Origin of the sequence: Pseudomonas sp. 5C2 (assembly GCF_034314155.1) — a bacterium.
Lineage (GTDB): Bacteria > Pseudomonadota > Gammaproteobacteria > Pseudomonadales > Pseudomonadaceae > Aquipseudomonas.
Window position 1 is genome coordinate 2187044 of record NZ_JAVIWH010000003.1, and the last position, 52035, is coordinate 2239078.

The window sequence follows — 52035 nt, forward strand, 5'->3', positions numbered from 1 at the left end:
GCTTACACCCTTGAAGCCCTGTACGATTTGAACGCCGGCCGCTACATCGCACTGGGCATGAAGAACGAGGAGAAACGCAGCTTCCAGTTCGGCCTGAAGCTCCACGTGTCTGACTTCACCCCCAACGCCCTGCGCAACGCGGGCATCCGTTAATCGGTTGCAACTTACGTCTCAATCCGCTTGAAAAGCCATTCACGGTTACTGTGAGTGGCTTTTTTTATGGGGGATGATAAGCGCGCCAAATACTCCTACAGCAAGGTGTGACGAACGGCTTAGTGTGAGTGCGCAGGCAAGAATAACAAGGGACCATCCCATGACTGCCTTTACCGTTCATGCGGGGCGTGCGGACCACTGGCCGCGATTGTCTCCTCAGCACCTGACACGCAGCCGGTTGACCGCGCCTTTGCTGGCCTCGAGTGCACGGGTCAAGCTACTGTGCGCGCCAGCGGGCAGTGGTAAAAGTGCATTGCTCGGCGAGTGTCTCCGCCAGGCGCCTCAGGACTGTCTTGTCGGCTGGCTGCCGCTGGCTGGAGAAGCGCAAACGCCGGCCGGCTTCTGTGCGTTGCTGGCCACTGTTTTGGGCCTTGATGAGGCTGACGAGACCGGTGTTCTGAGTCAGTTGGCCCACCGGCAAACACCGTGCTGGATCGTGCTCGACGACTATTGTCGTGTCCCTGCGCCCGCGCTGGATCATTGTCTTGATCGCTTGCTGGCTGTCAGCAGCCCAGCGGTGACCTGGTGGATTAGCGGGCGCAGACGTCCTCTGTGTAACTGGCCACGTCTGCTGCTCAGCGGCGAATTGCTCGAACGCTATGGCCCGGCGCTGGCGTTCAATCAGGCAGAAATCGAACAGCTGTTGGCCCATGAGCCTGTCGTCTGGCCGCCCGAAGCCGCCGCTGCGATCTTTATCCAAAGTGCCGGTTGGTGCGTTGGCGTACGCGTTGCGTTGCTCAGCCCGAGCGACTGGTGCGTTTCCGAAGACTTCAGTGCTCTGCACCTCAACCGGCAACACCGTTCGACAACCTTGATCGATTACCTTGAGCACGAACTGTTCGCCGGGCTCGCCCCCGAATTGGCTGAGGCCTGGCGTGTGCTGGCGCATTTGCCGCGCTTCAATCCAGGTCTGTGCGAGCACCTGTTTGGGGCTGGCGAGGGTGGGCAATGGCTCAAGGCATTGCAGGACATGGGCAGCTTTATCGAACCTTGCGAGCACGACACCGATTGGTTGCAGGTATTTCCGCCGTTGGCCCAATGCCTGCACGATGAAGCATGGCCCGCGAGGCGCTCCTGGCATCGTCGTGCCTGCCAATGGTTCAGCGTAGAAAGGGATTGGCAATCGGCGATCGAACACGCCTTGCAGGCTGAACAGTACGAAATCGCTGTCAGTCTGCTGCAAAACGTTGACTTCTCCTACCTGTTGCAAGGGCAGAATGTGGCGTTGCTGCTGGACCTGCACGAACGCTTCGCCGACTTGATGCTGGGCACGCCGCACCTGATCAGCCTGACCAGTTCGGCGTTGGTGTACGCCGGCCGTTTTGACCAGGCCTGTGCGTGCCTGGAGCATCTGGCTCGTTTTTCGCCGCAACCCTCGGCCACTCAACAGCGTGAATTGATCGCCCTGTGGCAGGCACAGCAAGGCTGGCTTCAGCATCTTTGGGGTAAGGCGGACCTCGCTGTCGGGCATCTGCAGGACGCCTGTCGGGAGCTGTCGCAAAGCATGTGGCAAGTTCGGGTGATGTGCCTGTCCGGGCTGACGCAACAGGCGCTGCTCAATGGCCAGTTCGATCAAGCGCTGGCGCATAATCGTACCGCGCTGTGTCTGGCCCGGGGCGAGGGTTCTCTGCTGTTGGAAGCCTTGCTCGAACTCGATCATGCGCAATTGCTGGAACAGCGCGGGGCATTACAGCGCAGTGAGAGCACGCTGGAGAAAATGCACGATTTGCTGTTGATTCAGCACGCTCCCGCAGGCCCGTTGCTGGGCCGGATTGCGTTGCGCCGGGGGCGTCTGGCCCTGCGCCAAGGCCAGGATCAGCAAGCGAAGCTGCATTACCGGAGCGGCCTAGAGCAATGTTTGCGCAGCAAAGACAAACTGGCGTTGTTCGGTTTTTTGGGATTGGCGACGTTGGACGCCAATCAGGGCGACTACGCACGGGCATTCGTCTGGCTGCGCGATGCCGAGCGCGTGATGCAACAAAACCATATCCCGGAATATTTTTGGCGAGGCGTGCTGCTGCAAGTCAGCAGTCACTTCTGGCTGCAACAAGGTCGTGCGGGCCTGGTACAAGAGGCTCTGGCCAGGGTTCTGCGTCACCTCCGGCGTCATCCGGCAAAACATGCGCCGCCAGCCACGCTGGAATTGATTCCGAGTATCGAATACCTGCTGGTGCTGGCCGAAGTCTATCTGCATCAGGCCGAACAGCCATTGCAACGCTTGCACATCCTGCAGCGGAAGGCCCATCAAGAAGGCATGCACAGCCTTGAGACCGAACTTTATCTGGCCATGGCAGAGGTGGCGTTTTTGCAAGCCGATGTGCAAACCGCGCATGCCTGTCTGGCTGAGGGCCTGGCACTGATAGGTCGCTTCAATTTGCAGCAACCGTTACGCGAACTGAGGCTGCGTCAGCCGACACTGTTGCGCGAGTTGGGGGTGGAAGACGACCTGATTGCCGCCGCCGACAATCCCCTCAGCCAGCGTGAACTCGAAGTACTCAAGCTGATCGCCCACGGCAGCTCTAATCTGCAAATCGCCGAGCAGTTGTTCATTTCTCTGCACACGGTGAAAACCCATGCCCGGCGCATCCATAGCAAACTGGGGGTCGAACGCCGCACACAGGCGGTGGCGAAGGCCAAAGCGTTGGGGTTGATGGCCTGAGTTGGGCGGCTAGTGAAACGCGCTGTTGGGTGGCAAATGGCTCAACCGTTCAGTCAGACGCAAGCGCTGAATCGGATCGTCGCTGAGTAACAACGCATGTTCGAGGTCGAAGCGCTCAGCCTGCGGGCATTCGAGTGACTGGTACAGGCTGGCACGGGCGAGGTGATCGCTGGTGGTCGCCTGGCCCAGTTCCACGACCCGGTCAGCGTCCTTGAGCGACGCCAGGAAATCATCATTTAGTTGATGCAGGTGCCGCAGGTTGCGAGACAAGCGTTGCACCATGGCCATGTCGGTCGCGCGAACCATGTGCCCGGACTGGAGCTGCATGTCCGGGCCGAATTGGCGGGCCAGCAGTTCGCGGCAATCCTTAGGGTAAAGCCTGCGTCCTCCGCAGGGATCGAGGAGGTGATCTGCACCCGGCATACGCAGCAGAAAATGCCCCGGAAAGTTGACACCCTCCAGCGGGATTTCCAGACGCCTGGCCAGCTCCAGCGCAATGATCGCCAGCCCCAAGGGTTGTCCACGGCGGCGCTGCAAAATGTTGTGCAGCAACGCCGACTGGGGTTTTGGATGACTCCAGTCGTCCTGCTGAAACCCCAACGTGTTCAGCTGACGCAGCAAGGGTTGCGCCAATTCCCCCGCCGGTAACAATGGCAGGGCCGCACTGATCTGGCGCTTCAGGTCCTCGATATTCTGAAACGCTTGTTCTGGCAAAAACTCCGGATCGTGTTCGGCCGACACCCACAAAGCCGCTTCAAAAACTGAAGGCGGCGTGCGTTGCAGGCAGGCAATGCAAGCTTGACGTGGGGTCATCGACCTCTCCGGTGGATCAGGCGTGTGGAGTCATACGTCGGACTATTCATCTGACTTCACATGCCTTGTTTTAGCCCCAGCAGTCGATTTCGTCCAGTACCGTCGCTGCCGCCGAGTCAGGGGCTCGAGTGTTATGCCCTGGAGCCGATCCGTGCGGGTTTGCTTATGCTTGAGCGATCAGTCGCTTTTTTTTTCAGCGCCTATACTCGCAGTAGAAAAAAGAACCGGGAGCAATACCGATGTTCGCTCTCATGCAAAGCTCAAACGTTGAAACGTTACACTTCATCGTGGATCCAGAAACCGGGCTCAAGGCGGTGATCGCGATTCACAGCAGCAAAAAAGGCCCAGCCCTCGGCGGGTGTCGTTACCTTGCCTATGTGGATGAGGAAAGCGCCATTGAGGATGCTATTCGTCTGGCGCAAAACATGAGTTATAAAGCGGTGCTGGCCGGGTTACCTTTTGGCGGCGGTAAAGCAGTGATCATGCGTCCGGCGCATGTTCCCAATCGTGCCGCGCTGTTCGAATCCTTCGGCCGCTTTATCGAAACCCTGGACGGTCGGTACATCACCGCTGTCGACAGCGGCACCTCCAGCGCCGACATGGATTGCATCGCCCAGTGCACCCAACATGTCACCAGCACCACCGAAGCGGGTGATCCTTCGCCACACACGGCCATGGGCGTGTTCGCCGGTATTCGTACCACGGCGCTGGCGCGACTGGGCAGCGACAATCTTGAAGGCCTGCGGGTGGCGATTCAGGGGCTCGGGCATGTCGGTTATGCCTTGGCCGAACAGCTGCATGCGGCAGGCGCTGAACTGCTGGTCAGCGATTTGGACAGCGGCAAGGTGCAATTGGCCATGGAACAACTGGGCGCACATCCCATTGCGTGCGAAGCGTTGCTCAGCACACCGTGCGACATCCTTGCGCCTTGTGGGCTGGGCGCCATTCTCAATAGTCATAGCGTCGCTCAACTGCGTTGCGCAGCGGTGGCTGGCGCGGCCAATAATCAGCTGAGTAGCTTGCAGGTTGCGGATAATCTGGAAAACCGGGGCATTCTTTATGCGCCGGATTATGTGATCAACTCCGGCGGCCTGATCTATGTCGCCCTGCAGCATCAGGGGGAATCACTGGGTACCATCACCGCACATCTGTCGCGAATCGGACTACGATTAACTGAGGTTTTTGCCCACGCCCAAGCGGAGAAGCGCTCCCCTGCGCGCGTCGCCGATATGTTGGCAGAACGCCTGCTGAACGTCGGCTAGCACCTACCCGGTGTCACCCGACAAGACCTTGCCGTCACACGCGGCGAGACGGGTCGCCACGCGTACTGTCGCGTGTTGGGAGGGTGCCGTGTCCTATAACAAAATCAATGTTGCATACACTCGCTATCTCACCCCTGAAGGTGGCCTGGTCGGCGAACTTCCGCGCTGGGCGGATGACTTCAACCTGCTGACCCAGCTCTATAAGCAAATGGTATTGACCCGCCTGTTCGACCAGAAAGTCGTCGCGCTGCAACGCACCGGGCGCATTGGCACCTACGCGCCGACTCTTGGTCAGGAAGCCATCGGGGTCGCCATTGGTAGCCTGATGCAACCTGACGATGTATTGGTCCCCTACTACCGCGACACAGCCGTGCAACTATTGCGCGGCGTGCGTATGGAAGAAATTCTCCTGTATTGGGGCGGAGATGAACGTGGCAGTCACTATGCCGAACCGGCCGTAGCCCAGGACTTTCCGGTGAACATCCCGATTGCAACCCAGGCCTTGCATGCCTGCGGTGTCGCCACGGCGTTCAAAATTCGTGGCGAGCATAGGGTGGTGGTGACCACCTGCGGCGACGGTGCAACCAGCAAGGGTGATTTCCTCGAAGCGCTCAACGTCGCGGGCACCTGGCAACTGCCTGTGGTGTTCGTGATCAATAACAATCAGTGGGCGATTTCTGTGCCCCGACGCATCCAGTGCGGCGCGCCGACGCTGGCGCAAAAAGCCATCGGCGCCGGTTTTCAGGGTGAGCAGGTCGATGGCAACGACATGCTGGCGGTCTACGACAGGGTGCAGAACGCTCTGGCGCGCGCCCGCAAAGGCAAAGGTCCGGTGCTGCTGGAGTGCCTGAGTTATCGCCTCGGCGACCACACCACTGCGGATGACGCCACTCGTTACCGCTCGGCTGAAGAGGTCAAGCACGCCTGGCTGGAAGAGCCGGTCAAACGCCTGCAATCGTTCATGGTGAGCCAGAATGTCTGGGATGAAGGCCGTGAGCGGGCACTGATCAGTGAATGCCAGGCGTTGGTGCAGAAGGCGGTGGATGCCTTCGACCACGCTGGCACTCAAGCGCCTGAGTCGGTAATTGATCACGTCTACGCCAAATGGCCGGAGGCCCTGGCTGAGCAGCGCGAATGGTTCCTTGAACGGGCGATGCGTCGTGCCGGGAGTGACGCTCATGGCGAATGAAAAAGTCACGCTGCTGGAAGCGGTCAATCTGGCGCTGCATCGGGCCATGGTCGAGGACGAAAATGTGGTGATCCTGGGTGAAGACGTTGGTGTTAACGGTGGGGTGTTCCGCGCCACTCAAGGTTTACGCGACAGCTTCGGTTTCAAGCGGGTCATCGATTCGCCGCTGGCTGAAACCATGCTGGGTGGCCTGGTGATCGGCATGGCGGCGCAGGGGTTGAAACCGGTGGTGGAAATCCAGTTCATGGGTTTCATCTATGCCGCCATGGAGCAACTGGTGTCCCACGCCAGCCGCCTGCGCAATCGCACGCGGGGTCGCTTGAGTTGCCCGATGGTAATGCGCACTCCAATGGGTGCCGGGATTCGCGCACCCGAGCATCACAGCGAAAGCACCGAAGCGTTGTTCGCGCATATTCCCGGCTTGCGCGTGATCATCCCTTCTTCGCCAGCACGGGCCTATGGTTTGCTGCTGGCGGCCATTGATGACCCTGATCCGGTGATCTTCCTCGAGCCGACGCGACTCTACCGGATGAACCCGCAACCGTTGGTGGACGACGGCAAACGACTGCCGCTGGACACCTGTTTCACCCTGCGTGAAGGCGGCGACATCACCCTGGTCAGCTGGGGTGCCAGTGTGCTCGAGACCCTGCAAGCAGCCAGCGCGCTGGCGGAGCGAGGTGTGTCGGCCGAAGTGATCGATGTCGCCTGCGTCAAGCCACTGGACCTCGACACGCTGGAAGCTTCGGTGCGTAAAACAGGACGTTGTGTGATCGTCCACGAAGCGCCGCGTTCGTGTGGCGTTGGGGCGGAAATCGCGGCCAGCCTCTATGAACGGGTATTCCTCGATTTGCAGGCGCCGATCCAGCGGGTCACCGCGCCAGACATCCCGCCGCCGCTGTATCGGCTGGAGCATCTGTACATCCCCGGCGTTGCGGACATCCTTCACGCGTGTGACAACGCCTTGAATTTCGCCTGAGGAGACCCGCTATGAAGTATTTCAAACTACCGGACCTGGGCGAAGGTTTACAGGAAGCCGAGATTGTCCGATGGCACGTCGCGGCCGGTGAAACGGTCAAGACCGATCAGTTGCTCGTGTCGGTGGAAACCGCCAAAGCTATTGTTGATATTCCTGCGCCGTACGATGGCATCGTGGCGAAAACCTATGGCGGTGAGGGTGACATCCTGCACGTGGGTGAGCCGCTGATGGCGTATGAAGGGGAGGGTGATGCCGGCACGGTGGTTGGGCGTCTTGAAGGCGGTGGCAACAGTCAGGACGATCAGTTTTTTATTGGTGCGGCGCCGTCGACTCGCGAACACATGGCCTCCCGCGCCACGCCTGTGGTGCGCCAGTTGGCCCGACAGCTTGGCGTTGATCTCAGTGCCGTGAGTGGCTCTGGCCGCGATGGCTTGATCACCCGCGCCGATGTCGAAGGTGCGGCACAGGTGGAACGCGATAAATTTGGCGGGGAAAAACTGCACGGTGTGCGTCGCAGCATGGCGCTGAACATGGCCCGCTCCCACGCTGAAGTGGTGCCGGTGACGATTTTTGCTGACGCTGATTTGCACCGCTGGGGGCACGCCCGCGACCCCTTGATTCGTTTGGGCCAAGCTTTGGTGGCTGCGTGCAAGGTAGAGCCTGTACTCAACAGTGGGTTCGAGGGTAAATCCTTATCGATCAAGCAGCATGAAACGCTCGACCTGGGAATCGCTATTGATACGCCTGACGGCTTGTTCGTGCCGGTGTTGCGCAATGTTGGCAACCGTACAGCCGAGGATTTGAAAAAGGGCATGGACCGACTGCGGGCTGACGTCAAAGCGCGCTCGATTCCGCCCAAAGAAATGATGGGCGCCACCCTGACCCTGTCCAATTTCGGCACCTTGTTCGGGCGTTACGCCAATCCGGTGGTCATCCCGCCACAAGTGGCTATCCTCGGTGCTGGCGGCATTCGTGACGAGCCGGTTGCGGTAAACGGCAATGTGGTGGTGCATCCAATATTGCCGCTGTCATTGACCTTCGACCATCGCGCCGTGACCGGCGGCGAAGCGGCGCGGTTCTTCAAAGCGTTGGTGATAGCGCTGGAAAAACCGGAGGGGTGATTGACCGCGGCGTGCCGAACACACCGCATCAACGTCATTCTTCCAACGGCGCACTGAGCAGTTCGGACAGTGCGTCCGGCTGGTTCTTGAAGGCCTTGGCGAAAATATCACGATTTTTCGCCATGTAAATCCCGGCTTCTTCCACTTGTGACTCCGTCAACGACGGCACTGCTCTTTGCAATACTTCGGCGAGCAACTCGGCCAGCTCAAGCATTTTGTCATGACGATCAGCTTCGGCTTTATCCATGAACAAACGCTCCAGATCTCGGCTGCTGCGGTATACCACTTCGACGGCCATTCACCACCTCACATGCCTTTACGATAATGTGTCTTTAGCGACTACTGTATTTTTATACAGCTAAAAGCATAAGCGAACCGATTCGATTTGGATAGTGGCTTTTTTACCTCCCTGCGCATCGGGGGAGCGTTGAGATGTGTCTTGTGACAAAGAATCACGCTCTCAACCATAGACTTTGGCCCCGATTCTGCTTGGAAAGCTGCTACAAAATGCAGCACAACGGAAAATAGTCACGTAGGTACTGCATCATCCGATCGAGTTGCCCACAGCGGGTGTCGGGATCTGTTTCAAGAGCAGGCCCACCGATGATTCATACGGACAGGGTTAGTCGTTTTTTAACATTGAAAGGTCAGGGGTAAGAATCATGGAAACCAAATGGGCGGAAAAGCTCCGCGAAAACCTGCATTCCCGAGCGGAGTCATTCGGCAATCTCTGCGTCGAAGGCTTCCATTTCATGGCGCTGTTCGCGATTGGTGGGATCACTGCCTGGGCTTCTGTGGTTGCTTTTTTGGGGATGGTCGAGAAGGGAAACGTCACGGTCGATGACATCTTGTTGCTGTTCATTTACCTGGAATTAGGGGCGATGACAGGGATTTATTTCAAGACCAATCACATGCCCGTGCGGTTTCTGATTTACGTCGCCATCACGGCACTCACCCGATTGTTGATTTCGGATGTGTCGCACCATGCGCCACCGGATCTGGGTGTGGTTTATCTCTCGGGCGCCATTCTCTTGCTCGCCTTTTCGATTCTGGTCGTGCGATATGCTTCGTCGCAGTTCCCGTCAGCAAAAATCCCTGATCCGCACAGCACTGTAAAAGGTGCCGTGATTGAAGAGAAAGGGGAGATTTGACCGGTAAGTTGGCCTGTACGGGGCTGGGTTCAGTCCGGGCACATGACCCAGGCCCGCTCGCGTCTACACGCTGATCCTCAAATGGGGTTGATTGCTCAGCCAGTCTTTGCGCGGCACGTGCAGTTGATTGAGGTTATCGCCGTCGGTCATTGCGGTGAGAATCTTCATGGCGCTGTGGCCTTGCTCGATGGCAATGCCGAATTGCACGCTTTCAATCAGGCGGCGCATACGTTTGGGTTCATTGCGCTGTGCGGCACTGATGAGGCGTTTGGCGACGACACCCGTTTCATTGGACAAGGTCAGCATGATGCTGCCCTCAAGGCTCTGAATGCTCAGGTTGACCCGGTATTGGGGCTGAAAGGCGTCAGTGATGAGTTGAAAAGGGTTGTCCATGGCCTGTTACCTAGTCAAGAAGTCTCCCTAAGTTGACCTGCGGTGGATAGATTAAGTTCGCGAAGCCAGATCAATCCGACGCCTTGACGAAGAAGGGCGGGCCTGTTTGCACAGGCCCGCCCTTCTTTAAGTGATTGCTCCAATAGCTAGGGTATTGAAATCAATCATGCTGCCGGATTAGCCGTGCAACACCTCATCCTTTTCGAGTTCTTTTTCCAAAAACTCTTCCTGAAGCAGGGCGTCCGGGTTTTCTGTTCCCTCTTCCAGATCACCTTCTGCTACTGGCGCACCGGCACGTTTGTCGCGCAATTTACCGAACAAATGCTCAAGGGCATGCTCGAGTTTTTCCGCCGCGCCTTCCACAGCCCGATCCAGCGTATCGGCTTTGTGGGTAACTGAAATCGGTTGGTGTCCTTTTGGACGAGCTTCCATCTGGCAGCGTTTGTCATGCGGGCCTGGCTTCTCGCCATTTTCGTCGCGGAGATGGACTTCGACGCGAGTCAGGTCTTCTTCGTAGCGTTCGAGCGTGCTCTCAACGGTGGTACGTACCCACTCCTCCAGTCGGATGCTGTTTTCGATGTGGTTATCGCAATTGACCTGGATTTGCATAGATTTTCCCTTACTTAGGCTTGCTCGTATGAGAACTGACGGTTTCGCTCGGGGAGTTCAAACCATTTGCCTCTCACCTCCAGTGTTGGCGCCGATGAGGAAACAATTCAAGCCCTTTGTGCACAGAAATATTTTGATGTGGGAAAAACCAGGGGTGGCAGGCCGGGACTCGAGCGTCAGCGACGGGCTTTGGCGCAAGGTCCGTACTGATTTTATGTAGGCGCTGCCGAAAGCGTTGATCCGTTACCGGGCAAACGCCAACCGATATTCCCCCGGCGTCGCGCCCATTGCCTGGCGAAATCGATTATTGAAGTGACTCGCGCTGGCAAAGCCGCACGCCATGGCAATATCGCCGAACGCTTGGTTGCCGGTACGCAGCAGGTGCCGGGCATGGGTCAGGCGGCGGGCGAGCAGGTATTGATGGGGCGGCAGACCGAAGCTTTCGCGGAACATGCGGGCGAAGTGGTATTCAGACAGCGCGCATTGCCCCGCCAGTAGCCCAAGGCTGATGGGGGCTGACAGGTGGTTCTCGATGTAGTCCACCAACTGCCGCCGCAGGTGCGGAGCCAGGCCGCCTTTGAGGCGCAGACCTTCGCGCTGGCCAACCTGGCTGAGCAGGGCATGGCTGAGCATGTCGTGGGCCAGGCTGCTGGTCAGCAGGCGCTCGCCGGGTTCGCTCCAGTTGAGCTGGATCAACCGGCGAAAACGCTGCACTTGTTCGGGGTCGTCGATGAAGGTGCTTTCGCGCAGTTGCAGCTCGCGGGGCTCACGGTCCAGCAGAGTGATGCAGCCCAGCGCGAATTGCTCGGGGCTGATGTACAGGTGTGCAAGACGGATCTCGCCATTGATCACCCACGCGGACTCATGTCCGGCGGGCAACACACATAACTTGCCCGGTCCGCCCTTGTCGTTGGGTCGCTCGCGGCGAAAGGTCCCGGTGCCACCCGCGATATAGCAGGACAGCGTGTGGTGGCTCGGCGCCTGGTACTCCTGCGCATCATGCCGGTTGTTCCAGAGGGCCGCGACCATGCCGTCACCCAGCCCCGCGCTTTGTTCCAGACGAGCGTTGGGCGAGCTGTTCAGGGCTTGAAAGACTTGGATGGTTTCCAGTGGTGGCATAACTGATTCTCTCCGATTCGCATCCTACTCCGTAGCGCCCGCGCTGCCAGCCTCCACTCGATTAAATGCGCAAGATTGTGCAAGTAGGCGCTAATGCAAAGCGCCAGACTGAGGCTTCAATCAGGAGCCCGACGATGAACCTCTCGCTTTATCTACTCACCGTTTTGATCTGGGGCACGACCTGGATCGCTCTGAAACTGCAGCTCGGCGTCGTGGCAATTCCGGTGTCGATTGTCTATCGCTTCGGCTTCGCTGCCCTGGTGTTGTTCGTGATGCTGCTGTTGAGCGGGCGTCTGCAAAAGGTCAATCGGCGCGGGCAATTCATTTGTCTTGCGCAGGGCCTGTGCCTGTTCTGCGTCAACTTCATGTGCTTCTACACGGCCAGTCAGTGGATCCCAAGCGGCTTGATCGCCGTGGTGTTCTCCACCTCGACGCTGTGGAACGCACTGAATGCCCGGATTTTTTTCCGCCAGAAAGTCGCGCGCAATGTGCTCGCCGGGGGGGCGTTGGGACTGATCGGTCTGGCGTGTCTGTTCTGGCCTGAACTGTCCGGGCGTACGGCCAGTCACGAAACCTTGCTCGGTCTGGGCCTGGCCCTGCTCGGTACGCTGTGCTTCTCCGCCGGTAATCTGTTGTCCAGCCTGCAACAAAAAGCCGGCTTGCGCCCCCTGACCACCAATGCCTGGGGGATGTTCTACGGTGCGGCGATGCTCAGTGTGTATTGTCTACTCAGCGGTACGCCCTTCAGCTTCGAATGGAACACGCGCTACATCGGCTCGCTGGTGTATCTGGTGATTGCCGGCTCGGTCATCGGCTTTACCGCTTACTTGACCCTGGTCGGACGCATGGGACCGGAACGCGCGGCGTATTGCACCGTGCTATTCCCGGTGGTCGCGCTGAATATCTCGGCGTTCGTCGAAGGCTACCAATGGACACTGCCCGCGTTGATGGGGCTGGTGTTGGTGATGCTGGGGAATGTGCTGGTGTTTCGTAAGCCAAAGCAGCCTGCCGTTAACCCTGCCAATAGCGGCAACGGCAAGCTGGTTTAAAGATTTAGCCCTTCCACACCTGCGGATTGACCAGATCCTGCGGTCGCTCACCCAGCAACGCACTGCGCAAATTGGCGTAGGCGCGATCGGCCATGGCCTGGCGCGTCTCGTGGGTGGCGGAACCGATGTGCGGCAGGGTGACTGCGTTGCTCAACTGGAACAGCGGTGATTCGGCCAGCGGTTCTTTTTCGTACACATCCAGACCCGCGCCACGAATAGTGCCCTGCTGCAGGGCTTCGATCAGCGCGGGTTCGTCGACCACCGGGCCGCGAGAGATGTTGATCAGGAGCGCACTGGGCTTCATCAGCGCCAGTTCGCGGGTGCTGATCAGGTGTTTGGTCTTTTCGCTCAATGGCACCACGAGGCAAACGAAGTCGGACTCGGCCAGCAGTTGATCGAGGCTGCGGTACTGCGCGCCCATTTCCTGTTCCAGCGAGGTCTTGCGACTATTGCCGCTGTACAGGATTGGCATGTTGAAACCGAAATGGCCACGACGTGCGATGGCCGCGCCGATGTTGCCCATGCCGACGATACCCAGGGTCTTGCCATGCACGTCGGTGCCGAAATGCGAGGCTTCGACCGTGCGTTTCCATTGGCCAGCCTTGGTCCAGGCGTCCAGTTCGGCAACGCGTCGGGCGCTGCTCATGAGCAGGGCGAAGGCCAGGTCAGCGGTGCTTTCGGTCAACACATCCGGGGTGTTGGTGAGCATGATGCCGCGCTCGTTGAAATAGCCCAGCTCGTAATTGTCGTAGCCCACCGAAATGCTCGACACCACTTCCAGCCTGGTGGCACTTTGCAGTTGTTCGCGGCCCAGCGTGCGGCCCGCGCCGATCAGGCCGTGGGCGTGCGGCAGCGCGTCGTTGAACTGCGCGTTCATATCGCCAAGCTTGGGGTTGGGTACGATCACGTTGAAATCTTGCTGCAGGCGCTCGGCCATTTCAGGGGACACGCGGCTGAAGGCAAGTACGGTCTTTTTCATCAGGCAGATACTCTCTGACGTTCGAATGGTCAGTGCGTAGCACGCTAACATTCTTGCCCGTCCCTGGGCATCTGGTTCTTTCGAGGGGATTCTTCTGCCGAGCGGAACAGGTCAGACGATGTTCATCAAGTCGTGGGTTTTCAAGTCGGCTTCATGTGCGGCCAGAATCTCTGGCAGTGAGCCGCGCAGGTATTCGACCCACGTCCTGATCTTCGCATCCAGGTACTGACGCGACGGGTAGATGGCGTACAGGTTCAGTTCCTGCGAGCGGTAGTTGGGCAGGACCCGTACCAGCGTGCCGTTGCGCAAACCTTCGATGGCGGAGTAAATCGGCAGAATCCCCACCCCCATGCCACTGCAGATCGCGGTTTTCATGGCGTCGGCCGAATTGACCAGGAAGGGCGAGGTGACGATGGTGACCATCTCCTGACCTTCAGGACCATCAAACAACCACTTCTCCAGCGGAATCACCGGGCTGACCAGGCGCAAGCAGGCGTGGTTGAGCAGGTCTTGGGGCTTTTGCGCAGCACCGAAGGCTTTGACGTAGGCCGGCGAGGCACAAACGATGCTGTAGGTGATCCCCAGGCGTTGGGAAACGAAACCCGAATCCGGCAGCTCGCTGGCCAGGACGATGGAGACGTCGTAACCCTCGTTGAGCAGGTCAGGCGCGCGGTTGGCCATGGTCAGGTCGAAGGTCACGTCCGGGTGATGCTTGCGATAACGGGCGATGGCATCGATAACGTAATGCTGGCCGACGCCGGTCATCGAATGGACTTTCAGCTGTCCGGCCGGGCGAGCGTGAGCGTCACTGGCTTCAGCTTCGGCTTCTTCGACATACCCGAGGATTTGTTCACAGCGCAGCAGGTAGCGTTTGCCTGCTTCGGTGAGGGCAATCCGTCGAGTGGTGCGATTGAGCAGTCGGGTTTGCAGGTGCGCTTCAAGATTTGAGACTGCACGCGATACGTTGGCGGTGGTGGTATCGAGCTGTACTGCTGCTGCAGTAAAGCTTCCCGCTTGCGCCACGCAACTGAAAGCGCGCATGTTTTGCAGGGTATCCATTGGCAGTTCTCTGGTGAGATTGGCAAAGTGTGACATGAAGTAACAGTTGCGTGTGAGTCAGACCAATGGATTATCGCGCGTTTGGTAACAAAGAATCACACTTCCCTCGGCTTATCGCCGCCCGGACTGCCGCCTAGAATCGTTGTCTTCACGCTATTTCACCTAAGTCGGGAATTCGCAGCTGTGCCGCGTCGCATGATCAGAGGGCTTAAGCTCCTCAGTGTTTTGTCTTTATCCCTGGCAATAGGCGGCTGCATCGGGACTTGGGGGATTGCCCCTCAAGACCACTCCTTGCCGGCCAACACCCTGGCCACGGACGAAGCTATCCAAAATGCTGCCAAAGATGCTCATTGGCCCGCTGCCCAGTGGTGGCGAGCCTACAGTGATGAGCAACTTGACCGCTGGATCGAGCTTGCCGCCCAAGGCAGCCCGAGCCTTGCGATGGCCGCCGCCCGCGTACGTCAGGCCAAGGCCATGGCCGGTATCGCCGAGTCCGCCGAGTCGGTGCATGTCAATGGCGACTCTACCCTCAAACGTCATAACTGGCCTACCGACCAGTTCTACGGTCCAGGCGCGTTGGCCAATACCAGCACGTGGGACAACAATGCCTCGCTGGGCCTGAGTTACTCCCTCGACCTGTGGGGCCGGGAAAGTAATACCACCGAACAGGCGCTTGATCTGGCGCACATGACTGCCGCCGAATCACGCCTGGCGCAACTCGAACTGCAGAACAACATCGTCCGTGCCTATATTCAGCTGTCGTTGAATTACGCGCAGCGCGACATTGTTGAAGCGACGCTGGCCCAACAGCAGCAGATCCTCGATCTGGCGCAACGACGCCTGAGCGGTGGGATCGGCACTCATTTCGAAGTCAGCCAGGCCGAAACACCGCTGCCGGAAACCCATCGGCAAATCGATGCGCTGGACGAGGCTATCGACCTGAGTCGCAATCAGCTCGCGGCGTTGGCAGGTAAGGGCCCAGGGGAGGGCGCGAAGTTACAGCGGCCAACCCTGTCATTGCAGGCCGCATTGAAACTGCCATCGGCATTGCCCGCTGAACTGCTCGGGCAGCGCCCGGACGTGGTCGCCAGCCGCTGGAGAGTCGCGGCCCAGGCGCGCGGCATCGATGTCGCGCATGCCGGCTTTTACCCTAACGTCGATCTGGTCGGCAGCCTCGGCTTCATGGCTACTGGCGGCGGCATGCTGTCGTTCCTCTCCGGCAATAAATTCAACTACAGCGTCGGCCCGGCGATTACGTTGCCGATCTTCGACGGCGGGCGTTTGCGTGCAGAGTTGGGTGAAGCGTCGGCCGGGTATGATGTGGCCGTTGCGCAGTACAACCAGACACTGATCAATGCGCTCAAAGATATCTCCGACCAATTGATCCGCCGCGCCTCGATGGACAAGCAACAAGTGTTCACCGCTGAGTCGGTGGCGTCGGCGCAGAAGACGTATGACATCGCGTTGGTTGCCTATAAGCGCGGTCTGACCGATTATCTGAATGTGCTTAACGTCCAGACCTTATTGTTTCACCAGCAGGAAATTCAGCAGCAGGTTCAGGCTGCCCGCCTGACCGCTCACGCCGCGTTGGTGGTTGCGCTGGGTGGTGGCTTGTCGGCAGGTGCCGATTCGCCCGACGAGAAGAAAACCGCGCCCAGCAAACCTCCGGCGGCCCTTGAAGCGCTGGATCACATGATGAGTCGACCATGACCCCTCTGTATGCTCCCGTGCGTTGGCTGGGCTCGTTGGAATGGCGTCGCGGTTTTTTTGAGTGGGCGCGCAGCGATGGCGTGACCTGGGTCTATATCTTCAAGGTGCTGTTCGCCGCGTTCTTGACCTTGTGGCTGGCCATGCGTCTGGAGTTGCCGCAGCCCCGCACCGCGATGATCACTGTGTTCATTGTGATGCAGCGGCAGAACGGGCAAGTCCTGGCCAAAAGTTTTTACCGCTTCCTGGGGACGTTGACCGGTTCGGCGGTGATGGTCGCCCTGATCGCCTTGTTCGCTCAGGACACTGAGTTGTTTCTAGTCAGCCTGGCGATCTGGGTGGGCATTTGTTCGGCCGGCGCCGCGCGTAACCGAAACTTCCGGGCCTATGGGTTTGTTCTGGCCGGTTATACCGCTGCCATGGTCGGCCTGCCTGCCCTGGCACACCCGGATGGCGCGTTCATGGCGGCCATGTGGCGGGTGTTGGAAATTTCCCTGGGCATCCTGTGCTCGACCCTGGTCAGTGTCGCGATCTTGCCGCAAACCGCCAGTGCTGCGATGCGTAACGCGCTGTACCTGCGTTTTGGCGTGTTTGCCGGGTTCGTGGCTCATGGTTTGCGGGTGGGTAATGAATCGGGCGCATTCGAGGCCGGTAACGTGCGTTTTATCGCCGAAGCGATTGGTCTGGAAGGGTTGCGCAGTGTCACCGTGTTCGAAGACCCGCATATGCGCCGACGCAACGGCCGGCTCAATCGCCTGAACAGTGAGTTCATGGCCATCACCACGCGCTTCAATGCCTTGCACCAACTGCTTGAGCGCTTGCGCAGTCGAGAAGCGGTTCAGGTGATCAGCGCCATTGAACCGGGGTTGATGGCACTCGCCGATTTGCTTGAAGCTTTCTCCGGGCGGCCTTTGACCGATGCCGACGCGGCGCGATTGGCCGAGCGATTGGCGGCGTTTAAAGAGGGGCTGCCGGAGCGCGTGCGAAGTCTGCGTGCGGCGCTGGTCGAGACTCAACCTGCCGACGCGGACCTGCTGGATTTCCACACCGCCTATGAGCTGCTGTATCGGTTTGTCGATGACATGCACGGTTACGCCCAGACTCATGCCTCGCTGGCCGATCACAACCATGTCCGTGAACAGTGGGATGAACCGTTTACCTCACAGACGAACTGGGTGGCCGCTCTCGCCGCCGGTGTTCGAGCCTCGTTCGTCCTTTTGGTGCTGGGCAGCTATTGGGTTGCCACCGCATGGCCGAGTGGTTCCATCATGACCTTGGTCGCCGCCGCCACCATCGGCCTTTCAGCCTCGTCGGCGAACCCCAAGCGCATGGCCTTTCAGATGGCTTGCGGCACGTTTCTGGGAGCCATATTAGGCTTTATCGAAATGTTTTTCGTGTACCCGTTCATCGATGGCTTCCCCTTGTTGTGCCTGGTGCTTGCCCCGGTGTTGGTGCTCGGCTCGTTCCTCTCCTCGCGGCCGCAATTGGCGGGCTATGGCTTGGGATTGTTGATTTTTTTCAGCACCGGCTCGGTGCCTGACAACCTGACGATCTACAACCCTTACGGGTTCATCAATGACTACATCGGGATGGTGCTCGGCATGCTGGTCTGCGCAGCGGCGGGTGCAATTATTTTGCCGCCCAACAGCCGTTGGATGTGGAGCCGGCTTGAACAGGACTTGCGTCAGCAGGTGTTGTACGCCATCAGCGCGCCGTTGCGCGGTTTAGGGTCGAGCTTCGAAAGTCGTACCCGTGACCTGCTGCATCAAGCTTACGGCCTGGCGGCGGGGCAACCGGAGGTTCAACGCAATCTGTTGCGCTGGATGTTCGTGGTGCTTGAGGTCGGTCACGCCATCATCGAATTACGTCGTGAACAGTCAATCATGCCGGTGCACCCGTGCTATGCCGAGTCACAGTCCTGGCGTCTGGCGATCCGGGTGATGGGACGCTCGCTCATCCGCTTGTTTCTGCAGCCCAACCACAGCAACCTGGAACGTGCCCTGATCGCCGTCGATCATGCGATCAGTCGAGTGCAGGCCACTGATGAGCCCTTTGCCCGGCACTTCGACACGTCGGTATTGCGGCGCGTCCAGAGTTACTTGCACTTTATCCGCACTTCGCTGCTTGATCCGCAATCTCCCCTGGCCGCGTATGCCCCGTTACGCAAGCCGCAAGGACTGATCCATGCCTCGTGAAATCGCCTTCCACGGCGTCTATATGCCGACCATGACCTTGATGTTCCTGATCGCGGCAGTCATTGCCTGGACCTTGGGTCGGCTCTTGTCCGAACTCGATCTGTATCGGTTTTTCTGGCATCCGGCGCTGCTGCGTCTGTGCGTGTTTACCTGCATCTTTGGCGCTCTGGCGCTCACCGTTTACCGTTGATGCACTTTTTTTGAGAAACCCTGGATGAAAAAGCTCTTCAGTCTGATTGCTACCTTGCTGGTTCTGGCTCTGGCCCTGTGGATCGGTCGTACCCTGTGGATTAATTACATGGACACACCCTGGACCCGCGATGGTCGGGTGCGCGCCGATGTGATCAACGTCGCTGCCGATGTCTCCGGTGTGGTGGTGGATGTGCCGGTGCGCGACAACCAACTGGTGAAGAAGGGCGATGTGCTGATGCTGATCGATCCAGAGCATTACGAGATTGCCGTCAAACAGGCGCAGGCGTTGGTGGCTTCACGCAAGGCCACGTGGGAAATGCGCAAGCTGAATGCCAAGCGTCGCGCGGACATGGACAGCCTGGTGATTTCCAGCGAAAGCCGTGACGATGCGAGCAATATCGCCAGCTCGACGCTGGCCGACTATGAGCTTGCTCAGGCGCAACTGGACGCCGCCGAGCTCAACCTCAAACGCACCAAGGTGCTGTCTGCGGTAGATGGCTACGTCACCAACCTCAACGTGCACCGTGGCGACTATGCGCGGATCGGCGAAGCAAAAATGGCCGTGGTCGACAAGAACTCGTTCTGGGTGTACGGCTACTTTGAAGAGAACAAACTGCCGCATGTTCGCGTCGGTGATCCGGCCGACATGCAGTTGATGAGCGGCGAAGTGCTGAAGGGCCACGTCGAAAGCATCGCCCGTGGCATCTATGACCGGGACAACCCGCAAAGCCGCGAACTGACCGCCGACGTCAACCCGACCTTCAACTGGGTGCGCCTGGCCCAGCGTGTACCCGTGCGCATCCACCTGGACCAGGTGCCAGAGGGTGTGGTGTTGGCGGCAGGGATTACCTGCACCGTGATCGTGAATCCAGAGGACCATTGATCATCAGCGGTGATGGATGCAGTGCCTACAATGTGCCACGCAATCCAAAGCGCTTTTTCAACGCGTAGTCCAACACGCCTTTAGGCAGCAGCCACGCCATCAGCGGCATGGCCCTGCTGCCATTACCCAACCGCAGCAAGCGCGGAGGGTTGTCTTGCGACACGGCCTTGAGCAGGTCGCGGGCGAAGTCGGCTGCGGGGGTCGGGTTACCTTGTGACGCGTTGGCCCGGGCGCGAATAGCGTCACGCAGCGGCCACCAGGGTGAGGACTCACCGATCAACTGTTCGGCTTCGCGGCTGGCGTTGCTGGCAAAGCTGGAGGCGATGGCGCCAGGCTGCACTTCCATCAGTTTGATGCCGAACGGTGCCAGCTCCAGACGCAGGGCATCGCTGAGCGCATGCACGGCGGCTTTAGATGCGCAATAAGCGCCTGCAAACGGCGTGACCAGCACCCCCGAAACACTGCCGATATTCACTACCAGCCCTTTGCTGCGGCGCAATAACGGAAACAGCGCACGCGTGACGCCGACCACCGCGAACACATTGGTGTCGAACTGTCGGCGCATAGCCTCCACGCCACCATCGAGCAACGGCCCCATGGCGCCGTAACCGGCATTATTGATCAGCACATCAAGGCCGCCTTGTTGCTCAAGCTGTCCCGCCAATCGCTCAAGCGCCGCGCTGTCGTTGACGTCCAGTTCCACCGCGATGAACCCGGCAGCCTGCAATGCAGCGACATCTTCGGTTTTGCGGGCGGTGGCCCAGACTTGATAGCCAGCGGCTTTGAAGGCTTCCGCCAGTGCGCGGCCAATGCCGCTGGAACAACCGGTGATAAGGGCGATGGGCATGTATTTTCCTTAAAGGACCTAGTCCGAGAAACTGCCTTGTAAGTGCTCGGCACGAAACTCCACGGTTTGCGCGCGGTAACCCGGACGCAGCGGCGGCAGGGGTAAGCAGTCTTGCCAATCGCCACCGGCCTGCAATTCGCCAGGGCCGCGATAGCGAGGTGCCGCGTAGACGTTATCGGCCAGGTTGACCGTGTCCCCCGGCATATAAGCCGCAACACGCCACTGCAGGGAGAGCAGCGGCACGTCATTGCCATTGTGTAACTGGATCTGTAACGGACGGTCAGGCGGGCATTGTTGCGGCAAATAAGTCAATCGCAACTCCAGATGCTCCAACCGTCGCGTTTCGCGGCTGTCCTGCCATACCACCCATGCCGCCACGCTCCCCAAACCCAACACCGCCGCCAATGACACCGGCAACGCCTTGGCGGGGTAACGCAAGAGCAGAATCAGCCACGTTAGAATGAGCGCAATGCCGATCAGCATGGGGGGATACCTTGGTCACACAGATGTGGGCATCGTAGCGTTAGCTTCAGGCTTTGTATTGCGGCACTGACGCCTTTGCGAATGAATTCGCTCCTGCGCAGCCACAAATGTCACTGACTGAAGGCGATGTGACTGACATGAAAAAGCCCCCGTAACCCCTCTGCGGATGGGAAATACGCAGAGGGGTTACGAAGGCCAGAGTGTTACGGTTTAAACCGTATCAGCGTGCGATGGTTTTGGTCTTTATGCCCATTTCCACCACGTTATTGGAACGCCCGTAGACGTCTTCGAAACGTTCAATGTCGTCTTCGCCCAAGTAGCTGCCGGACTGGACTTCAATGATTTCCAACGGGATCTTGCCTGGGTTTCTCAAGCGATGGACCGAGGCAATCGGGATGTAGGTGGATTGGTTTTCGGTCAGCAGGAACACGTTTTCATCGCAGGTCACTTCGGCAGTGCCGGAGACGACGATCCAGTGTTCGGCGCGGTGGTGGTGCATTTGCAGGGACAGGCAAGCGCCCGGTTTAACCGAGATGTGCTTGACTTGGAACCGGCCACCCATGTCCACCGAGTCGTAGGAACCCCAAGGTCGGTAAACCTCACAGTGGTTCTGGGTTTCGCTACGGCCCTGTTCGTTGAGGGTGTTGACCATCTGCTTGACGCCCTGAACTTTGTCTTTGTGGGCAATCATCATCGCGTCTTTGGTTTCGACCACGACGATATTGTCCAGGCCAATGACCGAGACCAGTTTGCCGTTGCCATGGATCATGCAGTTGCGGCTGTCTTGGATCACCACATCGCCTTTGGCCACGTTGCCGTGGGCGTCTTTTTCCTGCACGTCCCACAGCGATGACCAGCAGCCGACATCATTCCAGCCAGCGGTGAGCGGAACCACGCAGGCGCGCTGGGTTTTTTCCATCACGGCGTAGTCGATGGAGTTGTCCGGGCAGCAGGCGAAGGTGGCGGCATCAATGTCGATGTTGTCGCCGTCGTGAATGCTGCGTTCGAGGGCCAGCATGCAGGTGTCGTAGATGTCCGTGTCGTGCTTTTTCAGCTCTTCGAGGTAACGGCTGGCACGAAACAGGAACATGCCGCTGTTCCAGAAATAACCGCCAGCGTTGACGAACTCGGTGGCGCGCTTTTCGTCAGGTTTTTCGACGAAGTGCGAGACGCGGCTCACACCCTCGGGCAGTAGCACATCGTGGGTCGACTTGATGTAGCCATAACCGGTTTCAGGTTTGGTCGCCGGTACGCCGAACAGCACCATTTCGCCGCGTTCGGCCGCGACGGTGGCCAGGGCGAGGGCGCGTTGCAGGGCTTTTTGATCGTCGATGACGTGGTCGGCCGGGAGCACCAACATCAGTTCATCACGGCCATCGCTGAGCAGCATCATCGCGGTGATTGCGACGGCCGGTGCGGTGTTGCGGCCGAAGGGCTCCAGCAAGATGGCCTGGGTCTCTAGCTTCAAGGTGTCCAGTTGCTCTGTAACGATGAAGCGGTGGTCCTTGTTGCAGACCACGATAGGGTCCTGCATGCCGTCGAACTTCAGGCGTTCGAGGGTTTGCTGGAACAGGGTGTGCTCACCGGTCAAGGCCAGGAACTGTTTAGGGAACTGTTTGCGCGAAAGCGGCCAGAGTCGTGAGCCGCTACCACCTGACAAGATTACTGGAATCATTTTACTTCTCCAAAAGTCTTCAAAAAGGCTGTACGTCGTTTTCTGTCGTTTCAGTCTTGTTTTTGTTCCGTGACAACCGGTCCTCTCCTGACTACGGAGCCCAGGACCGGCTGTCTCAATGGGTTAGCGCGTGGCGACCGGGGGTTTGACCCAGACCGGCGACACGTTGCTGCCGCTGCCGGTGACATACAGAACGGCGGCTTCACCACGTTCCAGGGCAATCGGTTTCAGATCGCTGATTTTCTTATCGCCGTCGAACAGCGCCAGGCTGACTTTCACCGGGTTGATTTCACGGTCGCCACGGCCTTTGGCGGCGACGGCCGGGATGACATCGGTCTTGCCATCGGCGGTTTTCAGGGTCAGCGCTTTGTCGGTGAGGTTCTGCACGCGCACCAGGGATTTCTGTTTGTTCTTGAACGGCGGCTCTTCCACCAGTTGTGGGGTGCCGCTGGTGTTGCTGACCAGGGTGTAATAGTGATCACTGGCCAGTTTCACCGGTACGGTCTGGCTGCCAACCTTGGCGCTGTAGTCGCCCTGGGGCATGAAGCTGAAGGCGCTGCTGGCCAACGGTGCGATTTCGTTGAGGTTGGTGTTGCCGACGCTGGCGCTGATTTCCGCGTTGCTGGCGTTGTAGACCCGGACGAAGGTCGAGCCTTTAGGGGCCGTCGGGCCATAGAGCGCAGAGTCGCCACCGGCAAAGGCTTGCAGGGAGAACAAGCCGAGGCCTGCAACCAGTGCGCAGGTTTTCAACAGGCTTTTTTTGGCAAAACGATTTGGAGTGGTCTGTAAGGTCATGAGATGTTCCTCTCAGTTTTGCGCCCGGTTGGGCGACTCGGATTTGTTGGCGTTAAGCGCCAGATTTTGTTGCGGGTCGCGAGCCTGTTTAAGTTCGGCGATCCACTGCGGATCGAACTCGCCAAGGTCGTTGTGGGCAGGCAGATAACGTTCTGGGAACTCCCAAATCAGCACTTGCGGCGGGCTGTTCTTGAAAGCATCGGTTTGCAGGTATTTGAGCATCGGCAGAATCGGGCCATGGCCGTCTTCGGCGTAATTGACCACGTCGCTTTGCAGTGCCTGTTTCAAGGCGCCCAGGAAGTTCCAGTTCGGGTTGGCGCTGTAGCTGGTGCCGACCAGTCCTACCGCGACTTCGTTGTCCGCGAACAGGGCATCGCCGTCGTTAGCCTCGGCCTGAGCCGGATTAGTGCTGCGTTGTTGCAGCTGATCGGGTTTAGGCAACAGGTTGCTGAACAGCGGGTCCAGTGGCAGGAAGCTGGTCAGGTCACCCTTGTACGGCGCGGTCTCTTTGGCTTCGGTGACGAACTTTTCAGGCTGGCCGCTCAACGGTGTTTCATTGCTGATGACCGTGCCCAGCTGTTGAGCGACGACTTCGGCACCCATCGGCGTCCAGTGCGTGTCGGTCCTCAGGAACACGGCACCGTTCTGTTTTGCGCTCTGCAGCGGCGTCAGCAGGTCAGGGGCAATAATGCCGGCCTTCGCCATCTGGGCATGGAACTGCTGATACAAATCGGCATGCAGCGCAGCCGGGGTGTTGTCGCCGATGTGCTCCGGGTACAGCCGGGTTTTTGCCGGCACGATGGCCAGCACCAACTGTGTGCCCTGTTTTTTCAGGGTGTCGCGTACACCTTGAATCAGCGCGAGGTTGTCGGCTTCGTTCTGCTCGCCGTTGGCCACAGGGTTGAACTCTTCATCGCTGTACAGCCACTGATCGCGGCCCAGCACGACACCGGGACGGCCTTCGTTGAACAGCTTGAAGTCCAGTGCGGCCCAAAGGTTGGTGCCCAGGCGTTTGATCGGGAACTCATCGTCGTAATGAGTCTCCGCCGCTTTGGTCCAGCGCCCGTTGAGCACGGTGGTCTCGGCGGAAGTCGAGAAGCTGCCGAAACTGCGCAGCGACCAGACACCCAACGCGAGCAGGATGGCGAGGAACAGGACGATGTAGAGGAAGCGTAATGATCGGGTCATGTCAGGCCCCTCAAAACTGGAAGTAAAGGAACGGCGAGAAACTTTGCGCCGAGAGCTTGAGGATCGATGCTACGAACAACAGCAACACCAAGGTGCGCATCGCATAACGCGGCCAGTCGGCGACCCAGAACGCAGGCTGTACCTGAGCATCGGTGCCGACGGTGTAACCCGGCAGGTGAATGCTGTTCGGCTGGTCGCCAGGGACTGCTTTGATCATGCCCGGTTGAGCGGTTGCGGGACCGTTGGCCTCGGTGCTCTCTTCGCCGGCAGCAGGTTTCACACCCTTGATCGCGTCGGCTTTAGGTCGGTTCGCGTAGAAGTCACGCAGACCGAAGAACGCCAGTGTCATGTACGCCACGATCAGTGTTGCCACTTGCAGGCCGGTGAGGCTGGCGCTGTTGAGTTCCGACAGTTGCCATTCGCTGAAGCTGAACATCGCGCCATACATCCGTGCAGCAACGTGCAGGTTTTCCGAGCGGAAAATAACCCAGCCCATGATCACCAGCAGGAAGGTCAGCGCCCAACGAATCGGATTGAAGCTGCGCTGATTGGTGTTCAGGCCCAAGGCTTTTTCGATCGCCAACCACATGCCGTGCCAGGCGCCCCAGACGATGTAGGTGATGTTCGCACCGTGCCACAGACCACCAAGCAACATGGTCAGGAACAGGTTGCGGTAGGTGGTCAAGGTACCGCCACGGTTACCGCCCAAGGTGATGTACAGATAGTCACGCAGCCAGGTGGACAGGCTGATGTGCCAGCGCCGCCAGAACTCGGTGATCGACTGGCTGATGTACGGCTGCTTGAAGTTCTCCATGAAGCGGAAGCCCATCATCAGGCCCAGGCCAATGGCCATGTCGCTGTAGCCGGAGAAGTCGAAATACAGCTGCGCGGTGTACGCCAGCGCACCGAGCCAGGCATCCCCGGTGGTCGGGTGCTGCAAGGCGAAGCAATGGTCGGCGACTACAGCCAGGGTGTCGGCGATGAACACCTTCTTGATGAAGCCCTGCATGAAGCGCGTGGCGCCTTCGGAGAACTTGTCCAGGGTGTGCGTGCGGTTATTGAACTGGTCGGCCAGGTCGCGGAAGCGCAACACGGGGCCGGCAATCAGGTGCGGAAAGATCGCGACGAACGCAGCAAAGTCGATCAGGTTACGGGTGGCCGGTGTGTCGCCACGGTAAACGTCGATGATGTAGCTGATCGATTCGAAGACGTAGAAGGAGATCCCGATCGGCAACAAGACGTGGGTCAGAATGAACGGTTCGAGACCTACCGAGGTCATCATCGCGTTGATGCTGTCCACGCCAAAGTTGGCGTATTTGAAGTAACCAAGGATGCCCAGATCCACCGCCACGCCGAGCAACAGCCAGCGCTGTGCCGGTTTGGTGCGCACGCCTGCCGCGCCGACTTTCAGGCCGATCCAGTAGTTCCACAGGGTCACGCCGATGAACAACGCCAGGAAGTCCACTCGCCACCAGGCATAGAACGCGTAGCTGGCAATCAGCAACAGCAAGTTGCGGTAGCGTTGTCCGCTCAAGTAGTACAAGCCGAGGAAGATCGGCAAGAACAAGAACAGGAACACATTGGATGAGAAAACCATCCTTATCCCTCCGTTGGTTCAACAGTCAAAGGCCGAAGCCCCCCCAAACCCCCCACAAAAAACAGGGGGTGTATTGCATGAAATTTACTGCCACTGCCGTCTGAAGGTCGTACCGACCTTATCGCAGACACGTCAGCTCCTACGGGGTTCGTGGTGCCTCAGGAACCAGAACCTTTATTGCCTTTTTCATGCGCCGGATCGAAAACCTTGGTCAGGTCGCCGCCAAGACGGAAGGTCTTGAACGGTTCCATCTTGTGTTTTTGATCCAGTACTTCGGCCTTGCAGGTGTAGAGCGAGCAGAAGGGTTCGAGCCAGGCGAACTTGCTGTCGATCTCGAGATCGGTCATGTCCTGTTTTTCGCCGTTGCGCTGGGTGAAACTGTCGGCATCCTTGATCCCGCTCAGCACCCGTTCACCCAGACGCTGCAATGCACCGTTGTTTTCCGGACGTACATCGACGCCATTGGCCTGGGCAAAACTGGCAATCATCGCCATCGGTGGCAGGGCGTAGTTGTGATACGCCAGGGCGCGTTGTTTGCGCTTGAGCTCGTTGGGCAGGAAGCCGTCCTTGTCGATCTGATTGGCGCCGACGCGGAACTCCTTCACCGACCAGTCGAACAAGTCACGTCGATTGGTCACCACCGACGTTGCCATCACCGACCAGGCAGCCCAGTAGGTGTGGTTGTTGTTCTTGTCCATCGGCAGGTTGTCCCAATCGCTGACCACCTGATCGGCCAGTTTGCTGAACCAGGCTTCGATGATTTGCGCTTGTTCCTGATGCGCGGCCAACGGGTGCGAGTTGGAGAACTTCAGGCGCAGGTAAGCCGAGGACATACTGCCCAGTGCCCATTTGCGCATTGACTTGCCGGTGTGGTTAAAGTCCTTGGACTCGAGCGCATCGGCCTTGGCCCAGGTGGTGAGCAGGTTCAAGGCGCAGTCGAGCTGTTCCGGACGACCGTCACGCATGTACTGCATGACGATTTTGCTGGTGTCGCGCTCCAGCTTGGTGATGTCGGCCGTGGCGTCCCTGAAGGCTTTTTCCGAGACCTCGTTGAGGGTCGAGCGGGCCTTGTCCGAGCCTTCGTATTTGCTGCGAAACACCAGTTTGTCGGTGTACGGTTTGGGAATCGCATCGCAGCTGAATTTATTGTCACCGGTTTTGACCTTCTCAATACCGGCGAAGTAGCCCTGTGGTGGAACCAGCGCCTGGGCAGCAGACGCGGCATCGGTCGCGGCCATCAGCGCCACGGCGAGCAGGGTGGGGAGCATCATTTTTCGAGTGTGCATAAAGGCCTCATAACCCGGCTTGCGCGGTGTTTTGCGCAGCTCGTGGGAACACGTTGCGTTTGCATATTTTCGCTTCAACTTGCTGAGGTGCAGCGCCCGCTTCCGGGCCCTGTACTTCCACGGCGAGCAATTGCTGGTCAGCCCAGTCCTTGTCGTCGCGCAGTTCAAAGGCGAAACGCCCGTCTGTATCGGATGTTGTCGGTTTTTCGATTTTCAGGTCTTCATGCCGGCCATTCATGTACCAGAGCGTGGCGTGCAAGGTTTTCACCGACGTGTCGGCGAAGCGGATGTCGACCTGATTACTGCCGTTGCGCACATCTTTGATGCCGTTTTTGCCATTGACCAGAAGCTCATTGGCCCCGGTTTTCAGTGTGGCGCTCTGGCTCATGATTGCAGTCTTGCCTTCGCAGCCGTTGTCGAGCAGAGACATCATCTGCCGGTAGATGGTCTCTTGGTCCAGGCGATACAGCGGCGAGAATTCCCAGATCAGGATTTTCGGCGGTTTCTTCTGGAAGTCGTCGCTGCCCAGGTATTGCAGCATTGAGCCTTCCAGGCCACCACCGGGGAAGGCGACGTTGAGAACGTCTGCGCCGATGTACTCTTCAAGGAAGCCGGAAAAGTTATAGTTCTTGCCGCTGTGACTGGTACCGACCAGGGTGATTTCCGGGTTGCCGGAATCGCCGAACAGGTCGCCGTCAGCGGCTTCGCCCTTGGGCTCGGTCACGAACTGATCCATGTACTGGATCGCGTAGGTATTGCCGCACAACTGCGCGGCCATGTTATGCAGGGTACCGGTCTTGCCCATGCGACCAGACTTGTGGCTTTCGAATTCACGTTTGGGAATGTCAGCGAACCCCGGTACTTGCTTGACCTTTTCGGCGACGATTTTCGCCGTGCGTTGAGCACCGTAAGGCGTCCAGTGTTGGTCGCCACGGAAGTAGAAATCGTGCCCTTGCTCGTCCTTGGTCGAGGGCTCATTGGTCAGTGGCGACAGGTCGGGCACCCAGTAACCCATCTGGCTGAAACGGCCGAGCATGGCCTGGTAGTTTTTCAGCGCCGTTTCGTAGTCGTACTTGGCGCGCTCAGTCGGGAGCAGCTTGTTTCGATCGACCAGGCCACGGGTGGGTTGGTACACCACGACCAGCTCGACACCTTTGCTTTTGAAGGCATCGTGCAGTTCTTTCATGCGCCGATAACCTTCGGGCGAGGTGTCGAATTGGGTCCGCAGGTCTTCCTGGGTACGGAACAGCCAGTCACCCTGGGCCTGTACCAGCGTGGTGAAGTTCTGCTGATAGCGCGTGGTGTAGTTCTTGGCGTCGAGCGCCTGCGGGCAAATGTTGCAGCAAGGCTCGGCGGTGAACGTCGGCGCGTGAGCGTCATCGGCGCGCACGCCGCTCGAGGCTGCGAAGATTGCTGCCGTGAGGCCCGAGAGGCTGAGTAGCTTGATCAATTGAGCGTGCATAAATAGGTTCCCTCAGTCCCGGAGATCGGTCTGGCGTTCGACCGGGTCGATCAACACGGCTTTCTTCTGGCGCACCAGCAGGTCGAGAATTTCGTCCTGACGTTCACCGAGAATCCCGTTGAAGCTGATCCCGTTGGATTTGGTCGGTGCGAGCATCGACACCCGATACAGCTCGACACTCAATGGTGAGTCGATGGACAGTGGGCCGGAACCGTTGGCGGCGAGTTCGCCACCGACAACGATCAGCGAGACCTTGGTGTCGAAGGGGTCAAGGGCGATGTCACGGTCGGTGTCGCTCAAGTCCTTGATGTGCCCGTAGACGCCCATCAGGCCATTGGCCATGGAGATGTTTTCGTACAACCGGATATTCACGCTGTTACGGACACGAATTCCGTGGCGACGGTTGTTGATCACACGGTTGCCCCAGATCAGGTTGTCGCCGCTTTCGTACATCGTGATGCCGTCGGAATGGTTCTGAAAAATCTCGTTGTAAGCGATCAGGTTGTTCACGCTGTTACGGTCGATCACTACGCCCGACAGGTTGTTGTCGTAGCTGCGGTTGCCGAAAATGAAGCTGTCGTTGACCTCACGGGAAATAATGATCCCGTGTTTTTTCTTGGTCCCGTAGACCGTGTTATCGGCAATGATCAGACCGTGTGAGCGGTCATGCGGGTCAATCCCGTAGACGATGTTGTCACGGTAGGTATTGCCCTTGATCACCACGTCACGCGCTTCATAGCAGTAGAAGCCGTACCACATGTCCGAGAACTCGGAACCGATGACCCAGCCGGTCGGTTCCGGGCGTTTCAGTACCTTGGCCATGTTTGGCGTGTACTGAGAAATACTCACGCCATAGGATTTGCTGTTGGCATAACCGAAGCTGGCGATTTTGCTGTTGACGATATAGGTCTCGGTACCGCCCCAGGACAGCAGGAACGGACGAAACTCATTCGGCTTGCGAAAGGTCGCCGGGCCGTTGTCGGCTTCGCGCCATCCGGTGATTTTGGTGTCCCGGACAAACAGCTGGCCATCGTTGATCAAGAACGAACCGGCTTCCTGCGACAAGCGCAGCTCTTGAGTCTTGTTATCGATTTCAAGAATGCCCTTGCGTCCAACGACAATCGGCAACCTGGCCAGGAATACACCGGGCGAGGTTTCGCTGAAGTACTGCTTGGGCAGGCTTTTGCTCAGGTCACGCAAGTTTATGTAACCGTCTTCGATAAAGATCGCCTGGGGGATGCCATGCTGGCGTGCCACCCATTCGGTCATCTTGTTATCGCCACCGATAAAATCTTTCAGGGCGTCTTCCTGCATCATGCGCCGGACTTTGATCTTGCCCGGTTTACTGCGCACGATTTTCTTGGCGACGGCTTCGGCGGTATAGCCGGAGATGTCGGGCAGTTCAGGCTTGGCCAGTTCCAGCGGCGCGGTGGGCGGGCTGGTCACGGTGTAGGTCTTGGCCTGCTGCAGGCCTTTGGCCGGAGCAGCAGGGTCGACCGCAGCAAACGCAGCGGCGCTGGCCAGCATCAAGGCGCTGGCCAACAGGCTGACGGAGCCTCTCATGGGTAGACTGTTCATCGTATCGCTCCCTTGGCAGCTTGCATCAGAAGCGCCAGATGACGTCGATAAAGGCGCGGTGCATATACGAATCCACTTCTTTACCGTAAGCATCGCCAGGTTTGAACACACCGCCACGGAACCGCACCAGTGCCGACGGCTCGTCGATGGACTGGCTCAGTGCCGCAGGCAGCAGGCCCTGTTTGAAGTACTTGGTGACGACCAGATCCATCTCTTGACCGAGGTCTTTTTTACCGTCCATCAAGGGCAGAGAGGTACTGGACTCAACCGCGCCGTCAGCGTTGTAGGAGTTTTCCACGGCATTGATGCCGGTGGTGCCCACGGCCTTGTTGCCGTCGACGCGCCAGAACTTGTGGTAGACCAGGCTGGCGTCATAGTCGTCGCGCAGCATCCAGGAACCGAACAGGGTGCCGGTTTGTACGTTGTTCATGCTGCCGCGAAAGGCCTCGCCGAAACGATGGATCCGCGAGCGGGTGCCGGTGTAGTTCGAGCGGTTGCTTTCCAGGCCGTTCTGTTCGTAGTCGCCGCTGGCGCGGGCATAGGCCGCACCGACTTGCCAGTTAGGGTCCAGCCGCAGACGAATCCCCATGTCAGTGGCCCAGCCGTTGACGTTGCCGCTGGTTTTCTCGCCCGCAGTGCTTACACCGTTCACGGTCGAAGGGTGGATCGAGTCGCGGTCGCCGCTCATCCCGGTCAGGCTGGCCCAGTAATTGATGGTATTGGTGTTGCGGTAGTTATAGGCATCGCTGTTGGCTTCGACACCCAGCCAGGTCAGGTCACCGTTTTGGGTTTTATCCAGGGAGTCGACCTGATCGAGGCCACTCTTGAGTTTGCCGTCATCATGGGTGTGATGGGCGCGCACGCCGGCCCACTGGCCAGGTCTCCACTGCGCCGAAATATCGCCAAACAGGTGCAGGCGATCTTTGTCTTTAGGCGACAGTTCGGAGAGGTCGGTGCGGTATTCGCTGAAGCGTTCCGCTGCGCCAAGGTTGGCCCGGAGCAAGGTGGTGTCGAAGGTCCAGTTCAGGGCTTCGATATTGGCGTCACGCCACATGCCATCGTCGTTGCGCAGGCGCTGACGACCCAAGCGCAGTTCCTCGCCAGGGTAAGGGGTCAGACCTTTGTAGCCGATCCAGAACTCACGCAAGGCCAGGTAGTTTTTGTCGGGCTTTCGATCATTGCTGGCGCTGGAACCGTTGTCGGTATTTGGCTGTTGCAGGGTGTCGGTTTCGATAATATCCGTCGAAGTGACCGCCTGGCCCATGGCGTAGGCGCTCCAGTTGCCGCGCTCGCCGTAGGCCCATGGGCGCAGGTCCAGACCGACACCGTTGACACTGCCGCCTGAGCGGGTGCCCAGGTCGCGGTCGTCTTCGGACTGGCCGGTGACTTTAACTTCCAGACCGAAGTTCTTGGTCTCGGTCAATGCTGCTGCCAACGCCGGAGTGGCCGAGAGCAGAGAAAAGCTCAGGCCCAGGCCAGCTGTCATCCAGTGATTCAACTTCATAAAGCTTCCTCGGCGTCTTCTTGTTGCAGAGCATGCAGGGCCAGATTGTTCTGGGCGGACGTGCCACGTATCTGTTGCTCTTGTTGCAACAGACGTTGGGCTTCGGCGCGCTGTGCAGGCAGCAGTTGGTCATTGATTTGTTGCGCAAGTTCGGTCGCTTCCGGGGTCGGAGCGTCCTGCTTTAGCGCCAGTTGGCTGAACACGTAGGCGTTGACCGGGTTGGGCAAGGTGCCCTTACCTTGGGAGAACAATTGCGCGAGGGCGTAGTCGGCGCTGTTCTGACCGCCGCGAGCGGCTATCAGTAATTGTTCGACGGCCTTTTGCGGGTAGACCTGGCCGAGGTATCCCCGGCGGTAGATCTGACCCAGGTAGTAGTGCGCGGCAATTTCGCTGCCGGCGGCTTTCTGCAGATGAGCTTCGGCTTGTTTGGCATCGGGCAGGACCCATTTGCCTTCGTAATAGAGTTTGCCCAACAGCAGTTCGGCACGCGGTTGATCCGCTGCGCGACCGTTGTTCAGGTACTCCATCATCGTGTTCACGTCGCCCAGTTCCGGGAAGTCATAGAGCAACTTCGCCAGGCTGACCCAGGAAACCGGATAGCCAGGTGCGACTTTTTCCAGCAGTTGCTGAGCTGTTTTTTCATCAGGCTTGCCAAGCTCGGTATCGCTCAATACACGCGCTACACCGTCAACCCGTTGCGCTGAAACCTTGCCGAGTTCATAAGCGCTTTGCAGTTGGGCAATCAGAGCGGCCTGTTGATCCACTTGCGCGCGTTTCTGGTAAACGGTGGCCAGTTCGACGTAGCAGATGTCGGTGGCGAGCAGGGCTTTCTTGCAGATGCTTTCGATTTCATCCAGATGCTGATCGTAGGTGTTCTGCGTGCGATAGAGCAGCACCTGAGCCAGGCCCGCTTCCGGGTAGCCGGCGGCGCGCCATTGCTCGATCTGCCGTTGCGCATTGACCTTCGGGAAGGTCTGCGGGTATTGCAGGTACAGCATCGCCAGCGGGATCAATGTGCCGCCTTCGCCATTGGCAAAGGCCTTTTTCAGCAGGACCTCGGCTTCATGGTGTTCGGCTTCGGTGGCGTCTGGCCGTGCAACCAGCAAGCGACCCAGCCGGGCCTGAGCCCGGGGCGATGTGTCGGCGGCTGCGCGGTAAGTGGCTTCAGCTTGTTTGAGCTGTGCGGGGTCATGGGTTTCGACCTGAATATCCGCCAGGCCGACCTGTGCATCGCTATAACCCAGGTCCGCCAGTTGCCGATAGTTCTGCTGTGCCATCGCGGTATCGCCGCGTTTGAGGGCTTCGTTGGCCAAGCGCTGATCGGGCAGGCCAGCGCAACCGCTAAGGCCGATCGCCACGGCGAGGCCCAGCAGGGTAGGGGTCGACAGCTTTCGTAGTGGGCTAGCCATGTTTAGAGACCCACGGCCATGGCTTTGTCGATCAGCCAGTTCAATGAAGGGCCACGATCGCTGGTGACTTCCACCGGACGGCCGGACAGGCTGCTGCTCAGAGCTTGGTCAGGCTTGATCTGCACGCGAATGTCGGTCGACAGGTCGGTGCTGCTGTTGTTAGTGCTGCTGACGATCTTGCCGTGACGGATTTCATCTTCGCCTGCGACCTGGAAGTTCACACGGTTACCGGGGCGCACGTCAGCGAACTGGCGATAGCTGAAGCGAGCGTCGACTGTGGCTTCGGTATTGCGTGGGACCAGTTGGAAGATCACTGCGCCTTTGCCGGCGAACTGGCCGTCAGCGACCAGTTGTTTGGCGATGATGCAATCACAAGGGCTGGTCAGGGTGCCGCTCAATTGCCGGGCGAATAGGTCTTCGACCTTGGCCGGTTGCAGTTGCGCGTCATCCAAGTGGTCTTTGAGCATTTCCAGCATGCTGGTGCTGAACGAGGCCAGTGGTGCACCTTTGGCGACCACGCCATCAGTACCCGCCAGGCTTTGCACGGTCCCTTCGCGAGGCATGGTCACGTCCATGCTTGGCACGCTGACCACGCCGGCGGTTGCATGGCTGACGAAGTACAGACCATAAACCGACTTGAAGATAAAGCCGAACGCGACCAGGCCGACGATGAAGATCCCCAAGCTGAAGATCACGGCGCGCATACGGCCGAAGAACGTCATGCCGCTGCCGCCGTCCTTGACCTTGCGTGCCTTGGTGAAATTGTCGCGCTGCAAGGTGGCGAGTACTTCGCCCATGGTCACAATGTCACCGCTCAAGTGCGAGGTGATCAGGTGGCGCAGGGTGGCGATGTCTTGTTGTTCCAGGTTCTGGAACTGGCAGCCGGCACGGCCGGTACGAGCATCAAAGGAGCGAACCTGCAGTTCAACGTCCATGGCCAGGCCAAGGTTATCGATGACGAATTGCAGGCGGCCTTTCTGTACTTCCCCGACTTTCAGGGGCTGCCGGCCGGCGTTGAAGCACAGACCGCCGGCAGACAGGTCTTCGACCTGGGCAATATGGGCGGTACCGTCGCTGCCGAAGAAGCGCAGTTTGGCCGGTATTTTGACCCGAGCGTGCTGGCGCTGAGCTTCAGATTCATGCACTACATTCACATTCACGGCGGTATTCATGGCGGTAATTCCTACTTAATCAATTGATCCATTGGCCCGGTGGTCAGACCATCGTCAGCAGCACAGCGACGAACACGCTGCCTGCGGAGAAGGTCATGGTCCGAGACGACCAGGTGTTGAACCAACGTTGGAAGCTGGCCAGGTCGCGAGTGAGTTTGGTGTCCTGGCGAGTCCAGGACTGTTGATCGAGGCGGAAGAAAACGTAGATTTTCACCAGCGCACCGACGATCTGGTTGTAATAGAGAATCACGGGGTAAGCGGGGCCGATGGTGTGTCCGGTGCAGGACAGCAACAGCGTCAGGATCAGGCGGGTGATACCGATCCACAGCAGGTACATCAGGATGAACGTCACGCCATATTTGAAGCTGGCGATCAGGGCGACGGTCAGCCCCAGAATCGAGGTCCACATCGACACGCGTTGATCGAACAACACCACGCTGGTGAACAATCCCAGGCGCCTTACACCCAGGCCCAACGCACGGGAGTTCTGCCGCAGGTTGTTGCCGTACCACCGGAACATCAGTTTGCGGCTGGCCTTGATGAAGCTCTTTTCCGGCGGATGTTCAACGGTGTTGATCGAGGCGTCCGGCACGTAGAACGTGTCGTAACCCAAACGCATCAAACTGAACCAGCTGGACTTGTCATCGCCGGTCAGGAACTTGAAAGTGCCCAGACGCCAATGGTGCAGGGAGTCGCTTTCGACGTCGGCGATGAATTCCGGGTCGGTAACCACTTCGGCACGGAACACAGACATCCGGCCGGTCATGGTCAGCACGCGCTTGGACAGGGCCATGGAACACATATTGAGGTGACGTTGGGCGAAGCGCAGCTTGTGCCATTCGCTCATGATGTAGCCGCCACGGACTTCGCAGAACTCATTGGTGGTCAAGCCGCCAACGTTGCCGAACAACTGGAACCAAGGCACGGTCTTGCGCACGACACCCGGGCTGAGCACGGTGTCGCCATCAATTACCGCAACCACGGCGCGGGCATCGGGCATGTGCCGGGAAATGGCGCGGAAGCCAAAGGCCAGGCCGTCGCGTTTACCGGTGCCTGCGATACGCACGAAGTCGAGCTTGACCCGCTCAGGCGGATTGAGTCTGGCCCACATGCTCTTGACCAGCAGCTCGTCGGACATCTCTACCAGGGAGCAGACAATCGTTGTCGGGTAGCCGCATTCAATGGCTTCGCGAATCACCGAGCTGTACACCTGAGCGGTGGTCAGGGCATCGATTCGAAAACTGGTGACCATCAGAAACACATGGGATGGATCTGCCGCGCTGCCGAGCTTGCGCACTTTGCGGCGCAGGTGCGGATAGACCACGTACAGAAACAGCATGCCGCGCAGAAAGTGCGTGGCGCCCATGGAGTAGCGCCAGATGCCGACAGCGCCAATCAGGAACAGAAAGTTCTTCGACTGAGAGTCGAAGATACTGGAAGGCAGCGCCAAAGCGAGGCCCATTAATATACTGAGATAAAACAGCCAACCTGCGGCCTGAAGTAGGCCGTGCTTTAGCCTGTGCATAATCTGCATCCGTCTCGATATCGGGAGAGCCTTTTGGGTTGGCCCGAATGGGTTAAGGCAGGCATGTGTAGCTGATGCCCGTCAGTTAAGGTGAGGGGGACGTGTGGGAGCGGATTCGCTCCCACAGACCTTGACTGACGCTGTCAGGGCAGCTGGATTACCAGCAGATACCTTCGGTCCGGCCACTTGTGCTTGTGGCGTTGGACATGAAACCGACCAGGTCGATAACCTGTTTGCCGGCCGGGGCTTTGTCTGCCAGGGCGCGGAACTTCTCGTCACGGTTGCCGAGGATGATCACGTCGGAGTTGTTGATCACTTCGTCAAAGTCCGAGTTGAGCAAGGACGAGACGTGAGGGATCTTCGACTCGATGTATTCCTTGTTCGCGCCGTGCATGCGGGCATATTCGACGTTGGTGTCGTAGATGCTCAGGTCGTAGCCCTTGCCGATCAGCATTTCTGCCAGGTCCACCAGCGGGCTTTCGCGCAGGTCATCGGTGCCGGCCTTGAAGCTGAGGCCGAGCAAGGCGACTTTGCGTTTGTCATGGCTGGTGATGATGTCGAACGCGTTCTGCACTTGCGAAACGTTGCTGCGCATCAGCGAGTTGAGCAGCGGCGCATCAACGTCCAGCGAGCCGGCACGGTAGGTCAGGGCGCGAACATCTTTGGGCAGGCAAGAGCCGCCGAAAGCGAAGCCTGGACGCATGTAGTACTGGGAAAGGTTGAGTGTTTTGTCCTGGCAGACCACTTCCATCACTTCACGCCCATCGACGCCCACCGCTTTAGCGATGTTGCCGATCTCGTTGGCGAAGGTGACCTTGGTTGCATGCCAGACGTTGCAGGTGTACTTGATCATCTCGGCGACAGCGATGTCCTTGCGGATGATCGGTGCGTCGAGCTCTTCGTACAGCGCTTGCAGCACGTCACCGGAGGCTTTGTCGAACTCGCCGATCACGGTCATCGGTGGCAGATCGTAATCCTTGATCGCAGTGCTTTCACGCAGGAACTCAGGGTTGACCGCGACACCGAAGTCGACACCGGCTTTTTTGCCGGAGCAGTCTTCGAGGATCGGAATCACTACGTTGGCGACAGTGCCCGGCAAGACGGTGCTGCGCACGACGATGGTGTGACGGGTGGTCTTGTCACGCAGGACAAAGCCAATTTCCCGGCAGACGGATTCGATGTAATCGAGTTCCAGATCGCCGTTCTTTTTGCTGGGCGTGCCCACGCAAATCATCGACAAATCAGTGTCGCGAATAGCGGCAGAGAAGTCCGTGGTGCCACGCAGTTTCCCGGTTTTGATGCCTTGTGCCAGAAGCTCTTCCAGGCCCGGTTCAACGATAGGCGATTTGCCATTGTTGATCAGGTCAATCTTGGCACTCGAGATGTCTACACCCACTACATCATGACCACGTGCAGACAGGCAACCGGCACATACTGCACCGACATAGCCCAAACCAAAGATGCTGATACGCATCGTATTCTCCTTGTTTATTCACGCCATAAGTTGGCTGGATATTGAGGTTGAGCCGCAATAATCATCCGCCCAACAGTGTGACGCTTAGAGCGTCACAGCGCGGACGTAGGCATAGTTAAGTTGTGAGGGCCTAATAAGGGGCGCACTCAATGACGCTGATAAGGGCTGTACGTGGCCTATTGTCAGGCTCTGGCCCGTGGGGCTTGGCAAAGCATTTCAGGACGCGTTGCCGGCAAGCGCGGAGCGCACAGGTCTTGGTTCAAGGCCTTGATGTGCGTGACCTGACAATTGCCACAAGCACTGGAAAGGTGCTTTTCCTGATCGTATTAAGATACCCGGTATTGCGTGATCTCCTGGGCTAACTCATCGACCCTGCGGTCGAACTTGCTAGTGGGTGATTTCCCGGATCGTCTTGTCACTATGTACGTCATCGCTTACATAATTGGCGAGAATTGTTACGATGACTAAGAGCCTCTGATTTTGATATTAGTTCCGGGCTAGCGGTATTCATTTCGAAACTAAGCTACCTAAAATCTGCAGAAAGCGTACTTGCATATTAGTGGCACTTTTTGGCAGAGCCATAATGAATGGGGAGTTGCGGGCAGGAGACACGTATAGGCCACTACTTTAAATAGGGGGTCTAACGGAGTGAAAAAAAGCTGTAATTTTTTTGAGAAATTTGGATTTAAATTTTACACGCCATTTTACTGGCGTCATTTAATTGTCCAAATGTACCAGTCAATCGGCTGGGAAGGGTGACAATGTGCACGCTTTCGAATAAGCCGTGCACCTCATCATGCAATTACTGATCGGCTGTCTCCCGTAGGAAAACCAGGGTGTCTGCTTTCGAATGCGCCGGGCTGTAACAATAGCCGTGCTCATTGAACTGTTTTAGTGCATCGGGATTGTCGATGCGCTCTTTGATCACAAAACGGCTCATCATTCCCCGGGCTTTTTTCGCGTAGAAACTGATAATTTTGTACTGCCCGTTCTTCCAGTCGCGGAATTCGGTGTTGATGATCCGCGCATTGAGGGTAGAGCGCTTCACCGCCGAGAAGTACTCATTGGAGGCCAGATTCAGCAACACGTCATCGCCTTGGTCGGCCAGCGCCTGGTTCAGCCACTCACTGATGTGCGTGCCCCAGAACGCATAGAGGTCTTTGCCGCGGTCGTTGCTCAGTTTGGTGCCCATCTCCAGCCGGTAAGGCTGCATTAGGTCCAGCGGGCGCAACAGGCCATAAAGGCCGGAGAGCATGCGCAGATGGTCCTGGGCATAGGTGAAGTCGGCGTCGGTGAAATTTTCGGCTTGCAACCCGGTGTAGACATCCCCCTTGAACGCCAGCAGCGCCTGCTTGGCGTTCGCTGGGGTGAAAGCCGGCGTCCAGCTACCGAAACGTGCGGCATTAAGCCCCGAGAGCTTGTCCGATAGATGCATCAGTTCGCCGATCTGCACGGGGGTCAACTCACGCAGTTGAACCATCAGTTCCTGAGAGTGATCCAGGTACTGCGGCAACGTGAAGCGTGCGGTTGCCGGCGGGGTTTCGAAATCGAGGGTTTTGGCTGGGGAAATCACCATCAGCATAAAATCGTCTCCTTTAATCGTGGCGCGATTCTAGGGGGTGGGAGGTGTGGACTCCAGCTATAGTGCGTCGCGGGGATTTTCTGGGGATTTGATTGTGCGCATTGTTTTATTCATCTCGGTCTGCCTGTTCTGCTTCAACGCTCAGGCGGCCGGGCCTGCTGTGCCCGCCATGCTGGATCGCAGCGTATGGCCTGAGCATTTGACCTCGCCGGTCTTGTTCGATGTCGCCTCGCGCGCCGAGATTCTGGCCTTTGCGCATGCCTTGCTGGTTAGCGAAAGCCAGGATGAAACGGGCCTTAAAGCGCGTCTGGGGCTGAAGAAAATCAACATGGTTTCGCTGAATTTGATCCGCCAGCGTCTGTGGGCGCGCTTGTTGGAGAATTACCAGTTTGCGCAACAGAGCTGCGAGCAGGACGCCTCTTTCTGCGTACTGGTCGAGGACATGGAGATGTTGCGCGAGCGGGCCGACAATTTTCAGGTCGCCGATGATTCGTTCTATGCGGCCTGGGCGGTACCGAGCCGGGCGTTTCACGAGCGCTACCTGAACGAGCTGCTGCGCATGGCGGCCTTGTTCCCGCTGGTCAGCAGCGAAATCGAGCGTTACAACTCAGACGAACTCACGGGCGATGAACTCAATGACCGGGTATTTCTGCTCACCTTCGACAGTGGCCCGACAGTCGTCGGTGGCACCACGGATTGGTTAACCGAGTACCTACGCCAGCAAAAGCTCAACGCTGCTTTTTTCGTACTGGGCAAAAACATGCAGATGCGCCTGGAAAAAAGCTCCGTGCCGGAGGTACAGGGGCTCTATAAGCAGCAATGCGTGGGCTTGCAGGGCTGGGAATACCGTTCACACAGCCAGTGGTCCGACTGGCAGAACTCGGTTCAGCGCAGCGCCGTGCTGTTGCAGCAGGTGTTGCCCGACAACTACCTGCCGTTGTTCCGTCCCCCTTACGGTCACCGCCGGGCCGACAGCGCCGAATATTTCCGCGTCCAGGGGCTGAAGGTTTCGCTGTGGAATATCGATTCTCAGGATTGGAACCGAAACATTTCCGCCCAACAGGCCAGCGAGCGGGTCTTGACCCTGATGCTGCTGTGGCGACGCGGGGTCATTGTATTTCATGACATCCACAATAAAGTCGAGACGGCGTTGCCTTGGCTGATCGCCAATACGGCACAAAGTGGACTTCGATGGCAGGATTGTCACGACTACCCCTGAAAGGCCCGTGGAGCAAAGGAATGCAGGCATTTGAAGGGCGGGATGCGATGGATTTTTTCGACAATTCGGGTCAGGCAGACTCCTGACTGTAACGGTGCTTTACGGTCTCGCCAAGCGCTATTCGTCATGCTGAAAAATAAACTTCAAAAAAACGTCAAAGTGCTTTTTTCTGTCATGAGTTTTGCGGTATTACCAATACAGACCGCCGAAACCTGCAACACAGGTGGCGTCATCCCAGACCCATCTTGAGCATTTTTTCCTCTGCCTGAAGAGGAGAGCTACGGCGGCCTTTCCGTGGCGCAGAACTGTTGTTGTATTGCGTTGCTTGGCTTCTAAAAAGGTGAGCGAGTATGGATGATCACGGACGCACCCCTTCTTCTAACCAGCCAATCCTTTACGTGCTCGATACCAACGTATTGATCCATGATCCAAACGCACTGCTGAATTTCGAAGAGCATCACGTCACTATCCCCATGACCGTCCTCGAAGAGCTGGACAAGCTCAAGGCCGGCAAGCATTCGGTTGCTGCCGAGTGCCGTCAGGCGATTCGTCTGATCGACAAGACACTGGGCAACGCGACACCGGAGGAGGTTGAACAGGGCGTACCGATCGATCGTGGCACAGGCATCTGCAAAGGCTTTCTTTCGATCCTGATGAACAAGCGGGCCGAGCCCAACAGCTTGTTGCCCGAGCACCTGAACGACAACATCATCATTAACCAATTGATCGACCTGCACGTGCGCAATAAGGACTTGCCTGTAGTGCTGGTGACCAAAGACATCAACATGCGCCTCAAGGCGCGGGCGTGTGGGATCGCCGCAGAGGATTACAGCACCGACCAACTGGTCGACGACGTGTCCATGCTGTCGCGCGGCTACCACACCATGACCGGCTCCTTCTGGGACCGTGTCAGCAAGGTCGAAACTCGCCAGGATCACGGCCGCACATGGCATCGGGTGCAACTCATCGACAACCTGCCGGCAGTGCACATCAATGAGTTCATCATCGATGCGCAAGGTTTTGTCGGCTGGATCAAAGGTATCCAGGCCGATGAACTGCTGATTCTCGACATGCATCAGGAGCCTTTGTTGCACCAGGAAGCCTGGGGCCTGAAGCCACGGGACATCTACCAAGGCCTGGCGTTGTTTGCCTTGCTTGATCCAGACATCCATCTGGTCAATCTGTCGGGCGCAGCCGGTTCGGGTAAAACCATTCTCGCCTTGGCGGCAGCCATCGAGCAGACCATGGTCAGCAAGCGCTATCGGCGCATTATCGCCACCCGCAGCGTGCAGGGGCTGGATCAGGAGATTGGCTTCCTACCCGGCACCGAAGCAGAAAAAATGGAGCCGTGGCTCGGCGCCATCACTGATAACCTGGAAGCGCTGCACATGGATGACGAAAACACCCATGGCAGTGTCGACTACATCCTCAGCAAAGTGCCGTTGCAGTTCAAATCCCTCAACTACATCCGTGGACGCAGTTTCCAGCAAAGCCTGATCCTGATCGACGAATGCCAGAACCTCACACCGCACCAGATGAAAACCATCATCACCCGTGCCGGTTCCGGTTCCAAAGTGGTCTGCCTGGGTAACCTGGCGCAAATCGATACCCCGTACCTGTCGGCCACCAGTTCTGGCCTCACTTACCTGACGGAGCGTTTCAAAGACTTCCCCAATGGTGTGCACATCACCCTGCAAGGGGTGCCACGTTCGATCCTCGCTGAGTATGCGGAGAGCCATTTGTAACGCTTGATTGAGAGCTGTGGATGAACCTGCAGGAGCGAACATGTTCGCTCCTGCAGTTAATGAGGTAGTTCCAGTTTTAGGTTTACAATCCCCACTCCTATTCAGGAGTAACGCTGTGCTAACTCATCTCGATTCCCAAGGTCGCGCCAATATGGTCGACGTCACCGACAAAAACGTGACGTTCCGTGAGGCTGTGGCCCAAGCGTTTGTGCGTATGCGCCCTGAAACCCTGCAAATGATTGTCAGTGGTGGTCATCCCAAAGGGGACGTGTTCGCCGTGGCACGTATTGCCGGCATTCAAGCGGCAAAGAAAACCTCGGATTTGATCCCGCTGTGTCATCCGTTGCTGCTGACCGGCGTCAAGGTCGAGTTGAGCGCGGACGGTGAAGATGCGGTGCGCATCGTCGCCCGCTGCAAACTGTCCGGGCAGACCGGCGTGGAAATGGAAGCGCTGACGGCGGCGAGTGTCGCTGCGCTGACTATCTATGACATGTGCAAGGCGGTGGATCGCGGCATGATCATCGAAAACGTCCGCCTGCTGGAAAAGCTCGGCGGTAAGAGTGGTCACTTCATTGCTGAAGAGCCGGTGGACGCGCAATGACCTTTAAAGTCCTGTATTTCGCTCGTTATCGCGAGGCCTTGGGGCTGGATACCGAAACGGTAGACGGCGAGTTCGCCACCCTCGACGCACTGCGTACGCATTTGGTACTGCGTGGTGGTGTGTGGCAGGTGTTGGCCGAACAAAACCTGATGTGCGCCCGCAACGAGGAGCTGTGTCAGCTCGACGAGCCGCTGGTATCAGGCGATGAAGTGGCGTTCTTCCCTACCGTGACCGGAGGCTGAATATGGCAATTCGGGTGCAGACAGCTGCGTTCGATCCGGGCGTCGAAGTGAATGCCTTGCACGCTGCCAATGTGGGGGTTGGTGCGGTGGTCAGCTTCATTGGCTATGTGCGCGACTTCAACGAGGGGCGGGAGGTCGCGGGGATGTTCCTGGAGCATTACCCCGGCATGACCGAAAAGGCGCTTGGCAAAATCGCCGCTGAAGCCGAACAGCGCTGGCCTTTGCTCAGGCTAGAGGTACTGCACCGGGTGGGCGCTCTAGAGCCGGGCGAGCCAATAGTCTTTGTCGGCGTTGCCAGCGCTCACCGGCAAGCGGCATTCGATGCCTGCGCGTTCGTGATGGACTATCTGAAAACCCGCGCACCGTTCTGGAAGAAAGAGACCTCCCTCGACGGCCCACACTGGGTCGAAGGCCGCGACAGTGATCACGCGGCGGCGGGGCGTTGGGTCGATAAGACCTGATCCCGAACTGGCTTCTTTGCGTATACATGGGCTCCTGATTTCACGGAGCAAAAAAAAGCGCATCACCGAAACCGGGATGCGCTTTTTTTGTGATGCAGTGGTCTTTTACAGAGGCTGAGCGCTCTTGCGCACCACCGGTTTCAACAACTCGGTTGGTGGCGTTTCGCAGCTGATCTTGCGGCCTAACAGCGCCTCGATCGAAGGCAACTGATAGGAGTCATCTTCCCCGGCAAAGCTGATCGAGACACCGCTGGCGCCAGCACGACCGGTACGGCCGATGCGGTGCACATAATCGTCCGGCACTTCGGGCAGGGTGAAGTTGATCACGTGGCTGATGCCGTCGATATGAATCCCGCGACCTGCGACATCGGTGGCCACCAAGACACGAATTTTACCTTCGCGGAAGCCTTCCAGGGTCTTGATGCGTTTGTGCTGCGGGACATCGCCGGACAACTGCGCGGCGTTTACGCCATCACGCACCAGACGCTCTTCGATGCGCCGCACTTCATCCTTGCGGTTGGCGAAGACCATCACTCGTTCCCAGTTGTTCTCGGTCACGAGGTTGTAGAGCAACTTGTACTTGTCGGCGGCGGCCACGGCATAGATATGCTGCTCGACCATTTCGCTGGCCACGTTTTCCGCTTCGATTTCGACGATGGCCGGATCGGTGGTCCACTGTTTGGCGAGGTTCATCACGTCTTCGGTGAAGGTCGCGGAGAACAGCAGGGTCTGGCGTTCGCCCTTGTGCGGGGTCTGGCGAATAATCTGGCGCACTTGCGGGATGAAGCCCATGTCGAGCATGCGGTCGGCTTCGTCCAGGACCATCACTTCGACCATGTCCAGGTGCACTTCGCCGCGCTGGTTGAAGTCCAGCAGACGGCCCGGTGTGGCCACCAGAATGTCGCAGTGGCGGGCTTCGAGCTGCTTGAGCTGCTTGTCGAAGTCCATGCCTCCGACGAATGTCATGACGTTGAGGCCGGTGTATTTGGTCAGGCTGGCCGCATCCTTGGCGATCTGCACCACCAGCTCGCGGGTTGGGGCGATGATCAGGGCACGCGGTTCGCCCATGTAGCGCTCTTTGGGTGGCGGGGTCTGTTCCAGCTGCGTAATGATCGAAATCAAGAATGCGGCGGTTTTGCCGGTGCCGGTTTGCGCGCGACCGATGGCGTCTTTGCCCGCGAGGGTAAAGCCCAATACTTCGGCCTGGATTGGCGTGCAATACGGGAAACCCAGGTCGTGGATGGCGTGCATCAGTTCGGGCGACAGGTTGAAGTCGTGAAAGCGGGTTTTGCCTTCCTGTGGCTCTACGACGAAGTCTTCAGGCTTCCAGGCGATGACCGGTGGTTTTGGTGCGCGTTCACGGCGCGGGCGCTCGGCCTTGGGTTGTTCGACTTTTGCGGATTCGATGTGCGTGTGCTGATCCTGGACAGGCGTGCTGGCAGGTACCGATTTTTTTGCGTTGTGTGGCCGTTGATCGCCCTCGGTTGGGCCGATAGCAGCAGGCGAAGGAGCGATGGGGCTGGGCGCGAGCTGCTCAGCCTCGCTTTTACCGAACATCTTTTTGAGTGCTCTGAGCACGGTCATCTCGTCAATTGATTAAGGAATATACGACAGGCAGTGTAAAGCAAGAACCGGGCGCGGCGTAGTGCCATGCCAAATGCCCTACACGACATGTCAAATCAGGGCTTCTCAGCGCGCTTCAGGTGGCATTTGTCCGCTCTGATTGAACGATTAACGCAGCTTTTGCGCCAACCAAACGCCAATGTCGGTAATTTCCTGCGGTAACACTTCGTGGCCCATTGGGTATTCCTGCCATGTTGCGGTGACGCCCAAGGCTTTCAGGTACTCATACGCGGTGCGCCCCATGGAATTTTGCACCACATCATCATAGTGCCCGTGCAAGCAATACGCGGGGGTCCGTTGTTGGCTCGCAGAAAGGGTCAGTTGATCACTGAAGGTAGGCGCGTAAGTGGACAGCGCAAGCACACCGCCCAATGGCCCCTGCCAGCGCAGGAATGCGGTGTGCAATACCACCGCGCCACCTTGGGAGAAACCGGCCAGGAAGATTCGTGCCGGGTCGATGCCGCTGTCGCTCTGCTCTTCGATCAGGTTCAGGAGCATCTGAGCCGATGTCTCAAGCTGCTCGTGACTGATGGCCCGGGCCGGGCTCATGGCCAGAATGTCGTACCAGCTGGGCATCTCGTAGCCACCATTTATGGTGACTGCGCGGGTCGGGGCCTGGGGCAAAACGAAGCGTGTTGTCAGCAACATGGCTTGCAGCGTTTCAGCGACAGGCATGAAATCGTAACGGTCGGCGCCCAAGCCATGTAACCAGATGACGCAGGCATCGGCGGTCTTTACGGGTTGGAGGGTCAAAGGGGTGGTCATGGCTGCTCCATTAGTGTGCGTGCGCTCTTTCGCAGTGCGTTAGTACAGGGCGCATTCAAAAAATAGGTTTGGACGATGTCGCAAGGTTACAAGTTTTGCCGTTGATGTGTCGCTAATTCGACATTGCCAGCATGCTGGTACGGGCTTTGCTATACAACCTTCGGAGTGAATGCGCTCACCCCGGACGGTAACACTATCAGGCGACTGATGGCCGCGGGGGAGCTTGTAACCCATGTATCAATATTCTGCGTACGGTTCGTTCTGTACCGGACTGGTCCAGCGGACATCATGGGGGCTTCAGTCCATTCGGCCGATTGACGGGCTGCGGGTCGGTGGTGTCGGGTAGATCTCGCGCCAGACTCGTGGTCCAGGTCTTACGTTGCGTGACCCAAAAATAAGCCAGCACGGGTCATTAACGCCTCACAAGGGTGCGACGGGACTCAAGCTCCTACACAACAAAGAGCAAACTGGAGGTTTGAATGAAGATGTTGAAATCCACCCTGGCTGTACTGACGGCGGCAGCGGTTCTCGGTGTTAGCAGTTTTGCTCACGCAGGCGCGACCCTCGACGCCATTCACAAAAAGGGTTTTGTTCAGTGCGGTGTCAGTGATGGCCTGCCAGGTTTTTCGGTTCCAGACTCGACAGGCAAGATCCTGGGTATCGACGCTGACGTTTGTCGCGCTGTCGCTGCTGCTGTCTTTGGTGACGCTACCAAGGTCAAGTTCAGTCAGTTGAACGCCAAAGAGCGCTTCACTGCGCTGCAATCGGGCGAAATCGACGTGCTGTCGCGTAACACCACCTGGACCAGTTCCCGTGACGCGGGCATGGGCCTGGTGTTTGCCGGCGTGACGTACTACGACGGCGTTGGCTTTCTGGTAAACAAAAAGCTGGGTGTTAAAAGCGCCAAGGAACTGGATGGCGCGACCATCTGTATCCAGGCCGGTACTACGACTGAGCTGAACGTTTCCGACTTCTTCCGCGCCAACAAGCTTAAGTACACCCCGATCACGTTCGACACCTCTGACGAAAGCGCCAAGTCGCTGGAAAGCGGTCGTTGTGATGTGCTGACCTCCGACAAATCGCAGCTGTTCGCACAGCGTAGCAAACTGGCGAGCCCAGACGATTACGTGGTAATGCCTGATACCATCTCCAAGGAGCCACTGGGCCCTGTCGTGCGTAAGGGCGACGAAGACTGGTTCTCCATCGTCAAGTGGACCCTGTTCGCCATGGTTAACGCTGAGGAAATGGGCGTTACGTCGAAAAACGTTGTAGAAGAAGCCAAAGCCAGCAAAAACCCGGACGTTGCTCGCTTGCTCGGTACTGACGGTGAATACGGTAAAGACCTGAAACTGCCGAAAGACTGGGTCGTACAGATCGTTAAACAGGTCGGTAACTACGGCGAAGTCTTTGAGAAGAACCTCGGACAAAGCACTCCGCTGAAGATCGACCGTGGTCTGAACGCGTTGTGGAACAACGGCGGCATTCAATACGCACCTCCAGTGCGCTGATAGGCCCTGCGCTCGGTAACCTTTAACCGTTACCGAGCGTTGTTCTGTTCCAATCTTCATGGGGCACTTCATGCAAAATCAAATCGGCGCACCAAAGCAGAGGTTTTCCCTCAGCGATCCTAAAGTGCGTGCGTGGCTATTCCAGATCATCACGATTGGCTTGGTGATCTTCATGGGTTGGTATCTGTTCGATAACACCCAGACAAACCTTCAGCATCGCGGTATCACGTCCGGGTTCGGCTTCCTTGATCGGAGCGCCGGTTTTGGCATCGCTCAACATTTGATCGATTACACCGAATCCGACACGTATGCACGGGTGTTCGTTATCGGTCTGCTGAACACTTTGCTGGTGACGGTCATTGGTGTCGTGCTGGCGACGCTGCTGGGCTTCATCGTTGGCGTTGCCCGGTTGTCACCTAACTGGATGATCAGCAAGCTAGCCACGGTTTACGTCGAGGTTTTCCGTAATATCCCGCCATTGCTGCAAATTCTGTTTTGGTACTTCGCCGTCTTCCTGACCATGCCGGGTCCGCGCGGCAGCCATAGCATTGGCGGTATGTTCTTTTTCAGTAATCGCGGCTTGAACATGCCGGGCGCGACCCTGACCGACGCTTTCTGGCCGTTTCTGGGCAGCGTGGTGGTGGCCGTCGTCGCCGTCATTCTGATGGTCCGCTGGGCCAACAAACGCTTCGAAGCCACCGGCGTGCCTTTCCACAAGTTCTGGGCTGGCTTGGTCTTGATGCTGGTGATTCCGGCGCTGTGCGTTCTGATATCGGGCAATCCGCTGCACTGGGAAATGCCAGAACTCAAGGGCTTCAACTTCGTCGGCGGCTGGGTAATGATCCCGGAACTGCTGGCCCTGACCATCGCCTTGACCGTGTACACAGCGGCGTTTATCGCCGAAATCGTGCGTTCCGGGATCAAGTCGGTGAGCCACGGTCAGACCGAGGCGGCGCGCTCGTTGGGCCTGCGCCCTGGCCCGACCCTGCGCAAGGTCATCATCCCGCAAGCCCTGCGGGTGATCATTCCACCGCTGACCAGCCAATACCTGAACCTGGCGAAGAACTCTTCGCTGGCAGCCGGTATCGGTTACCCGGAAATGGTTTCGTTGTTTGCTGGCACGGTGCTCAATCAGACCGGTCAGGCTATCGAGGTGATTGCGATCACCATGAGCGTTTACCTGGCGATCAGTATCAGCATTTCGCTGCTGATGAACTGGTACAACAAGCGCATTGCGCTGATCGAACGGTGAGGAAAAGCGCATGACAACCCATACTTTCAAACCCGACATGCCACCCCCCACGCTAAGCGTGGGTGTCGTGGCGTGGATGCGGGCCAACCTGTTCTCCAGTTGGCTCAATACCCTGCTGACGTTGTTTGCTTTCTACCTGGTCTGGTTGATCGTTCCGCCTTTATTGGGATGGACGATTTTCGATGCCAACTGGGTCGGTACTACCCGCGCCGACTGCACCAAGGCCGGTGCATGCTGGGTGTTCATCGAGCAACGTTTTGGCCAGTTCATGTACGGCTACTACCCCGTCGAACTGCGCTGGCGCATCGACCTGACCGTGTTGTTGGCGGTTATCGGTGCCGCGCCCTTGTTTGTCTCGAAGTTCCCACGCAAGGCCGTTTACGGGCTGTGCTTTCTGGTGATCTACCCGACTGTGGCGTACTTCCTGATGCACGGCGGCACTTTCGGCCTGGCCAACGTGGCGACCAGCCAATGGGGCGGCTTGATGCTGACCCTGGTCATCGCCACCGTAGGCATCGCCGGCGCTCTGCCACTGGGTATTGTGCTGGCCTTGGGTCGACGTTCGAAAATGCCGGCGATTCGTGTGGTCTGCGTGACGTTCATCGAGTTCTGGCGCGGCGTTCCGTTGATTACCGTGCTGTTCATGTCCTCGGTGATGTTGCCGTTGTTCCTGCCCGAAGGCATGAGCTTCGACAAGTTGCTACGGGCCTTGATCGGGGTGATCCTGTTCCAGTCGGCCTATGTGGCTGAAGTGGTGCGCGGTGGTTTGCAGGCCATCCCCAAAGGTCAGTACGAAGCGGCCGCTGCCATGGGCCTGGGTTACTGGCGCAGCATGGGTCTGGTGATTCTGCCGCAAGCGTTGAAACTGGTGATTCCGGGCATCGTGAACACCTTTATCGCCCTGTTCAAGGACACCAGTCTGGTGATCATCATTGGCTTGTTCGACCTGCTCAACAGCGTCAAGCAAGCCGCCGCCGACCCGAAATGGCTCGGTATGGCCACCGAAGGCTATGTCTTCGCGGCCCTGGTGTTCTGGATCTTCTGTTTCGGCATGTCCCGCTACTCCATGCATTTGGAGCGTAAGTTGGACACAGGCCACAAGCGTTAGGAGTTTTGTGATGAGTGAAGCAATCAAACAGCCTCTGGGCGCTGAAGGCATGATCCAGATGCAGGGCGTGCACAAGTGGTACGGCCAGTTCCACGTGTTGAAAGACATCAACCTGAACGTCCGGCAGGGCGAGCGTATCGTGTTATGCGGACCTTCGGGTTCGGGCAAGTCGACCACGATCCGCTGTATCAACCGTCTGGAAGAGCACCAGCAGGGTCGCATCATTGTCGACGGCACTGAACTGACCAACGATCTCAAGCAGATTGAAGCGATCCGGCGTGAAGTGGGCATGGTGTTCCAGCATTTCAATCTGTTCCCGCACCTGACCATCTTGCAAAACTGCACGTTGGCGCCGATGTGGGTGCGCAAGATGCCTAAGCGCAAGGCTGAAGAAATCGCCATGCATTACCTGGAGCGGGTGCGGATTCCAGAGCAGGCGCACAAATACCCTGGCCAGCTTTCCGGTGGTCAGCAGCAGCGTGTGGCGATTGCCCGTGCCCTGTGCATGAAGCCGAAAATCATGCTGTTCGATGAGCCGACCTCGGCCCTCGATCCAGAAATGGTCAAGGAAGTGCTCGACACCATGGTCAGCCTCGCAGAAGACGGCATGACCATGCTCTGCGTAACCCACGAAATGGGCTTTGCCCGCACCGTGGCAAACCGGGTGATCTTCATGGACAAGGGTGAAATCGTCGAAGAGGCCGCGCCAAACGACTTCTTCGACAACCCGCAAAGCGACCGCACCAAGTTGTTCCTGAGCCAGATTCTGCATTGATTTGGTGACAGGCAGCATAAAGAAACCCGGGCTTTGGTCCGGGTTTTTTATGGCTGTTGCATTTCCCCAAGGAGCGTGTCGATTACAGAATCCCAAGGTCCCTCATGCCCATGAGAGTAATGACACTGAAACCCCACAAGCAAAGCCCCAGCAGCATCCACGCGTAGTTAAGCAGCGTAAATCTGGCATTGCTCTCACCCCGTGAATCATCCTCCAGATAATTGATGGCCCGTTGCGCGCCGATCAGCAGGTAGGTCTCGGCACATAGCAAGACCAGGGACACCGCCGCGCTCAGCCCGAAGCCGGCAAGCAGACCCTGGCCCATCCCAATCAAGGTCAACCCTATCAGAGCAATAGCACGAAATTTGGGAAACTAGGCCAAATGACGACCGGAACGTTCAATACCTTGATTGATTCGTTGAAAAAGCACATACACAAAAAATATATTAAATAATCCTCTGGCACCTGGCCAAATACTGGCACCCGTCGAGTCCTTATAAATCTTCCAGTTTTTATATGACCAGTAAACATAATAAAGCCCGGACGTCATGATGAACATTATGGCTAGCTTTGTTATCGATACGACGAAAAAAGCCGACTCGTCCTCTTGAGTGACTTCCAGTGCGGACTGCGGCGTAGCATAGGGATTGGCAGACATCGAACCTCCTTGATATTTTTTGACTAGCGCGATAATTAGCGCCCACGCTTAATACCACCCGGCCAAATCCCTGAAAGCCGGCCTGTTCCTTTATTTATGTAAGAAATTTCCGAGTAGGCCGGACCCAAACCATCGTAGGAGACAGACTTGTCTGCGAAGGCCATTCAGCGCGGGATACCAGACGGAACTCGGCGCCTGATTTTCTCAGGTGTACATCGAATCCTATCCCGGAGGAATATCGACGCGCATCGGCGGGCGTACTCTTCGTAAGAACCATTTTCTTCTTACATCAGGGACAGGAAATGAAGCGGCATGGGCATACTTCATGAAAAATGATAGCCGGCCGACAATAGAATTATCTAGCTTTCCTACGAACGGCAGAACTCCCGTTGTTGAGAAGGGAAGGTGGATATATACAAAAATAAAAATGTAAAAAACAACCAGAATGAGTTTTTCTTTGGAAAATTTCATATCGGAAAAGGCGTACACCGCCCGCAGCGTGGGTAGGTAGAAAATGAAGGTAAGCAAGGGGAATAGAACGTAGGTGATCATGGTATTCATTTTGGCTTTGTGTGGTCGCCGTTCTTGCCAGACGCAAGTTTATTGTTGAGAATCTTACGTATATTTTTTCTCGGAACTGGAGGTTCCCATATATTCATGGGGTCGCGCTTTTTATAGTCTGCTCGTGCCGCATAAACAGTAATCGATAGAATAATACTGAATACAGTAGCATAAATCACTCGCCGATAAACAGGTGTAAGGAAGAAGAGCTCTGGCAAGGAAGTTACAACTATTACGGAGAAGAACGCGGCGCACGCGGGAATAATCAAGCATGAACCGACTATATAGATATGCCTGTGACGGCGCGCGGTCGTTATTTTTATGGTCGCGATGTCCTGCTTCACATCAATATCATTGACCGACCGAATTGC

Annotated in this window: 49 protein-coding genes (1 of these 49 running past the window's edge); 21 read left to right on the top strand and 28 right to left on the bottom strand. The window is 57.7% G+C overall.

The annotated features are described in order from the left end of the window. Positions 1–153 carry the 3' portion of a DUF1329 domain-containing protein gene (locus tag RGU44_RS24620; protein ID WP_322177988.1) on the top strand. 1215 nt of this gene lie to the left of the window's left edge, so only the last 153 of its 1368 coding nucleotides appear in the window; its start codon lies beyond the left edge, outside the window; it ends in the stop codon at positions 151–153. A gap of 160 nt (positions 154–313) precedes the next feature. Next, positions 314–2872: a LuxR C-terminal-related transcriptional regulator gene (locus tag RGU44_RS24625; RefSeq protein ID WP_322177989.1), complete on the top strand. Its 2559-nt coding sequence runs from the start codon at positions 314–316 to the stop codon at positions 2870–2872. A 9-nt stretch (positions 2873–2881) separates the two neighbouring features. Here RGU44_RS24625 and RGU44_RS24630 read toward each other — a convergent pair whose 3' ends face one another. Beyond that, positions 2882–3685, bottom strand: a complete 804-nt coding sequence (locus RGU44_RS24630; RefSeq protein ID WP_322278424.1) for a SirB1 family protein — start codon at positions 3683–3685, stop codon at positions 2882–2884. Positions 3686–3924: 239 nt separating this feature from the next. Here RGU44_RS24630 and RGU44_RS24635 point away from each other — a divergent pair, with 239 nt between their 5' ends. The 4 genes from RGU44_RS24635 (at position 3925) to RGU44_RS24650 (ending at position 8233) form a co-directional block, all read left to right on the top strand. After that, positions 3925–4947 carry a Leu/Phe/Val dehydrogenase gene (locus RGU44_RS24635; RefSeq protein WP_322278426.1) on the top strand — a complete coding sequence of 341 codons (1023 nt, stop codon included), beginning with the start codon at positions 3925–3927 and terminating at the stop codon, positions 4945–4947. 88 nt (positions 4948–5035) lie between these two features. Beyond that, the gene (pdhA, locus tag RGU44_RS24640; RefSeq protein WP_322177992.1) at positions 5036–6136 is read left to right on the top strand and encodes a pyruvate dehydrogenase (acetyl-transferring) E1 component subunit alpha; all 1101 of its coding nucleotides are present in this window, start codon (positions 5036–5038) and stop codon (positions 6134–6136) included. Continuing rightward, the gene (locus tag RGU44_RS24645) at positions 6126–7112 is read left to right on the top strand and encodes an alpha-ketoacid dehydrogenase subunit beta (RefSeq protein ID WP_322278427.1); all 987 of its coding nucleotides are present in this window, start codon (positions 6126–6128) and stop codon (positions 7110–7112) included. Before pdhA ends, RGU44_RS24645 begins: the two co-directional genes overlap by 11 nt. Before the next feature lie 11 nt (positions 7113–7123). After that, positions 7124–8233, top strand: a complete 1110-nt coding sequence (locus RGU44_RS24650; protein WP_322177994.1) for a dihydrolipoamide acetyltransferase family protein — start codon at positions 7124–7126, stop codon at positions 8231–8233. 34 nt (positions 8234–8267) lie between these two features. Here RGU44_RS24650 and RGU44_RS24655 read toward each other — a convergent pair whose 3' ends face one another. Next, the gene (locus RGU44_RS24655) at positions 8268–8531 is read right to left on the bottom strand and encodes a YebG family protein (RefSeq protein WP_322177995.1); all 264 of its coding nucleotides are present in this window, start codon (positions 8529–8531) and stop codon (positions 8268–8270) included. A gap of 364 nt (positions 8532–8895) precedes the next feature. Here RGU44_RS24655 and RGU44_RS24660 point away from each other — a divergent pair, with 364 nt between their 5' ends. Beyond that, positions 8896–9384, top strand: coding sequence for a phosphate-starvation-inducible protein PsiE (locus RGU44_RS24660; protein WP_322177996.1), 489 nt, complete (start codon positions 8896–8898; stop codon positions 9382–9384). Between the two features lie 63 nt (positions 9385–9447). Here the strand turns inward: RGU44_RS24660 and RGU44_RS24665 are convergent, their stop codons facing one another. The 3 genes from RGU44_RS24665 to RGU44_RS24675 all read right to left on the bottom strand — a co-directional run bounded on the left by RGU44_RS24665 (position 9448) and on the right by RGU44_RS24675 (position 11505). Further along, positions 9448–9777 (bottom strand): DUF3509 domain-containing protein, encoded by a 330-nt coding sequence (locus tag RGU44_RS24665; RefSeq protein WP_219060889.1) that lies wholly within the window; start codon positions 9775–9777, stop codon positions 9448–9450. Between the two features lie 177 nt (positions 9778–9954). Next, on the bottom strand, positions 9955–10386 hold the full coding sequence (locus RGU44_RS24670; RefSeq protein ID WP_322278428.1) for an HPF/RaiA family ribosome-associated protein: 432 nt from the start codon (positions 10384–10386) through the stop codon (positions 9955–9957). 243 nt (positions 10387–10629) lie between these two features. Next, positions 10630–11505 (bottom strand): AraC family transcriptional regulator, encoded by an 876-nt coding sequence (locus RGU44_RS24675; RefSeq protein WP_322177998.1) that lies wholly within the window; start codon positions 11503–11505, stop codon positions 10630–10632. A gap of 134 nt (positions 11506–11639) precedes the next feature. On the opposite strand from RGU44_RS24675, the gene RGU44_RS24680 reads away from it, so the two are divergent. Then, positions 11640–12554: a DMT family transporter gene (locus RGU44_RS24680; protein WP_322278430.1), complete on the top strand. Its 915-nt coding sequence runs from the start codon at positions 11640–11642 to the stop codon at positions 12552–12554. A 4-nt stretch (positions 12555–12558) separates the two neighbouring features. Here RGU44_RS24680 and RGU44_RS24685 read toward each other — a convergent pair whose 3' ends face one another. Both RGU44_RS24685 and RGU44_RS24690 read right to left on the bottom strand, forming a co-directional pair. Beyond that, positions 12559–13533, bottom strand: coding sequence for a D-glycerate dehydrogenase (locus RGU44_RS24685; protein ID WP_322278431.1), 975 nt, complete (start codon positions 13531–13533; stop codon positions 12559–12561). Positions 13534–13644: 111 nt separating this feature from the next. Beyond that, complete coding sequence (locus RGU44_RS24690; RefSeq protein ID WP_219060895.1) at positions 13645–14592, bottom strand: LysR family transcriptional regulator; 948 nt, start codon at positions 14590–14592, stop codon at positions 13645–13647. Positions 14593–14775: 183 nt separating this feature from the next. Here RGU44_RS24690 and RGU44_RS24695 point away from each other — a divergent pair, with 183 nt between their 5' ends. The 4 genes from RGU44_RS24695 to RGU44_RS24710 are packed head-to-tail and all read left to right on the top strand — an operon-like array spanning position 14776 to position 19569. Continuing rightward, complete coding sequence (locus tag RGU44_RS24695) at positions 14776–16302, top strand: efflux transporter outer membrane subunit (protein ID WP_322278432.1); 1527 nt, start codon at positions 14776–14778, stop codon at positions 16300–16302. Further along, complete coding sequence (locus RGU44_RS24700; RefSeq protein WP_322278433.1) at positions 16299–18494, top strand: FUSC family protein; 2196 nt, start codon at positions 16299–16301, stop codon at positions 18492–18494. The genes RGU44_RS24695 and RGU44_RS24700 overlap by 4 nt, the downstream gene beginning before the upstream one ends. Then, entirely contained in the window at positions 18484–18684 is a 201-nt protein-coding gene (locus tag RGU44_RS24705) for a DUF1656 domain-containing protein (protein ID WP_219060898.1), read from the top strand. The genes RGU44_RS24700 and RGU44_RS24705 overlap by 11 nt, the downstream gene beginning before the upstream one ends. Before the next feature lie 24 nt (positions 18685–18708). Next, a complete protein-coding gene (locus RGU44_RS24710) occupies positions 18709–19569 on the top strand; it encodes an HlyD family secretion protein (protein WP_322178003.1) in 861 nt (286 codons plus the stop codon). A gap of 25 nt (positions 19570–19594) precedes the next feature. Here RGU44_RS24710 and RGU44_RS24715 read toward each other — a convergent pair whose 3' ends face one another. The 15 genes from RGU44_RS24715 to yaaA form a co-directional block, all read right to left on the bottom strand. Then, positions 19595–20416, bottom strand: a complete 822-nt coding sequence (locus RGU44_RS24715) for an SDR family oxidoreductase (protein WP_322178004.1) — start codon at positions 20414–20416, stop codon at positions 19595–19597. Positions 20417–20434: 18 nt separating this feature from the next. Next, the gene (locus RGU44_RS24720) at positions 20435–20899 is read right to left on the bottom strand and encodes a multidrug transporter (RefSeq protein WP_322178005.1); all 465 of its coding nucleotides are present in this window, start codon (positions 20897–20899) and stop codon (positions 20435–20437) included. 220 nt (positions 20900–21119) lie between these two features. After that, on the bottom strand, positions 21120–22574 hold the full coding sequence (locus RGU44_RS24725) for a mannose-1-phosphate guanylyltransferase/mannose-6-phosphate isomerase (RefSeq protein ID WP_322178006.1): 1455 nt from the start codon (positions 22572–22574) through the stop codon (positions 21120–21122). Positions 22575–22697: 123 nt separating this feature from the next. After that, the gene (locus RGU44_RS24730) at positions 22698–23369 is read right to left on the bottom strand and encodes an alginate O-acetyltransferase AlgF (RefSeq protein ID WP_322178007.1); all 672 of its coding nucleotides are present in this window, start codon (positions 23367–23369) and stop codon (positions 22698–22700) included. A gap of 12 nt (positions 23370–23381) precedes the next feature. Continuing rightward, on the bottom strand, positions 23382–24557 hold the full coding sequence (locus RGU44_RS24735; protein WP_322278434.1) for an alginate O-acetyltransferase: 1176 nt from the start codon (positions 24555–24557) through the stop codon (positions 23382–23384). A 10-nt stretch (positions 24558–24567) separates the two neighbouring features. Further along, the gene (locus RGU44_RS24740; RefSeq protein ID WP_322178009.1) at positions 24568–26154 is read right to left on the bottom strand and encodes an MBOAT family protein; all 1587 of its coding nucleotides are present in this window, start codon (positions 26152–26154) and stop codon (positions 24568–24570) included. A 158-nt stretch (positions 26155–26312) separates the two neighbouring features. Then, positions 26313–27440 (bottom strand): mannuronate-specific alginate lyase, encoded by a 1128-nt coding sequence (locus RGU44_RS24745; RefSeq protein WP_322178010.1) that lies wholly within the window; start codon positions 27438–27440, stop codon positions 26313–26315. Between the two features lie 7 nt (positions 27441–27447). Beyond that, complete coding sequence (locus RGU44_RS24750; RefSeq protein WP_322178011.1) at positions 27448–28902, bottom strand: alginate O-acetyltransferase; 1455 nt, start codon at positions 28900–28902, stop codon at positions 27448–27450. Between the two features lie 12 nt (positions 28903–28914). Next, positions 28915–30480, bottom strand: coding sequence for a mannuronan 5-epimerase AlgG (gene algG / locus RGU44_RS24755; RefSeq protein WP_322278435.1), 1566 nt, complete (start codon positions 30478–30480; stop codon positions 28915–28917). Positions 30481–30505: 25 nt separating this feature from the next. Next, positions 30506–31984, bottom strand: a complete 1479-nt coding sequence (locus RGU44_RS24760; RefSeq protein WP_322278437.1) for an alginate export family protein — start codon at positions 31982–31984, stop codon at positions 30506–30508. Then, the gene (gene algK / locus RGU44_RS24765; RefSeq protein WP_322178014.1) at positions 31981–33393 is read right to left on the bottom strand and encodes an alginate biosynthesis TPR repeat lipoprotein AlgK; all 1413 of its coding nucleotides are present in this window, start codon (positions 33391–33393) and stop codon (positions 31981–31983) included. The genes RGU44_RS24760 and algK overlap by 4 nt, the downstream gene beginning before the upstream one ends. Positions 33394–33395: 2 nt before the next feature. Continuing rightward, positions 33396–34565, bottom strand: a complete 1170-nt coding sequence (locus tag RGU44_RS24770) for an alginate biosynthesis protein Alg44 (protein ID WP_322278438.1) — start codon at positions 34563–34565, stop codon at positions 33396–33398. Between the two features lie 43 nt (positions 34566–34608). Next, a complete protein-coding gene (alg8, locus tag RGU44_RS24775) occupies positions 34609–36090 on the bottom strand; it encodes a mannuronan synthase (RefSeq protein ID WP_407074565.1) in 1482 nt (493 codons plus the stop codon). A 157-nt stretch (positions 36091–36247) separates the two neighbouring features. Further along, positions 36248–37564, bottom strand: coding sequence for a UDP-glucose/GDP-mannose dehydrogenase family protein (locus RGU44_RS24780; protein ID WP_322178016.1), 1317 nt, complete (start codon positions 37562–37564; stop codon positions 36248–36250). Between the two features lie 802 nt (positions 37565–38366). Further along, a complete protein-coding gene (gene yaaA, locus RGU44_RS24785) occupies positions 38367–39146 on the bottom strand; it encodes a peroxide stress protein YaaA (RefSeq protein ID WP_322178017.1) in 780 nt (259 codons plus the stop codon). 94 nt (positions 39147–39240) lie between these two features. Here yaaA and RGU44_RS24790 point away from each other — a divergent pair, with 94 nt between their 5' ends. From RGU44_RS24790 to moaE, 5 genes are all read left to right on the top strand, one after another. After that, entirely contained in the window at positions 39241–40365 is a 1125-nt protein-coding gene (locus tag RGU44_RS24790) for a polysaccharide deacetylase family protein (RefSeq protein ID WP_322278439.1), read from the top strand. 350 nt (positions 40366–40715) lie between these two features. Beyond that, a complete protein-coding gene (locus RGU44_RS24795; RefSeq protein WP_322178019.1) occupies positions 40716–42110 on the top strand; it encodes a PhoH family protein in 1395 nt (464 codons plus the stop codon). Between the two features lie 115 nt (positions 42111–42225). Beyond that, a complete protein-coding gene (moaC, locus tag RGU44_RS24800; RefSeq protein WP_322178020.1) occupies positions 42226–42711 on the top strand; it encodes a cyclic pyranopterin monophosphate synthase MoaC in 486 nt (161 codons plus the stop codon). Next, complete coding sequence (locus tag RGU44_RS24805) at positions 42708–42953, top strand: MoaD/ThiS family protein (protein WP_322178021.1); 246 nt, start codon at positions 42708–42710, stop codon at positions 42951–42953. Before moaC ends, RGU44_RS24805 begins: the two co-directional genes overlap by 4 nt. Before the next feature lie 2 nt (positions 42954–42955). Then, positions 42956–43414: a molybdopterin synthase catalytic subunit MoaE gene (gene moaE, locus RGU44_RS24810; RefSeq protein ID WP_322178022.1), complete on the top strand. Its 459-nt coding sequence runs from the start codon at positions 42956–42958 to the stop codon at positions 43412–43414. Between the two features lie 105 nt (positions 43415–43519). Here moaE and rhlB read toward each other — a convergent pair whose 3' ends face one another. Both rhlB and RGU44_RS24820 read right to left on the bottom strand, forming a co-directional pair. Then, the gene (gene rhlB, locus RGU44_RS24815) at positions 43520–44998 is read right to left on the bottom strand and encodes an ATP-dependent RNA helicase RhlB (protein ID WP_322178023.1); all 1479 of its coding nucleotides are present in this window, start codon (positions 44996–44998) and stop codon (positions 43520–43522) included. 147 nt (positions 44999–45145) lie between these two features. Beyond that, complete coding sequence (locus RGU44_RS24820) at positions 45146–45802, bottom strand: alpha/beta fold hydrolase (protein ID WP_322278440.1); 657 nt, start codon at positions 45800–45802, stop codon at positions 45146–45148. A 479-nt stretch (positions 45803–46281) separates the two neighbouring features. Between RGU44_RS24820 and RGU44_RS24825 the strand changes: the two genes are divergently transcribed. The 4 genes from RGU44_RS24825 to RGU44_RS24840 all read left to right on the top strand — a co-directional run bounded on the left by RGU44_RS24825 (position 46282) and on the right by RGU44_RS24840 (position 50445). Next, complete coding sequence (locus RGU44_RS24825) at positions 46282–47310, top strand: amino acid ABC transporter substrate-binding protein (RefSeq protein WP_322278441.1); 1029 nt, start codon at positions 46282–46284, stop codon at positions 47308–47310. Positions 47311–47380: 70 nt separating this feature from the next. Continuing rightward, positions 47381–48562 (top strand): amino acid ABC transporter permease, encoded by a 1182-nt coding sequence (locus tag RGU44_RS24830; RefSeq protein WP_322278442.1) that lies wholly within the window; start codon positions 47381–47383, stop codon positions 48560–48562. A gap of 10 nt (positions 48563–48572) precedes the next feature. Further along, complete coding sequence (locus RGU44_RS24835; RefSeq protein WP_322178027.1) at positions 48573–49670, top strand: amino acid ABC transporter permease; 1098 nt, start codon at positions 48573–48575, stop codon at positions 49668–49670. Between the two features lie 10 nt (positions 49671–49680). Continuing rightward, complete coding sequence (locus tag RGU44_RS24840) at positions 49681–50445, top strand: amino acid ABC transporter ATP-binding protein (protein ID WP_322178028.1); 765 nt, start codon at positions 49681–49683, stop codon at positions 50443–50445. Positions 50446–50527: 82 nt separating this feature from the next. On the opposite strand, the gene RGU44_RS24845 is transcribed toward RGU44_RS24840, so the two are convergent. The 4 genes from RGU44_RS24845 to RGU44_RS24860 all read right to left on the bottom strand — a co-directional run. Further along, positions 50528–50770, bottom strand: coding sequence for a hypothetical protein (locus tag RGU44_RS24845; RefSeq protein ID WP_322215179.1), 243 nt, complete (start codon positions 50768–50770; stop codon positions 50528–50530). A gap of 48 nt (positions 50771–50818) precedes the next feature. Continuing rightward, entirely contained in the window at positions 50819–51103 is a 285-nt protein-coding gene (locus RGU44_RS24850) for a hypothetical protein (protein ID WP_322215177.1), read from the bottom strand. A gap of 222 nt (positions 51104–51325) precedes the next feature. Next, on the bottom strand, positions 51326–51655 hold the full coding sequence (locus RGU44_RS24855) for a hypothetical protein (RefSeq protein WP_322215175.1): 330 nt from the start codon (positions 51653–51655) through the stop codon (positions 51326–51328). A gap of 5 nt (positions 51656–51660) precedes the next feature. Further along, on the bottom strand, positions 51661–52035 hold a 375-nt coding region (locus tag RGU44_RS24860; RefSeq protein ID WP_322278444.1), incomplete at its 5' end, for a hypothetical protein.

Bases quoted from the DNA above. Each gene is read 5' to 3' on its own strand.
- yaaA (WP_322178017.1), bottom strand. From the start codon at position 39,146: ATGCTGATGGTGATTTCCCCAGCCAAAACCCTCGATTTCGAAACCCCG.
- RGU44_RS24665 (WP_219060889.1), bottom strand. From the start codon at position 9,777: ATGGACAACCCTTTTCAACTCATCACTGACGCCTTTCAGCCCCAATAC.
- rhlB (WP_322178023.1), bottom strand. From the start codon at position 44,998: ATGACCGTGCTCAGAGCACTCAAAAAGATGTTCGGTAAAAGCGAGGCT.
- RGU44_RS24830 (WP_322278442.1), top strand. From the start codon at position 47,381: ATGCAAAATCAAATCGGCGCACCAAAGCAGAGGTTTTCCCTCAGCGAT.
- alg8 (WP_407074565.1), bottom strand. From the start codon at position 36,090: ATGCACAGGCTAAAGCACGGCCTACTTCAGGCCGCAGGTTGGCTGTTT.
- RGU44_RS24625 (WP_322177989.1), top strand. From the start codon at position 314: ATGACTGCCTTTACCGTTCATGCGGGGCGTGCGGACCACTGGCCGCGA.
- moaE (WP_322178022.1), top strand. From the start codon at position 42,956: ATGGCAATTCGGGTGCAGACAGCTGCGTTCGATCCGGGCGTCGAAGTG.
- RGU44_RS24855 (WP_322215175.1), bottom strand. From the start codon at position 51,655: ATGATCACCTACGTTCTATTCCCCTTGCTTACCTTCATTTTCTACCTA.
- RGU44_RS24705 (WP_219060898.1), top strand. From the start codon at position 18,484: ATGCCTCGTGAAATCGCCTTCCACGGCGTCTATATGCCGACCATGACC.
- RGU44_RS24825 (WP_322278441.1), top strand. From the start codon at position 46,282: ATGAAGATGTTGAAATCCACCCTGGCTGTACTGACGGCGGCAGCGGTT.
- algG (WP_322278435.1), bottom strand. From the start codon at position 30,480: ATGAACAGTCTACCCATGAGAGGCTCCGTCAGCCTGTTGGCCAGCGCC.
- RGU44_RS24660 (WP_322177996.1), top strand. From the start codon at position 8,896: ATGGAAACCAAATGGGCGGAAAAGCTCCGCGAAAACCTGCATTCCCGA.
- RGU44_RS24670 (WP_322278428.1), bottom strand. From the start codon at position 10,386: ATGCAAATCCAGGTCAATTGCGATAACCACATCGAAAACAGCATCCGA.
- RGU44_RS24845 (WP_322215179.1), bottom strand. From the start codon at position 50,770: ATGGGCCAGGGTCTGCTTGCCGGCTTCGGGCTGAGCGCGGCGGTGTCC.
- RGU44_RS24760 (WP_322278437.1), bottom strand. From the start codon at position 31,984: ATGAAGTTGAATCACTGGATGACAGCTGGCCTGGGCCTGAGCTTTTCT.
- RGU44_RS24730 (WP_322178007.1), bottom strand. From the start codon at position 23,369: ATGACCTTACAGACCACTCCAAATCGTTTTGCCAAAAAAAGCCTGTTG.
- algK (WP_322178014.1), bottom strand. From the start codon at position 33,393: ATGGCTAGCCCACTACGAAAGCTGTCGACCCCTACCCTGCTGGGCCTC.
- RGU44_RS24820 (WP_322278440.1), bottom strand. From the start codon at position 45,802: ATGACCACCCCTTTGACCCTCCAACCCGTAAAGACCGCCGATGCCTGC.
- RGU44_RS24685 (WP_322278431.1), bottom strand. From the start codon at position 13,533: ATGAAAAAGACCGTACTTGCCTTCAGCCGCGTGTCCCCTGAAATGGCC.
- RGU44_RS24795 (WP_322178019.1), top strand. From the start codon at position 40,716: ATGGATGATCACGGACGCACCCCTTCTTCTAACCAGCCAATCCTTTAC.
- RGU44_RS24630 (WP_322278424.1), bottom strand. From the start codon at position 3,685: ATGACCCCACGTCAAGCTTGCATTGCCTGCCTGCAACGCACGCCGCCT.
- RGU44_RS24655 (WP_322177995.1), bottom strand. From the start codon at position 8,531: ATGGCCGTCGAAGTGGTATACCGCAGCAGCCGAGATCTGGAGCGTTTG.
- RGU44_RS24635 (WP_322278426.1), top strand. From the start codon at position 3,925: ATGTTCGCTCTCATGCAAAGCTCAAACGTTGAAACGTTACACTTCATC.
- RGU44_RS24740 (WP_322178009.1), bottom strand. From the start codon at position 26,154: ATGGTTTTCTCATCCAATGTGTTCCTGTTCTTGTTCTTGCCGATCTTC.
- RGU44_RS24770 (WP_322278438.1), bottom strand. From the start codon at position 34,565: ATGAATACCGCCGTGAATGTGAATGTAGTGCATGAATCTGAAGCTCAG.
- RGU44_RS24680 (WP_322278430.1), top strand. From the start codon at position 11,640: ATGAACCTCTCGCTTTATCTACTCACCGTTTTGATCTGGGGCACGACC.
- RGU44_RS24700 (WP_322278433.1), top strand. From the start codon at position 16,299: ATGACCCCTCTGTATGCTCCCGTGCGTTGGCTGGGCTCGTTGGAATGG.
- RGU44_RS24690 (WP_219060895.1), bottom strand. From the start codon at position 14,592: ATGGATACCCTGCAAAACATGCGCGCTTTCAGTTGCGTGGCGCAAGCG.
- RGU44_RS24675 (WP_322177998.1), bottom strand. From the start codon at position 11,505: ATGCCACCACTGGAAACCATCCAAGTCTTTCAAGCCCTGAACAGCTCG.
- RGU44_RS24715 (WP_322178004.1), bottom strand. From the start codon at position 20,416: ATGCCCATCGCCCTTATCACCGGTTGTTCCAGCGGCATTGGCCGCGCA.
- RGU44_RS24710 (WP_322178003.1), top strand. From the start codon at position 18,709: ATGAAAAAGCTCTTCAGTCTGATTGCTACCTTGCTGGTTCTGGCTCTG.
- RGU44_RS24805 (WP_322178021.1), top strand. From the start codon at position 42,708: ATGACCTTTAAAGTCCTGTATTTCGCTCGTTATCGCGAGGCCTTGGGG.
- RGU44_RS24750 (WP_322178011.1), bottom strand. From the start codon at position 28,902: ATGCACGCTCAATTGATCAAGCTACTCAGCCTCTCGGGCCTCACGGCA.
- RGU44_RS24840 (WP_322178028.1), top strand. From the start codon at position 49,681: ATGAGTGAAGCAATCAAACAGCCTCTGGGCGCTGAAGGCATGATCCAG.
- RGU44_RS24835 (WP_322178027.1), top strand. From the start codon at position 48,573: ATGACAACCCATACTTTCAAACCCGACATGCCACCCCCCACGCTAAGC.
- RGU44_RS24745 (WP_322178010.1), bottom strand. From the start codon at position 27,440: ATGCACACTCGAAAAATGATGCTCCCCACCCTGCTCGCCGTGGCGCTG.
- RGU44_RS24735 (WP_322278434.1), bottom strand. From the start codon at position 24,557: ATGACCCGATCATTACGCTTCCTCTACATCGTCCTGTTCCTCGCCATC.
- RGU44_RS24725 (WP_322178006.1), bottom strand. From the start codon at position 22,574: ATGATTCCAGTAATCTTGTCAGGTGGTAGCGGCTCACGACTCTGGCCG.
- RGU44_RS24720 (WP_322178005.1), bottom strand. From the start codon at position 20,899: ATGCTGATCGGCATTGCGCTCATTCTAACGTGGCTGATTCTGCTCTTG.
- RGU44_RS24780 (WP_322178016.1), bottom strand. From the start codon at position 37,564: ATGCGTATCAGCATCTTTGGTTTGGGCTATGTCGGTGCAGTATGTGCC.
- RGU44_RS24645 (WP_322278427.1), top strand. From the start codon at position 6,126: ATGGCGAATGAAAAAGTCACGCTGCTGGAAGCGGTCAATCTGGCGCTG.
- RGU44_RS24850 (WP_322215177.1), bottom strand. From the start codon at position 51,103: ATGTCTGCCAATCCCTATGCTACGCCGCAGTCCGCACTGGAAGTCACT.
- RGU44_RS24650 (WP_322177994.1), top strand. From the start codon at position 7,124: ATGAAGTATTTCAAACTACCGGACCTGGGCGAAGGTTTACAGGAAGCC.